The organism is Allopusillimonas ginsengisoli (assembly GCF_004153455.1).
Taxonomy (GTDB): Bacteria; Pseudomonadota; Gammaproteobacteria; order Burkholderiales; family Burkholderiaceae_B; genus Allopusillimonas; species Allopusillimonas ginsengisoli.
On sequence record NZ_SDQE01000008.1, the window covers coordinates 114,620 to 171,737 of the forward strand.

At 59.8% G+C, this 57,118-nt stretch carries 54 protein-coding genes, 1 tRNA gene and 1 pseudogene (2 of these 56 cut by a window edge); 21 read left to right on the top strand and 35 right to left on the bottom strand.

Annotated elements, in window-relative coordinates; all coding sequences use genetic code 11:
• Both serA and ERE07_RS14660 read right to left on the bottom strand, forming a co-directional pair.
• Nucleotides 1-519: the beginning of a phosphoglycerate dehydrogenase gene (serA, locus tag ERE07_RS14655; RefSeq protein ID WP_130009781.1), read on the bottom strand. It extends 684 nt beyond the left edge of the window; 519 of the gene's 1,203 nt are visible here — the first part of the coding sequence; the start codon lies at nt 517-519; its stop codon lies off the left edge, out of view.
• Between the two features lie 154 nt (nt 520-673).
• Entirely contained in the window at nt 674-1,486 is an 813-nt protein-coding gene (locus ERE07_RS14660; protein ID WP_245153730.1) for an AraC family transcriptional regulator, read from the bottom strand.
• Nucleotides 1,487-1,584: 98 nt separating this feature from the next.
• Between ERE07_RS14660 and ERE07_RS14665 the strand changes: the two genes are divergently transcribed.
• On the top strand, nt 1,585-2,772 hold the full coding sequence (locus tag ERE07_RS14665; protein WP_130009783.1) for an MFS transporter: 1,188 nt from the start codon (nt 1,585-1,587) through the stop codon (nt 2,770-2,772).
• Between the two features lie 63 nt (nt 2,773-2,835).
• On the top strand, nt 2,836-3,762 hold the full coding sequence (gene argC / locus ERE07_RS14670; RefSeq protein ID WP_130009784.1) for an N-acetyl-gamma-glutamyl-phosphate reductase: 927 nt from the start codon (nt 2,836-2,838) through the stop codon (nt 3,760-3,762).
• 72 nt (nt 3,763-3,834) lie between these two features.
• Here the strand turns inward: argC and ERE07_RS14675 are convergent, their stop codons facing one another.
• Nucleotides 3,835-4,251: a PaaI family thioesterase gene (locus ERE07_RS14675; protein ID WP_130009785.1), complete on the bottom strand. Its 417-nt coding sequence runs from the start codon at nt 4,249-4,251 to the stop codon at nt 3,835-3,837.
• 123 nt (nt 4,252-4,374) lie between these two features.
• Between ERE07_RS14675 and ERE07_RS14680 the strand changes: the two genes are divergently transcribed.
• The gene (locus ERE07_RS14680) at nt 4,375-4,902 is read left to right on the top strand and encodes a hypothetical protein (protein WP_130009786.1); all 528 of its coding nucleotides are present in this window, start codon (nt 4,375-4,377) and stop codon (nt 4,900-4,902) included.
• Here the strand turns inward: ERE07_RS14680 and ERE07_RS14685 are convergent.
• Nucleotides 4,894-5,691 (bottom strand): DODA-type extradiol aromatic ring-opening family dioxygenase, encoded by a 798-nt coding sequence (locus tag ERE07_RS14685; RefSeq protein ID WP_130009787.1) that lies wholly within the window; start codon nt 5,689-5,691, stop codon nt 4,894-4,896. The genes ERE07_RS14680 and ERE07_RS14685 overlap by 9 nt on opposite strands.
• 294 nt (nt 5,692-5,985) lie before the next feature.
• Between ERE07_RS14685 and ERE07_RS14690 the strand changes: the two genes are divergently transcribed.
• Nucleotides 5,986-6,207 carry a hypothetical protein gene (locus tag ERE07_RS14690; protein WP_130009788.1) on the top strand — a complete coding sequence of 74 codons (222 nt, stop codon included), beginning with the start codon at nt 5,986-5,988 and terminating at the stop codon, nt 6,205-6,207.
• A 283-nt stretch (nt 6,208-6,490) separates the two neighbouring features.
• Here ERE07_RS14690 and ERE07_RS21725 read toward each other — a convergent pair whose 3' ends face one another.
• The 11 genes from ERE07_RS21725 to ERE07_RS14745 form a co-directional block, all read right to left on the bottom strand.
• Nucleotides 6,491-6,640: a hypothetical protein gene (locus ERE07_RS21725; protein ID WP_167670913.1), complete on the bottom strand. Its 150-nt coding sequence runs from the start codon at nt 6,638-6,640 to the stop codon at nt 6,491-6,493.
• A 4-nt stretch (nt 6,641-6,644) separates the two neighbouring features.
• On the bottom strand, nt 6,645-7,700 hold the full coding sequence (locus ERE07_RS14700) for a PDDEXK nuclease domain-containing protein (RefSeq protein WP_130009790.1): 1,056 nt from the start codon (nt 7,698-7,700) through the stop codon (nt 6,645-6,647).
• A 211-nt stretch (nt 7,701-7,911) separates the two neighbouring features.
• The gene (gene ychF / locus ERE07_RS14705; RefSeq protein WP_130009791.1) at nt 7,912-9,003 is read right to left on the bottom strand and encodes a redox-regulated ATPase YchF; all 1,092 of its coding nucleotides are present in this window, start codon (nt 9,001-9,003) and stop codon (nt 7,912-7,914) included.
• A gap of 95 nt (nt 9,004-9,098) precedes the next feature.
• Nucleotides 9,099-9,992, bottom strand: coding sequence for a CPBP family glutamic-type intramembrane protease (locus tag ERE07_RS14710; protein ID WP_245153731.1), 894 nt, complete (start codon nt 9,990-9,992; stop codon nt 9,099-9,101).
• Complete coding sequence (pth, locus tag ERE07_RS14715) at nt 9,985-10,584, bottom strand: aminoacyl-tRNA hydrolase (RefSeq protein WP_130009792.1); 600 nt, start codon at nt 10,582-10,584, stop codon at nt 9,985-9,987. The genes ERE07_RS14710 and pth overlap by 8 nt, the downstream gene beginning before the upstream one ends.
• A 103-nt stretch (nt 10,585-10,687) precedes the next feature.
• Nucleotides 10,688-11,317, bottom strand: coding sequence for a 50S ribosomal protein L25/general stress protein Ctc (locus tag ERE07_RS14720; RefSeq protein WP_130009793.1), 630 nt, complete (start codon nt 11,315-11,317; stop codon nt 10,688-10,690).
• Between the two features lie 99 nt (nt 11,318-11,416).
• Complete coding sequence (locus tag ERE07_RS14725; RefSeq protein ID WP_167670915.1) at nt 11,417-12,367, bottom strand: ribose-phosphate pyrophosphokinase; 951 nt, start codon at nt 12,365-12,367, stop codon at nt 11,417-11,419.
• 107 nt (nt 12,368-12,474) lie between these two features.
• A tRNA-Gln gene (locus ERE07_RS14730) sits at nt 12,475-12,551 on the bottom strand.
• A 3-nt stretch (nt 12,552-12,554) separates the two neighbouring features.
• Nucleotides 12,555-13,478, bottom strand: coding sequence for a 4-(cytidine 5'-diphospho)-2-C-methyl-D-erythritol kinase (gene ispE, locus ERE07_RS14735; protein ID WP_130009794.1), 924 nt, complete (start codon nt 13,476-13,478; stop codon nt 12,555-12,557).
• A gap of 11 nt (nt 13,479-13,489) precedes the next feature.
• On the bottom strand, nt 13,490-14,095 hold the full coding sequence (locus tag ERE07_RS14740) for an outer membrane lipoprotein LolB (protein WP_130009795.1): 606 nt from the start codon (nt 14,093-14,095) through the stop codon (nt 13,490-13,492).
• Nucleotides 14,092-15,873 (bottom strand): tetratricopeptide repeat protein, encoded by a 1,782-nt coding sequence (locus ERE07_RS14745; RefSeq protein WP_130009796.1) that lies wholly within the window; start codon nt 15,871-15,873, stop codon nt 14,092-14,094. The genes ERE07_RS14740 and ERE07_RS14745 overlap by 4 nt, the downstream gene beginning before the upstream one ends.
• An 85-nt stretch (nt 15,874-15,958) precedes the next feature.
• Here ERE07_RS14745 and mutM point away from each other — a divergent pair, with 85 nt between their 5' ends.
• The 6 genes from mutM to fahA all read left to right on the top strand — a co-directional run bounded on the left by mutM (nt 15,959) and on the right by fahA (nt 22,613).
• Entirely contained in the window at nt 15,959-16,786 is an 828-nt protein-coding gene (gene mutM, locus ERE07_RS14750; protein ID WP_130009797.1) for a bifunctional DNA-formamidopyrimidine glycosylase/DNA-(apurinic or apyrimidinic site) lyase, read from the top strand.
• Nucleotides 16,787-17,061: 275 nt separating this feature from the next.
• A complete protein-coding gene (locus ERE07_RS14755) occupies nt 17,062-18,015 on the top strand; it encodes an MBL fold metallo-hydrolase (RefSeq protein WP_130009798.1) in 954 nt (317 codons plus the stop codon).
• Nucleotides 18,016-18,033: 18 nt separating this feature from the next.
• Nucleotides 18,034-19,707 (top strand): FAD-dependent oxidoreductase, encoded by a 1,674-nt coding sequence (locus ERE07_RS14760; protein WP_130009799.1) that lies wholly within the window; start codon nt 18,034-18,036, stop codon nt 19,705-19,707.
• A 2-nt stretch (nt 19,708-19,709) separates the two neighbouring features.
• Nucleotides 19,710-19,943, top strand: a complete 234-nt coding sequence (locus ERE07_RS14765; RefSeq protein WP_130009800.1) for a DUF2783 domain-containing protein — start codon at nt 19,710-19,712, stop codon at nt 19,941-19,943.
• Nucleotides 19,940-21,244, top strand: a complete 1,305-nt coding sequence (gene hmgA, locus ERE07_RS14770; RefSeq protein ID WP_130009801.1) for a homogentisate 1,2-dioxygenase — start codon at nt 19,940-19,942, stop codon at nt 21,242-21,244. Before ERE07_RS14765 ends, hmgA begins: the two co-directional genes overlap by 4 nt.
• A 49-nt stretch (nt 21,245-21,293) precedes the next feature.
• Complete coding sequence (gene fahA, locus ERE07_RS14775) at nt 21,294-22,613, top strand: fumarylacetoacetase (protein WP_130009802.1); 1,320 nt, start codon at nt 21,294-21,296, stop codon at nt 22,611-22,613.
• A gap of 162 nt (nt 22,614-22,775) precedes the next feature.
• Here fahA and ERE07_RS14780 read toward each other — a convergent pair whose 3' ends face one another.
• On the bottom strand, nt 22,776-24,188 hold the full coding sequence (locus ERE07_RS14780) for an FAD-binding oxidoreductase (RefSeq protein WP_130009803.1): 1,413 nt from the start codon (nt 24,186-24,188) through the stop codon (nt 22,776-22,778).
• Between the two features lie 213 nt (nt 24,189-24,401).
• On the opposite strand from ERE07_RS14780, the gene ERE07_RS14785 reads away from it, so the two are divergent.
• Nucleotides 24,402-25,790 carry a phosphomannomutase/phosphoglucomutase gene (locus ERE07_RS14785; protein WP_425330986.1) on the top strand — a complete coding sequence of 463 codons (1,389 nt, stop codon included), beginning with the start codon at nt 24,402-24,404 and terminating at the stop codon, nt 25,788-25,790.
• On the opposite strand, the gene ERE07_RS22265 is transcribed toward ERE07_RS14785, so the two are convergent.
• From ERE07_RS22265 to ERE07_RS14850, 14 genes and pseudogenes are all read right to left on the bottom strand, one after another.
• Nucleotides 25,773-26,888 carry a glycosyltransferase family 4 protein gene (locus tag ERE07_RS22265; protein ID WP_342366248.1) on the bottom strand — a complete coding sequence of 372 codons (1,116 nt, stop codon included), beginning with the start codon at nt 26,886-26,888 and terminating at the stop codon, nt 25,773-25,775. The genes ERE07_RS14785 and ERE07_RS22265 overlap by 18 nt on opposite strands.
• 333 nt (nt 26,889-27,221) lie before the next feature.
• Nucleotides 27,222-28,244 (bottom strand): annotated as a pseudogene (locus ERE07_RS22270) (glycosyltransferase); the annotation flags it as partial.
• Complete coding sequence (locus ERE07_RS14795; RefSeq protein ID WP_130009806.1) at nt 28,234-29,376, bottom strand: glycosyltransferase family 4 protein; 1,143 nt, start codon at nt 29,374-29,376, stop codon at nt 28,234-28,236. The gene ERE07_RS14795 and the pseudogene ERE07_RS22270, both read right to left, overlap by 11 nt.
• A 70-nt stretch (nt 29,377-29,446) precedes the next feature.
• Nucleotides 29,447-30,571: a glycosyltransferase family 4 protein gene (locus ERE07_RS14800; RefSeq protein ID WP_130009807.1), complete on the bottom strand. Its 1,125-nt coding sequence runs from the start codon at nt 30,569-30,571 to the stop codon at nt 29,447-29,449.
• Between the two features lie 21 nt (nt 30,572-30,592).
• Nucleotides 30,593-31,939, bottom strand: a complete 1,347-nt coding sequence (murJ, locus tag ERE07_RS14805; RefSeq protein WP_130009808.1) for a murein biosynthesis integral membrane protein MurJ — start codon at nt 31,937-31,939, stop codon at nt 30,593-30,595.
• Nucleotide 31,940: 1 nt separating this feature from the next.
• Nucleotides 31,941-32,966, bottom strand: coding sequence for an SDR family oxidoreductase (locus tag ERE07_RS14810; RefSeq protein WP_130009809.1), 1,026 nt, complete (start codon nt 32,964-32,966; stop codon nt 31,941-31,943).
• A gap of 58 nt (nt 32,967-33,024) precedes the next feature.
• Nucleotides 33,025-34,299 (bottom strand): Vi polysaccharide biosynthesis UDP-N-acetylglucosamine C-6 dehydrogenase TviB, encoded by a 1,275-nt coding sequence (gene tviB, locus ERE07_RS14815; RefSeq protein ID WP_130009810.1) that lies wholly within the window; start codon nt 34,297-34,299, stop codon nt 33,025-33,027.
• Between the two features lie 74 nt (nt 34,300-34,373).
• Nucleotides 34,374-35,453, bottom strand: a complete 1,080-nt coding sequence (locus ERE07_RS14820) for an MraY family glycosyltransferase (protein ID WP_130009847.1) — start codon at nt 35,451-35,453, stop codon at nt 34,374-34,376.
• Nucleotides 35,454-35,935: 482 nt separating this feature from the next.
• Nucleotides 35,936-36,628, bottom strand: coding sequence for a 2-polyprenyl-3-methyl-6-methoxy-1,4-benzoquinone monooxygenase (gene coq7 / locus ERE07_RS14825; RefSeq protein ID WP_130009811.1), 693 nt, complete (start codon nt 36,626-36,628; stop codon nt 35,936-35,938).
• A gap of 30 nt (nt 36,629-36,658) precedes the next feature.
• Complete coding sequence (locus tag ERE07_RS14830) at nt 36,659-37,300, bottom strand: hypothetical protein (protein WP_245153732.1); 642 nt, start codon at nt 37,298-37,300, stop codon at nt 36,659-36,661.
• Entirely contained in the window at nt 37,297-37,989 is a 693-nt protein-coding gene (locus ERE07_RS14835; protein ID WP_130009812.1) for an SCO family protein, read from the bottom strand. Before ERE07_RS14835 ends, ERE07_RS14830 begins: the two co-directional genes overlap by 4 nt.
• A 1-nt stretch (nt 37,990) precedes the next feature.
• Nucleotides 37,991-38,587 (bottom strand): c-type cytochrome, encoded by a 597-nt coding sequence (locus ERE07_RS14840; RefSeq protein ID WP_130009813.1) that lies wholly within the window; start codon nt 38,585-38,587, stop codon nt 37,991-37,993.
• 54 nt (nt 38,588-38,641) lie between these two features.
• Nucleotides 38,642-39,253, bottom strand: a complete 612-nt coding sequence (locus ERE07_RS14845; RefSeq protein ID WP_130009814.1) for a cbb3-type cytochrome c oxidase subunit II — start codon at nt 39,251-39,253, stop codon at nt 38,642-38,644.
• Nucleotides 39,254-39,255: 2 nt separating this feature from the next.
• Nucleotides 39,256-40,926, bottom strand: coding sequence for a cbb3-type cytochrome c oxidase subunit I (locus tag ERE07_RS14850; protein ID WP_130009815.1), 1,671 nt, complete (start codon nt 40,924-40,926; stop codon nt 39,256-39,258).
• 365 nt (nt 40,927-41,291) lie between these two features.
• Between ERE07_RS14850 and ERE07_RS14855 the strand changes: the two genes are divergently transcribed.
• On the top strand, nt 41,292-41,714 hold the full coding sequence (locus ERE07_RS14855) for an OsmC family protein (protein ID WP_130009816.1): 423 nt from the start codon (nt 41,292-41,294) through the stop codon (nt 41,712-41,714).
• 47 nt (nt 41,715-41,761) lie between these two features.
• Nucleotides 41,762-42,556 (top strand): thymidylate synthase, encoded by a 795-nt coding sequence (locus ERE07_RS14860; RefSeq protein ID WP_130009817.1) that lies wholly within the window; start codon nt 41,762-41,764, stop codon nt 42,554-42,556.
• A 76-nt stretch (nt 42,557-42,632) separates the two neighbouring features.
• On the opposite strand, the gene ERE07_RS14865 is transcribed toward ERE07_RS14860, so the two are convergent.
• From ERE07_RS14865 to hisN, 5 genes are all read right to left on the bottom strand, one after another.
• Complete coding sequence (locus tag ERE07_RS14865; RefSeq protein ID WP_130009818.1) at nt 42,633-44,087, bottom strand: M81 family metallopeptidase; 1,455 nt, start codon at nt 44,085-44,087, stop codon at nt 42,633-42,635.
• A 73-nt stretch (nt 44,088-44,160) separates the two neighbouring features.
• On the bottom strand, nt 44,161-45,345 hold the full coding sequence (locus tag ERE07_RS14870; protein ID WP_130009819.1) for an iron-containing alcohol dehydrogenase: 1,185 nt from the start codon (nt 45,343-45,345) through the stop codon (nt 44,161-44,163).
• Nucleotides 45,346-45,354: 9 nt separating this feature from the next.
• On the bottom strand, nt 45,355-46,743 hold the full coding sequence (locus ERE07_RS14875; protein ID WP_130009820.1) for an aldehyde dehydrogenase family protein: 1,389 nt from the start codon (nt 46,741-46,743) through the stop codon (nt 45,355-45,357).
• A gap of 28 nt (nt 46,744-46,771) precedes the next feature.
• A complete protein-coding gene (locus ERE07_RS14880; RefSeq protein ID WP_130009821.1) occupies nt 46,772-48,157 on the bottom strand; it encodes a glutamine synthetase family protein in 1,386 nt (461 codons plus the stop codon).
• A 35-nt stretch (nt 48,158-48,192) separates the two neighbouring features.
• Nucleotides 48,193-48,999 (bottom strand): histidinol-phosphatase, encoded by an 807-nt coding sequence (gene hisN / locus ERE07_RS14885; protein ID WP_130009822.1) that lies wholly within the window; start codon nt 48,997-48,999, stop codon nt 48,193-48,195.
• 234 nt (nt 49,000-49,233) lie between these two features.
• Between hisN and ERE07_RS14890 the strand changes: the two genes are divergently transcribed.
• From ERE07_RS14890 to ERE07_RS14925, 8 genes are all read left to right on the top strand, one after another.
• Nucleotides 49,234-50,244, top strand: a complete 1,011-nt coding sequence (locus tag ERE07_RS14890) for an ABC transporter substrate-binding protein (protein ID WP_130009823.1) — start codon at nt 49,234-49,236, stop codon at nt 50,242-50,244.
• 132 nt (nt 50,245-50,376) lie between these two features.
• A complete protein-coding gene (locus tag ERE07_RS14895; RefSeq protein ID WP_130009824.1) occupies nt 50,377-51,384 on the top strand; it encodes an ABC transporter ATP-binding protein in 1,008 nt (335 codons plus the stop codon).
• A complete protein-coding gene (locus tag ERE07_RS14900) occupies nt 51,381-53,045 on the top strand; it encodes an ABC transporter permease subunit (protein ID WP_130009825.1) in 1,665 nt (554 codons plus the stop codon). The genes ERE07_RS14895 and ERE07_RS14900 overlap by 4 nt, the downstream gene beginning before the upstream one ends.
• Nucleotides 53,046-53,810 carry a DeoR/GlpR family DNA-binding transcription regulator gene (locus ERE07_RS14905; RefSeq protein WP_130009826.1) on the top strand — a complete coding sequence of 255 codons (765 nt, stop codon included), beginning with the start codon at nt 53,046-53,048 and terminating at the stop codon, nt 53,808-53,810.
• A gap of 100 nt (nt 53,811-53,910) precedes the next feature.
• A complete protein-coding gene (locus tag ERE07_RS14910; protein ID WP_130009827.1) occupies nt 53,911-54,411 on the top strand; it encodes a dihydrofolate reductase in 501 nt (166 codons plus the stop codon).
• A 307-nt stretch (nt 54,412-54,718) separates the two neighbouring features.
• On the top strand, nt 54,719-55,390 hold the full coding sequence (locus ERE07_RS14915) for an RraA family protein (protein ID WP_130009828.1): 672 nt from the start codon (nt 54,719-54,721) through the stop codon (nt 55,388-55,390).
• A 49-nt stretch (nt 55,391-55,439) separates the two neighbouring features.
• Entirely contained in the window at nt 55,440-56,618 is a 1,179-nt protein-coding gene (locus ERE07_RS14920; protein WP_245153733.1) for an aminotransferase class I/II-fold pyridoxal phosphate-dependent enzyme, read from the top strand.
• Between the two features lie 26 nt (nt 56,619-56,644).
• On the top strand, nt 56,645-57,118 hold the 5' portion of the coding sequence (locus ERE07_RS14925) for an ABC transporter substrate-binding protein (protein ID WP_130009830.1). 357 nt of this gene lie beyond the right edge of the window; 474 of the gene's 831 nt are visible here — the first part of the coding sequence; the start codon lies at nt 56,645-56,647; the stop codon falls past the right edge of the window.

A 57,118-nucleotide genomic window follows, 5' to 3' on the forward strand; every position in this document is an offset into this window, starting at 1 on the left:
GACATCATGAAAGATGACGCGCATCCCTGCGGATTCGGCCAGCGTGCCGACCTGCGATCCGATATTGCCGTAGCCAATGATGCCCAGCGTCTTGCCGCGCGCCTCGAAGGCGCCGTCGGCCGTCTTGTCCCAAAAACCATGGTGTACCCGATCGTTTTTTTCGGGAATGCGTCGCAGCAACAGGATGGCTTCGCCCAACACCAGTTCAGCCACGGAACGTGTATTGGAAAATGGCGCATTGAATACAGGCACACCACGCAGCATGGCGGTGTCAAGATCAACCTGATTGGTGCCTATGCAAAAGCACCCAACCACCTGCAGGTCTTCTGCTTCGGCAAGTACTTCGGTGTCGAGCTGAGTACGAGACCGGATGCCCAAAACCTGCGCGCCGCGTACTGCGGCGCGTAATTCCTTGGGCGGCAGCGCCGATGCATGCGTGATGACATCATCAAAGCCGGCGGCTGAAAAAACTTCTTTGGCACTAGGGTGAATATTTTCGAAAAGGACGATGCGGGTCATTGAGTATCCAGCAAACAACGTGAAACATTAATTGTGGACTATTTTAGGACTAAATGCAGGCGAGGCCATTCCGGGTCTAGGGGAATACGGGATTCAAGCTATATGGATATAGGCCTGGGGATTAAGCGGACAAGAATCACTGCCGGCGCCCCGTTCAGCGCATTGATTGGCGCTGCTGCGCCATCGAAGCAAAATAACGCGCAGGCGGCTGGCCCAACGATTTCTTGAACATGGTGATAAAGGCGGTGACGGACTCGTAACCCAGCTCGCCGGACACCTGCTGCACGGACGCGCCCGCCGACAACTGCCGCAAGGCAATAATCAATTGCAATTGCTGCCGCCATCGCCCGAAACTAAGCCCTGTTTCCTTGAGCACCAATCTTGTCAGTGTGCGTTCACTCATGGCAAAACGGCGCCCCCATTGCGCCAGCGTACTGCGATCGGCAGGATTGTCTGCCAGCGCTTGGGCAATGGCCTTGATGCGAGGCTCATCCGAAATAGGCAAATGCAATTGCTCGACCGGCATCTGTACGAGTTCGTCGAGCAAGACACACGCCATGCGGCCAGTGGCGCTATTGCGCGCGTAGGCTTGAGGCTGATTGGCCAGATGCTGGATAAGTTCGCGCAACAATGGACTGATCACCAATGTGCAGCAATCTCGGGGCATCTTTGCAGCGCCGGGCTCGACGAATAAAAAGCAAAGCCTGGCGTTAGCCGTTGCACGATTGCTGTGCGGCATGCCACTGGGCACCCAGACGGCGCAATTGGGCGGCACCATCCACAGTGCATTGGGCACTTCACACACCACACCGCCCTTGAGCGCAAAGACCAACTGACCTTTACGGTGCTGGTGCACGGGCGCTTCGCTCTCGTTATCGGCGACGTCCAGCCGCAAGGCAACGGCAGGGCTGGTGGTGGCGTCGGGATCGAAATCGCAGAGAGACAGTTGCAGCGATTGGGTTTGCACGATTTGGCTGGAAATAGCGATAAATTGTCATTATATCTAAATTAATTTTCTCATCCTGCCCGTATTGTGTAGGCCTGACGCATTTTCCAGGTTTCTTGATGACGGCCCAACAGACGTATTACCGCGCCACCAGCCCGTTGCTGCTGATTGCCGGCATATTGCTTATTGCTTCCACCCTGCGCGCGCCGATTACCGGCGTTGCGCCCGTGCTGTCCATGATTCAGGACAGCTTCGGCCTAAGCACCGCACAGGCCGGACTGCTGACGACTTTGCCGCTACTGGCCTTTGCCGCTATTTCTCCTTTTTCTGCCCTGTTCGCGCGCAAATACGGACTGGAGCGCTCGCTGTTTTGCGCCCTGATCCTGATGGCCGGCGGTATCGCGCTGCGTTCAGCCGGCCCAGTCTGGTGTCTATACCTCGGTACCTGGATTATTGGTTCAGGCATCGCGGTCGGCAATGTCCTGCTCCCCAGCCTTTTGAAGCGGGATTTTCCGCAGCGCATCGCGGGGCTGACCGGCGCCTATGTGGTAACGATGGGCGTCGCTGCCGCGCTCGCTTCCGCCAGCGCGGTTCCGTTGGCAGGCATACCCGGCGCGGGCTGGCCCGTTGCCCTGGGCGCCATGATGCTTCTGCCCCTGGCAGCCCTGTTATGCTGGATTCCGCAGCGCTCACGCCATACGCCTCCCGCCTCGACCACCAGCACGCCACCCCGCGGAGGGCGCATCTGGCACGCGTCGCTCGCTTGGCAGGTCACACTCTACATGGGCCTGAACTCCTTTCTCTATTACGTTCTGGCAGGCTGGCTGCCTGCCATACTTGCTGACGCCGGTTTTTCTCCGAGCGAAGCCGGCTCCCTGCATGGCTTCATGCAACTGGCATCAGCCATCCCCGGGCTGGCGCTGGCCTCTCTCGTGAGCCGCATGCAAGACCAGAAAGCCATTGCCCTCTGGAGCTCACTGTTAACCGCCACAGGCTTGCTGGGGCTGCTCATGTATCCGGCGGGGGCTGTCATCTGGGTGCTTTGCTTTGGCGCCGGCACCGGCGCAGGTGTGACGCTGAGCCTGATCTTCATGAGCCTTCGCGTCTCCAGCGCTTCACAGGCAGCAGCACTGTCTGGCATGGCGCAATGCGTGGGCTATACCCTGGCCGCTTGCGGCCCGCCCTTGATCGGCATGCTGCATGATCGAACAGGAGGTTGGATGCTACCTCTTGCGGGCTGCGTCCTGCTGTCGCTGGTGATGACATTGTTCGGATTGCTGGCGGGGCGCGCGCGAACGATACAATAGGGAGCAACGCTCAGGCGACCGCTCCATGTTGGAAACAGGCCTGGGCGCAAGGGAGCCCCTCTCATGAGCATCAAAGTCTTCATCGATGGCGCCGCTGGCACAACCGGCCTGCAAATACGCGAACGCCTGGCGCACGCACCGCGCTTCGAGGTCGTGCAACTGCGCGATGAAGACCGAAAATCTCCGCCCGCCAGGGCGCAAGCCATGAACACCTCCGATTTCACCATCCTGTGTTTGCCAGACGACGCCGCGCGCGAAGCCGTTAGCCTCGCCGACGAACACGTACGCATCATTGATGCCAGCTCGGCGCATCGCACCTCGCCAGGCTGGGTCTATGGCCTGCCCGAACTCAGCGCGCAGCAAGAGGAGGACATCCGGCAGGCCAGGCGCGTGTCCAATCCTGGCTGCTATCCCACGGGCGCCATTCTGCTTTTGCGTCCACTGGTCGACGCAGGGCTGTTGCCCTCTAGCCACCAGGCCAGCGTGTTTGCGGTGTCGGGCTATTCCGGCGCAGGCGCCGGCATGATACGCGAGTACGAAGGCGCACATGCCGCAGGCGAGGATATCGCGCCGCTACGCGGCTATGCGCTCAGCCTCAAGCACAAGCATCAGCCCGAAATGCGCGACTACGCCGGGCTGACTTGCACACCGCATTTCATGCCAGTACTGGGCGACTATGCCCAGGGCATTCTGCTGTACATTCCGCTGCATGCCAGCATGCTGTCTGACAACGCCGGCGCGAAAGACCTGCATGCAGCGCTGGCGCAGCATTACGCAAACAGCGAGTATGTATCTGTACAACCGCCGTTCGAATCGGGCACCACCGCCTATCTGCGGCCGGACAGCCTGAACGGCACCAACAAGGTAAACCTGTATGTGCTCGCCGACGCAGACGGTTCGCGCTTTACCTTGGCGGCCGTTTACGACAACCTTGGCAAAGGCGCCTCGGGCGCAGCGCTGCAGAATCTCATGATCATGGCAGGTGCTTAGATGACATGGCAGCGGGCCCATGGCCTGCTGCCATGCCTGCCGCATACGTACGCCAAGCCCCGAACCGTTGCGTCAGGCGCGAACATTGACGATGGTTGCCTGCATCAGGGCGACCACTTTATACGAGGTTCCGGTAAAAGCCTGAACCTCGCCCGCGCAGACCGTCAGCAACTTGCCCGAACTCTGCACCTTGCCCACAGCCAGGAAACGTTCACCAATCGCAGGCCGAACAAAATTGATCTTGAATTCGGCCGTCACCACTTCGCACTCAGCAGGCGCCTTGGTCAAGGCGGCATACCCACAGGCACTGTCAACCACGCTCGTAATGGCGCCCGCATGAACATAGCCGTGCTGCTGAGACAGTTTTTTTGAGAACGGCAAGGCAATGTGCACCTCACCCTCCTGGGCCAACACAAGTTGTGCGCCAAGTGTTTCCATCAGTCCCTGCGCGTTAAAGCTGGATGCGATTCTTTCTTGAATAGTGTTCATGCGTGCTTGAGCCTTTCCACTCGTTGCTGCACGCCTGCCAGGTAAACATGCCCGGCTGCAAGGCGGCAGGCAGGGTAAAGTAGAGGTTGTACTACAAAATCAAACTTACGGTAGCGCCCAAGCATGAAAATCATCAACGTCTCACTGCCCGCCAAAATCTATCGCTACTCAACCCGCCAACATCTGGAGCGAAGCCTGAATCTGGGAGAGTTCCGGCTCTGCCCAGCCAGTAACTATACGGTGCAGGACGGTGGATCAATACCAGGCACAGGCACGCCTCGAAGCTATCTGCTTGTGTGCTTTTCGGACTACTTCAGCGACGCGTTGTTTGACGAGTTCCAGGATGCTGACGCCTGTCTGGCGATCACCAATGTTCATTCGTTCAGCGAGCGTATTCACGCCGCCGTCGAGGCAGCGCTGCCGGATTGGCACGGCATTGAGGCCCGCGTCAGTTACGGAAAGCATAATCAGCTCGGGCCCGTGTTTTCCAAGCCCCTCACGTTCCAGCACCAACGGGAGTTCCGCTTTGTCTGGCAACCCGGCAAGCCGGTGGGCCAGATCGCGCCGGTTAAGGTAACACTAGGCAGCATTGCCGATATCGCAGAGATCATTGATCGGCCCAACGACCAATCCAGCGCACCGCTAGCTTGAGTGCGCCCACATGTAGGATTCCATCGATAGCACCCCATAGGTAACGCTATCGTCCAATACCTGCAGGGTGTCGGCATCATCGCGCGCCCCCATGGCGACAAACAGCGGCAGAAAATGGTCCGGTGTCGGGTGAGCCCGCTCGGCACTCGGCGCGTGGGTACGATACGCAAGCAAATCCTCCACAAGGTTGCCCGCGACACGTGCGCGTATCCACTCGGCAAACTCGCGCACATACGGCTCAGCCCCATCAGCCTGCTGGCGGAACTCACGCAGATTATGCGTCATGCTTCCTGATGCAAGAATCAGCACGCCTTGATCCCTGAGCGGCGACAATGCCTTACCCAGCGCCACCCCTTCAGCGGGGGTCAACGTCGCGGGCATCGATACCTGGAATACCGGGATATCAGCCTCGGGAAACAGGTGATACAACGGCACCCAGGCGCCGTGATCCAGCCCCCGATGCGCATCCTGCTCAACCGGAAAACCTGCCTGCGCCAGCCGTCGCGCTGCGTCCTGCGCCATCGATGGCTGCCCTTTTGCCGGGTACTGCAGGCGATACAAGCTGGCGGGAAAGCCGCTGAAATCGTGAATGGTCTCGGGGTGCTGGCTGGTCGTGACCTTGACGCCGCCAGGCGTAAACCAGTGCGCCGAGACCACGAGGACGGTTTTCACGTTGGCCAGGGATCGTCCCACCTTGCCAAGTTGCGCGCCAAGGGTGCCAGGTTCGAGGGCAAACATGGGCGCACCATGCGAAACAAACAGGACGGGCGCTTTTGGGGCAGTAAGCATGGGATTTACCTGGGATAAGGATGAAGATAGAGACACCAGCCGTGGTGCACACGCGCTGGGACGCACATGTTCTACCTTATTAGTATTTGGCAAATAGATAAACTACTGCGCACGAGACACATTGTCCCAAATAGAGAGGCTATCGACGGCTTGTCGTTAGCCAGCCAGTACCGCCCTGCGCTCCGCCCTTTTTGCGGCGTTCGATGCTACACTTTGGCCGTCCTGTACGGACGACGACGCGGGCTTTGTTCGTGCCGCCCGCGGCTTTCACATAAAAAAGATCGGGGGCCCTCCATGCACTACGTCATTCAACTTCTCGCTGCCATACTTATCGGCACGGCGATCGGCGCCGTTCTCGGCCCACGCACCAAATCCCTTTTCATCGGCTCCCTGGCCGGGATCGCCCTGGGTGTCGTCACCCTTGTGACCGCATCATGGATACCCCTGGCAGTGGGCGCGGCCATCTTCCTGGCCGCACAAGGCATGCAGCGCGACCCGATCGCAAACCGGGGTTAAGGTTAGCCCGCGGCACATCAGGCGTGCCGACCGCGCTTTTTTGCAGCGTGCGTGGCTGCCTGGAAGCCATCCTACAACTCCGCCGCGCACCGAAGCCTGCCCGGAGCCGACTGCACAACCGGCATCGCTTGAAACTGCCCTGGTACACACCGCCAACATCCGCAAGATGCTGAACGCCCCGACGAACGCTGGAGAAATTGCAGCACAGCCGCAGCCTCCAGCTTCTGCAAGGCAGCGCTGATATGAGTAGGCGAGTAACCCCGCGCGGCCAAATTGGCACGCATCAGATCGACTGCGACGGCGCGATTGTTCTCGCGCCTGCTCCAGTTGCCAGGTGTTCGTAGACCAGGCCACCATCGGCCAGTGAGGTGGTGAGCAGACGCGCTACGCTGTTCTGGCTATTGCGCTCGGAGCACGGCATGGGTTGGGTCATCGGATCACTTCTCCGCGCCATCATCCATAGAGCTGCCCAGCTCCCGCTCTATCTGCTCAATGCTGGGCAAGCTGGTCTGCAATTCGGCGGGCAGAGACTCGACCAGTTGATACTCGGCGACACCCAGCGGTTGGGTGTTGTTGCGCAGTGCGTATTCAGCTACGACCTTGTTCTTGCCTTTGCACAGCAGCAGACCTATGGTCGGACCGTCGTCTGGGTGCTTCACTTGTGTGTCCACCGCCGTCAGGTAGAAACCCAACTGCCCCAGGTGCTCGGGCTTGAACTTGCCGCCCTTCAACTCGATCACCACGTAGCAGCGCAGTTTGAGGTGGTAGAACAGCAGATCGATGAAAAACTCGTCACCCCCTACGTTCAGCAAAACCTGGCGGCCCACGAAGGCGAAGCCCGCGCCCAGCTCCAGCAAGAACTCGGTGACGTGCCTGACCAGCGCACCCTCAATCTCCCGTTCCTGCGCCTCATCGGTCAGGCCAAGGAAGTCGAAACGGTACGGATCTTTGATAGACTCGCGTGCCAGGTCGGATTGCGGCGCAGGCAGTGTAGCTGGGAAGTTGGTGACCGCTTGGCCACTGCGCTCCAATAGCCGTGACTCGATCTGCATCACCAGCACGTTGCGCGACCAGTTGTGTTGGATGGCTTTGGCAACGTACCACTTGCGGGTTTCGGGGTCGGGCAGTTTGTCCAATAGCGCCAGATGATGGTACCAGGGCAATTGTGCAAGCACCTCTTGCACAAACGATTCGTCCGGCCAGGTTTCGGCAAACGCCCGCATGTACTTGAGGTTGCGCGGCGAAAAGCCTTTTATGTCCGGAAAGGCAGTCCGTAAGTCATGCGCCAGCCGATCGATCACCTTGGCGCCCCAACCCTGCTCGGCCTGCCGTGCCAGAATGTCACGACCGATGTGCCAGTACAGGCCCACCAACTCCCGATTGACCGCCAGCGCCGCACGCTGCTGCGCGGTGTCAATACGCCTCTTCAGGTCGGCCAGCCAATCAGCGTAGCCTTGTGGGGCTGGAATTAATGAGGTCGGCGTGTCGGTCATGGCAATATCGCTCCATTGGGCACAAAACCTTTTTCTCGCATCCAGCCAAGCGCCTTCAGCCAGCGATCTTCAAGTATCCGCTGTTTGGCTTCGTGCCAGTTGTGCAGCACCTCGTGCACGATCATTTCATCGGAAACGGGTCAACCCGCCCACCAAGCGCTACTGAACGCCACCGAGATCCAGCAAAAATCGTCAGACGTTGATCACACGTTTAAACGTTGAACAAAAAGTTCAGCACATCCCCATCCTTGACGACGTACTCCTTGCCTTCGGCGCGCATTTTGCCGGATTCCTTCGCACCCTGCTCGCCCTTGCAGGCAATGAAATCGTCGTACGCAATGGTTTGCGCACGGATAAAGCCGCGCTCGAAATCGGTGTGGATCACGCCAGCGGCTTTGGGCGCGGTATCGCCAATGCGAATTGTCCAGGCACGCACTTCTTTGACGCCCGCGGTGAAATAGGTGTGCAGGCCCAACAAGCCATAGGCGGCCCGGATGACGCGGTTCAGGCCAGGCTCGTCCATGCCCATGTCTTCCAGAAAGACTGACTTGTCTTCGTCGTCGAGCTCGGCGATTTCGGCCTCGACAGCGGCGCATACCGCGACCACAGGCGCATGCTCGGCCTCGGCATAGTTGCGCACCGCATCCAGATGGGGATTGTTCTCAAAGCCGTCTTCGCGCACATTCGCCACATACATGCAGCGCTTTGCGGTAATGAAGCAGAACTGCTTGATCAGCGCGAGGTCGTCTTCGTCTAGGTCGAGCGACCGTACGGGACGAGCTTCGTTCAGCACAGGGATGATTTTCTCAAGAATGGAAACCAGCTTGATGCCTTCCTTGTCGCCTGCGCGTGCCGTTTTCTGGTTGCGCTGCAGGGCTTTTTCCGCGGTGGCCAGATCAGCCAGGGCCAGTTCGGTGTTGATGACCTCGATGTCTGAGACGGGATCTACCTTGCCAGCAACGTGCACCACGTTTTCGTCTTCGAAACAGCGGACAACGTGCACAATGGCATCGGTTTCACGGATATTGGCCAGAAATTGATTGCCCAGGCCTTCGCCTTTGGATGCGCCCGCCACCAGGCCGGCGATATCCACGAACTCCACGACTGCGGGCAGGATGCGCTCGGGCTTAACGATACCCGCCAGCGCGCCCAGCCGCGCGTCTGGTACTTCGACCACGCCCACATTGGGCTCTATGGTGCAAAAGGGGTAGTTCTCGGCGGCGATGCCGGCCTTGGTCAACGCATTAAAAAGGGTGGATTTCCCGACGTTGGGCAAGCCAACGATGCCACATTGCAAAGCCATGAGTGTCCTGAAAAATAAAGAGTATTCGAAAAGAAGCTATTGTAGTGCGTGGGGGCGGGCCGCGCAGAGCCACGCCTTGCCGAAGGTGTGCAAGCTCAGGTCACCATCTCCGGCATGTACCGGATAATGATCCATACCACCAGCAGCGGCCCGCCATTGAAAATGCAGTGCAACAGCATGGAAGCGCCGATGCCTCTGCGTATGCGCACCCAGCCAAGTACCAGGCCTGTTGCAAACTGCGGCGCCACCAGTATGGGCAGCACCCACCAGGGCGTCTGGTGAAGCTTGAAGTTATACAGATGCACAGCGGCAAATAGCAGCGAGGCCAGATAGAACAGGGCGGGAAAGCAGCGACGGTAAAAGACGCGATAGCGCCAGGGCCAGCACCGTGTCGCCCAGGCTGGCGCGCGTGGTGACAGATACGGCCACCAGCACAGCAGGATCACGCCCGCCAGCATCAGCAACGCAGGCCACTTGGGGCCGGTCAGCATAATGGCGATCGACACCGGCACCAGCCACCACGCCACGCCGGGCCGTCTGAGCCCGTATCGAAACACGAGTTCTTCCACGACGGGTGCCCACAGCAGTGCCTGCAACCAGGGCACATTGTTCAAATCAAGGCGATGCGTTGCACCGCCGGCGCCGGCGGCAACCACGGCCAGCGGGCCCCAGATCACGAGATTGAAGAACCAGAGCCAGGCAGCCCACTGCAGCAATCGCCAGAGTGATAGCGGCGGAAACCAGTCTGCCCACCAGCCGCTGCCATGACGGGGCCCATAAAGCCTGGGCCCAAATCGGGGATGTCGCAGAAAACGAAAAAAATCGCCGAGCTCGTCACGAAAACGCAGCCCCCCCGCCGTTTTGCCCGTACGTCTGGGCGGCGGGGAGCCCGCTCCGCCGCCCCGGCTAGCCATGGCAGACGCTGCCCCAGCGGCAGACGTGTCCGCCGCCGCCGTTGACGATGTCGTGGATGGCGGAAGGTCAGCCACGGTTGGCCTCGTGCAATTGATTCGTGGCCTGGGCGAACTCGCCACGCAACAGCGCGGGCAGGATGGCACGGCAGCGATCAATGACGGCTTCAATGCCCTCTTGTTCATCGCGGCGCGGACGCTCCAGCACAAACCCCACAACCTGCTGATTCAATCCCAGGGTACGGGGGTGCCCGATGCCGATACGCAAGCGCCAGAAATCCGGACTGGAAAATGCAGAAGTAATGTCACGCAATCCATTATGGCCGGCATGCCCTCCACCCCGCTTCAACTTGACCGCGCCGGGCAGCAGGTCAAGCTCATCATGCAGCACCAGCACCTGCTCGGGCGCCAGCTTGTAGTAACGCATCAAAGCGCCTGCCGCGAGGCCGGAGCGGTTCATGAAGGTTGTTGGCTTGGCGATGATGACGGCTTCTCCCTCGAAGCGCGCTTTGGCGACCCATGCCGAAAACGCCTTTTCCAGCGAAAAGTTTGCATGCAGGTCATCAGCCAGATGATCGGCCAGCCAGAAACCGGCATTGTGCCGGGTGGTTTCGTATTCGGGGCCGGGGTTGCCCAGGCCAATGATGAGACGTATGGGTTGCGAAGTCATAGCCGGAGTCTACACAAGAAAAAACCCCTGCGGGCCACCAGGCCAGTCAGGGGTTTGCCGGACGAACACGGCGCTGCGAGGCGCCGCGTTGCGCAGGCACAGATTACTCTGCGGGGTCGGCTGCAGGTGCGTCGCCGTTTTCCTCTGCGGCACCGTCGGTGGCAGCACCGCCACGAACAGGCAGCGCCGCAGCGAGAACCAGGTTTTCTTCCGCACCGTGGACGGTGTGAGTAACCCCTTCAGGCAAGGTGATGTCGGACAGGAAGATGTTGCCGCCGCCGACCATGTTACCCAGATCCACCTGGATGAACTGAGGCAGCTTGGAAGGCAGGCAGGTGACTTCCAGCTCTGTGACCACCTGGCTGATCAGTTGGCCATCCAGCTTGACGGCCGGAGAGTTTTCGCCGTTGATGAAGTGCAGGGGCACCTTGGTGGTGATGTTCTGCTTGGCATCGACACGCTGAAAATCGACGTGCAGCACCAGTTGCTTGTACGGGTGCCATTGCACGGCGCGCAGCAGAACCTGCTGGCCTTTGCCGTCCAGTTGCATGTCGAGAATGGAAGCGTGGAATTCTTCTTTGCGCAGGGCGTGGAAGATTTCGTTGTGGTCGAGCTCGATGCTCAGGGGCTCGGCGGTGCCGCCATAAACGATGGCGGGAACGCGGCCAGCGTGGCGCAGGCGGCGGCTCGCACTCGTACCCTTGACGCTACGCGCTGTGGCTTTAAATTGCATGGAAAACTCCAGATGCTAAGGCATATGCCTTGTTAAAAAAACGTGATCCTGGAATCACGTACGACTTGCCATCCGCCGCGACCAGCGTATGGCAAAGTTTTAATCGACGAACAGGGAACTGACCGATTCGGCGTTGGAAATTCTGAGCATGGTTTCACCCAGCAGCGAAGCGCAGGACAGTTGGCGGATTTTGCTGCATTCGCGCGCCGCATCGGACAACGGAATGGTGTCGGTAACGACAAGCTCATCCAGCTCGGATTCGATAATGCGCTGCACTGCGCCGCCCGAAAGAACAGGATGCGTGCAATACGCATAAACCGATACGGCGCCACGTTCCTTCAGGGCCTGCGCCGCCTTGCACAATGTGCCGGCTGTATCGACCATGTCGTCCATGATGATACAGGTGCGGCCCTCGATCTCGCCGATGATGTTCATGACTTCGGACACATTGGCGCGCGGGCGCCGCTTGTCGATAATCGCCAGGTCGACCTCGAGCTGCTTGGCCAGCGCCCGGGCGCGCACCACGCCGCCGATGTCGGGCGAGACCACCACCAGGTTCTGGTGGTTGCGGCGCCAGATGTCGCCGAGCAAAATGGGGCCGGCATAAACGTTATCGACCGGAATATCGAAAAAACCCTGGATCTGATCGGCGTGCAGGTCCATGGTCATGACGCGGTCCACACCCACGACCTGCAGCATGTTGGCCACGACCTTGGCCGAAATGGACACGCGGGCCGAACGCGGCCGGCGATCTTGGCGGGCATAGCCAAAATACGGGATGGCCGCCGTGATGCGACCCGCAGAGGCACGACGCAAGGCATCGACCATGACCATGATTTCCATCAGATTGTCATTGGTCGGCGCGCACGTGGGCTGCAGCACGAAGACATCCTTGCCACGGACATTTTCGTTGATCTCGACCATGACCTCGCCGTCTGAGAACCGTCCTACTGTCATTTTCCCGAGCGACATATCGAGGTGATTGGCTACGTCGACAGCCAAACGGGTGTTAGCTGTGCCGGTGAAAATCATGAATCGGTCGTTTGCCATGGCGAAGGGTATTTTGCGTGGCGTCAAACGACAAAGCTGTTGACCAGCACCATGGGGGGCCGACTCAACAGCTTCGCGTTAACAACAAGCCTTACGGCCTGAAAATTTGGCTGGGGAAGAAGGATTCGAACCTTCGCATGCTGGAATCAAAATCCAGTGCCTTAACCAGCTTGGCGATTCCCCAAAATTAGTTTCGTGTCCAGTATCGCAGCGGATGATCCAATAAACCGGGACAGGCCCATGCATTCTGGAAAACCGTTGCACTATTGTGCACATGTTTTATTTTACCGAGAATCCTTTGCCCGAACATGTTTGCCTGAGACTGCGTTACAAATTCCACAAACAGACATGCGCCGGATCCACTCATTCGTGCACTGACACCTTCTTGTTCCAGCCATTTTGCAGCGGCTGCAACCTTGGGGTACTGCGCATAAACGACTGGCTCAAGATCATTACGACCAAAAAACCCGCCACCTTGAAAACCATTTTCCGGCGCGTTTGTTTTTTGCCACTCGGTAAAGACCGTTATTTTGACGCAGTCAGAATTCCTTGTCAAATCGGGTGACGAAAAAATACCGGGCGTCGCCACGCTCTGCGGCGGCTGCACCACAACATAGGCGCGATCGGGTAAATCGAGCGGCTGAAACACCTCGCCTATCCCGCTGGCAAACGCAGGACGGCCATAAATAAAGACAGGGACGTCTGCGCCAAGCGTCAGGGCAAGCGCCATCAGCGCCTTGCGGTCCAGCCCGGTTCCCCATAAACGATTGAGCGCGATCAGTGTCGTGGCTGCATCGCTCGACCCGCCGCCCAAGCCGCCGCCAGATGGAATCTGCTTGGTATAGCGTATCTGGGCGCCCTGGCGTATGCCGGTCGCCTTCTGCAGGGCACGGGCGGCCCGAATGACCAGATCATCGTCGGCGGCCAGGCCAGGCAGGGTGCTGCCCTCGCGTTCGATCACCCCATCGGGCCGCGCATCGAAGCTGAGTGTGTCGTACAGCCCGACAAAGCGAAATGCGGTTTCGAGCAGATGGTAGCCATCAGCGCGGCGCCCCGTGACATGCAGAAAGAGATTGATTTTTGCGGGCGCCGGCACGTCATACAAAGCCATGACGCACCCGTTCAGCCGTCAATGACCAGGCGCGCGCTGATGCTGCGGCTGCTGTCGTCGCGATTCAATTGCACCAGGCCTGGCCCCTGGTCGTTGTAGCGCGACAAACGCACTCGCCAGCCGTCCTGGGTGAAGCCGGTAATCTGCCCCTGGCTGTTTTTTTCGAGATTGGACACCTGGCCGCCCTGCCCGGTGCGACCACGCAGCCAATCTCGCAGGCCGGAAACCGGCAGCGGGCTGCCCAGCGCCATTTCGACAAGGCCGTCTGCATCAGCGGCCTGCTCCGTGCTGCCATCGCTGCGCGTGACCACCGCCCTGGCGGGCGTGACATCGATCCGGGCCAGCGTGCTGCCCACGGGATTAGCCAGATCCAGCCGCAACCGCTTGCCCGAATCCAGCCAGGCGAAACCACCTTGCACGGCGTCGCGCTGGCCATTGGCATAACCAACATTGAGCGCAAAACGACCGGTGCGCTCGAAGGGCGCAGCCACAAGTGCCGGATCGCCCATGCCTTCGGTGCGGCTTATTTTTTGCGGTGTGGCACATCCTGCCAGCAATAGCGCGACCAGCGCTGCGCCTGTGGCCGACCGCCACACAATGGACAAACCTGACTTCATTTGAGGCTCACTCCCAGTCGTTTCAGCGTCTTGACCAGCGTTTCGTTGTCAGGCTCCTGCTCATGCCCCTGGCGCCAGACGTCGACAGCCTCGTCGCGGCGATCCGTTACCCACAGCACCTCGCCCAGATGCGCGGCCACGTCGGCCGACGGCATCTGCTTGTAAGAGCGCTCCAGATACTCGATGGCAGCCTCTAAATCGCCGGTGCGATACAAATACCAACCGACGCTATCCAGGATGTAAGGGTTGTCGGGGTCGAGATCCAGCGCACGCTCGAGCAGGTCCTGCGCCTCGTCGAGATTGCGGTTCTGGTCGGCGTAGGTGTAGCCCAGCGAGTTATAGGCATTGGCGTTATCGGGATCCAGCTCAATGACGCGTTTCATGAGCTTTTCGAATTCGTCCATCCTGCCCTGCCGTTCGTACAGCATGGCCAGGTCGTACTTGATTTCGGTGGTGTCGGGGATGTCTTTGTCGGCCTGCAGCAGAATTTCTACCGCCCTGTCGGTGCGCCCTGCCTCGCGGTAAATGGAAGCGAGCGTGAGCGCCAGCACAGAGCGCTGGTGATCGTCCGAAGGACGCAATGTGTCTATCGTGGCCTGGGCTCGGCCCAGGTCGCCCAGCCTGGCCTGCAATACCGCCTTGTGCACCTGCGCCTGGAACTGCAAGGACGGATCATCGATCTTGTCCAGTTGCGCGATGGCGTCATGCGGCTTGTTCTGCTTTTCTGCGATCTGCACCAGCAACAACCTGGCATCGGACGAATCCGCCACCGCGCTGGTGGCATCATCGCGCAGCGATTGCCTGCGTTGCGTCTGCACAGAAATATATTCTTCGAGCAGCGCTTTGGCCTGATCGTAGCGCTGGGCCCGTATATTGACCTCGGCCTCGGTATAGAGCAGGTCGAAATCCTCGGGCGCGTTGTTGCGCATCTGCCCCACCAAGGCCAGCGCCCCATCGAAGTCGTTGCGTTCGACCAGGCGATTGACCAGTACCAGCGGCAGCTTGCGTGCTTCGGGGTGCTGCTGCAGATACTCGCGCGCGCCATCAATGGCCCGGTCGGGATCAACCTTCATGCCGTATTCGAGCACCCGCAGGGCAGCGGGCTCCATATCGGGGGCGAGCGCCAGCGCCTTGTCGGCCTCTTCCAAAGCGCGATAAGGGTCCGAAGCGGCCCAGGCGGCATCGGCCAGTGCCAGATGCGATACAGGCAAGGACAGCACCGAAGGATGCAGGGCTTTTTCGAGTACCTCGAGCGCGAGCTCCTTGTCAGGCATCTTGCCAACGATGGCAGAAGCCTGGGCAATAGCCTGCTCCTTATCTTCCGCTTTGTCGATGCGCTCCCAGAGCGCGCCCGCCAGCCCTGTGGTTTCGCCGCTGGATGCCGCCAGTGCCAGTGAAGACGCGACGGCTTCGGGATCCTTGGGCGACAGCAACGCCCACTCGCGGGCGGCCCGCAGTGCCCGCGCCATGTTGCGATCAGCCATGGAAAACTGGAATGCGCGCTTGGCCAGCCGCGGATCGGAAGTTTCGGTGGCAAGCTGCAGCAATGTTTGCCCAGCCATGTCATAGTAGCCACGCGTAGCGCCGATCTCGGCCGACAGTACCCGAAAGAGGATATCCGACGTAAGCGTGACGGCCGGCAATTCGCCGGCGCGCAAGCGGATGAGTTCTGTCTGCTCTACCTGCTTACCTTCTTCGGTCGCGGAATGCGCGAGGGCCGGCCAGCCGGAAAACATGGACACGCATAACGCAAACAGCAAGGGGGATGAACATTTCATGCAGGTGAACCGTTGTCGCTGCGCCTGCCAGAGGCGTCAGGTGGCAAAATTACTAAGTCGGATTTAATGATCTTATCACCCCCTTATGCCTGAACTGCCAGAAGTCGAAACCACACGTCGCGGATTAGCGACGATTATGCCCGGCCACGCCCTCCAGTGTTTCGTGGTGCACGAACCCCGGCTGCGCTGGCCGGTGCCTGCCGATCTTCCCCAGAAAATCAACGGCCAGACCGTGCTCGCCTGCGAGCGCCGGGGCAAATATCTGCTCATCCGTTACGCCCACGGCACGCAAATCGTTCATTTAGGGATGTCAGGCTCTTTGCGCAGCGTGCCCTTGCACGCCCCGCTCCTCAAGCATGACCACGCGGAATGGATTTTTGACCACGCCTGTTTCCGCCTGCACGACCCGCGCCGCTTCGGCGCCATCCTGTGGCACGACGCAGCCGATGGCCCCATAGAAAGCCATTTGCTGCTCGCCAGGCTGGGCATAGAGCCCTTCGACCCCGGCTTTACGCCGCAATACCTGCATGCACGCCTGCGTGGCAAGAGCCAGCCGATCAAGCAGGCGCTGCTGGCCGGTGACATTGTCGTGGGCGCGGGCAATATTTACGCGTCTGAAGCGCTTTTTCGCGCCCGTATCAACCCCAAGACCGCTGCCGGGAGATTATCCCTGGCCCGATGCGCCGCCCTGGTGACCGCGGTACAGCAAACACTGGCCCAGGCGCTGGAATCGGGCGGCAGCACCCTGCGCGACTATGTCGATGCAACCGGGCAGCCAGGCGCCTATTTTACGCTGCACGCCGCGGTATACGAGAAACAGGGCAAACCTTGCCCCGTGTGTGCCGCCCCGATACGCCGCATCGTGCAGGGGCAGCGGGCGACTTACTACTGCCCGCAGTGCCAGAAGCGCTGACCGGGGCGCTTTCCACCCGGATTCCTTGATGCACCGCCTGTACCGATGTGCAAGACCCCAGGCACTGACGTGCGATTCGCCCCCCGGCTTTTCATGCCAATGATTTGTTATTAACGAATCCGTTGCACATAAGCGAATATTCTACTATGATTTGAAGCATCGAACGTCCTGCCTACGCGTCGGCGCGTACCTGGGGCCACCCAGCGCCGCTTCGCTATGCGCTCGAACCCGCACGGCCACACTCGCCCCACTGTATCCAACGGAGACACCACACCATGAGCAAACAATTTGCGTCACATGCAGACCTCGAAGACAAAGTCGTTTCCTTCGACAAACTATCGGACAACGCCTATGCCTATACAGCCGAAGGCGATCCGAACACCGGTATCATCATCGGCGACGATGCAGTCATGGTCATTGATACGCAGGCCACGCCAGTCATGGCACAGGATGTGATCCGGCGCGTCAAGGAAGTCACGGACAAACCCATCAAATACATCCTGCTGTCTCACTATCACGCTGTACGCGTGCTGGGAGCATCGGCCTATAACGCTCAAGAAATCATCGCCAGCCGCGACACCTGGGATCTGATCGTCGAGCGCGGTGAACAGGACAAGGCCAGCGAAATTGGCCGTTTCCCCCGGCTGTTTCGCAATGTCGAGTCCGTGCCGCCCGGCCTGACGTGGCCCACCATCACATTCGAGGGTCGGATGACGGTCAATCTCGGCAACCTCGAGGTCCAGATCATGCAGATCGGCCGCGGCCACACCAAGGGCGACACCATCGCCTGGCTGCCCGAGCAGCGCGTGCTCTTTGCCGGTGATCTGGTCGAGTACCAGTCCACGCCCTATGCCGGCGATTGCTACTTTCGCGAATGGCCCCAGACGCTCGATCGCCTGGCCGGCTTCGGCGCCGAGAAAATGGTGCCGGGACGCGGCCCCGCACTGCAATCGGCGGAAAAAGTCCGCAAGGGCCTGGCAGGCACGCGCGCGTTCCTGACCGATCTTTATGCCTGCGTGAACAGTGGCGTTGCCGAAGGCAAGGACCTCAAGACCATTTACCGCGAAACCTACGACTTCATGAAACCACGCTATGCGGACTGGGTCATCTTTGACCACTGCATGCCCTTCGATGTCTCGCGTGCCTACGACGAGGCCACCGGCTACGACGATCCACGCATCTGGACGGCCGAGCGCGATATAGAAATGTGGAAACAGCTCGAAGGCTGACGGCTGGAGGAACAGGCGGTGGGAGACATTGATTATCAAGGCCTGGAGTTCGAATATAGACCGCAAGCCATACACGGCAGCGAACACCAGGCCATTACGATTGTAGGCGCCGGGCCAGTTGGACTGACCACGGCCCTGGACCTGGCCCAGCGCGGCATGAAGGTAGTGCTTATCGATGACGACTACCGCCTGTCCACGGGTTCACGCGCCATTTGCTTTGCCAAGCGCACCCTGGACATCTGGGACAGGCTGGGCGTAGGCGAGCGCATGGTGAGCAAGGGCGTGTCGTGGAATGTGGGGCGTGTATTCTTCAGAGACGACGAAGTCTGGCGCTTTGATCTGCTGCCCGAGCAAGGGCATCGACGCCCGGCCTTCATCAACTTGCAGCAGTACTACTGCGAAGGCTTTCTTCACGAAGCAGCTGCGGCGCATCCCAATATCGAGTTACGCTGGAAGAACAAGGCAATTGGGATTGAACAGCAAGGCAGCCAGGTGAGGCTCACCGTCGACACCCCCGACGGGCCTTATACCCTGACGACAGACTGGCTGATTGCCTGCGATGGCGCGCGGTCGCCTTTGCGCAAACTGCTGGGCCAGGAAAGCCATGGCCGCATCTTCAAGGACCGCTTCCTGATCGCCGACGTTCGCATGCAAGCGGATTTTCCGACCGAACGATGGTTCTGGTTCGACCCACCCTTCCATCCCGGCCAGTCCGTGCTGCTGCACAGCCAGCCAGACAACGTCTGGCGCATCGACTTCCAGCTGGGCTGGGATGCCGATCCCACGGAAGAGACCAAGCCTGAGCATGTCATACCCCGCATCCAGGCGCTTCTGGGCGCAGATACGAAGTTCGAGCTGGAATGGGTAAGCATCTATACCTTTGCTTGCGAACGCATGGACAAATTCCGCCACGGGAGGGTGATCTTTGCCGGTGATTCCGCTCATCGTGTCTCGCCCTTCGGGGCGCGCGGCGCGAACAGTGGCGTACAGGATGCCGACAATCTCGCCTGGAAGCTGGCGCTGGTCTGCCAGGGCCAAGCACCCGAAGCGCTGATTGACACCTATGCCGCCGAGCGGGAGCAGGCCGCCCAAGAGAACATTACACACTCCTCGCGCTCAACCGATTTCATCACGCCCAAAAGCGAGATCAGCCTGTTGTTCCGCAACACCGTGCTCAAGTTATCCAAACAGCACGAATTTGCGCGCAAGCTGGTCAATAGCGGGCGTCTGTCGACGCCGACCGCCTATCGGCACTCCAGCCTGAACACACCCGATACCGACGACTTCTCGCAAGCGCCCGCGCTGGGCGATGTCGCGCCAGACGGTCCCGTCACGGTTGATGACGAATTCAGATGGTGGCTGGGCGAACTCGACGGACATTTCGTGATTGCGCTGTTTTGCAACACGCGCATCCCGTCAGCGTCTGCCCTGGAGCAGCTCAAGGCCAGAGCGCAGGGCCCGCTGGGCGTCAAAATCATACTGGCCCTTTCTCCTGCCCTGGCCCCCAGGGCGCCGGCCGGCGTGCACTGCGTGATCGATCACCAGATGACACTGGCGCGCCGCTACGACGCGCGCGATGGCGCCTGTTACCTGATCCGGCCAGACCACCATATTGCCGCCCGCTGGCGCCAACTGGACATGGCCAGCATAGACAGCGCGCTGCAACGCGCCATCGGCAGAGAGGAGGACTAGCCATGCAGCGATTGAACACCCAACCCGCCTTCGATGCGCCCGATGATGTCTATGAACGGCTTATTGATGCGCACCGCGATCTCAGCACCGAACAAAGCCATGCCATGAATGTGGCACTTGTCCTGCTGCTGGCCAACCACATTGGGGACATCGACGTGATCTCCCAGGCATTGAACTACGCACGCGCCACTGTTGACACAACAGACACCGCTACTTCACAGGAAAATCTGTCATGACGACCGTACTCGAATATCAAACAGGTTTTGGCAACCAGTGCTCAACCGAGGCCTTGCCCGGTGCGCTGCCCATTGGCCGCAATTCGCCGCAAGTCTGCCCTTATGGCTTGTATGCGGAACAGCTGTCGGGCACGGCCTTTACCATGGTACGCGCGGAAAACCGCCGCTCCTGGCTGTACCGTATCCGCCCCTCGGCGCTCCAGGATGCGTTCAAGCCTTATGGGGGCGCCACGCAATGGAGCGGCGATTTCGGCAAGGCACCGGTCACGCCCAACCGCCTGCGCTGGAATGCACTGGAGATTCCGGCCGAGCCCACGGACTTCATCGACGGCGTGCATACCTGGGCAGGCAACGGCCACGCCGACGACCAGGTGGGCATCGCCATCAATCTGTACGCCATCAACCTGTCCATGACACGCCGTGTGTTTTACAACGCCGATGCAGAAATGCTTTTTGTGCCGGAACAGGGGCGGTTGCGCCTGGCCACGGAGTTGGGCCGAATGGACATCGAGCCCTGCGAAATCGCAGTCATCCCCCGTGGCGTACGCTTTCGCGTAGAACTGCTGGATCAGACCGCGCGCGGCTACCTGCTCGAGAACTACGGCTCGCCGCTGAGACCGCCCGAGCTCGGTCCGATCGGCTCCAACGGCCTGGCCAATGTTCGCGATTTCCAGATTCCCGTTGCCTGGTACGAAGAGGTGGACGAAGACGTCGACATGGTGGCCAAGTTTACGGGTGGCTTCTGGCACACCACCTTGAATCATTCTCCGCTGGATGTCGTGGCCTGGCACGGCAACAACGCGCCGTACAAGTACGATTTGCGCCGATTCAACGTGATCGGGTCGATCAGCTACGATCACCCCGATCCCTGCCTGTTCACTGTGCTGACTTCGCCCTCCGACACACCCGGCGCCGCCAACGTGGACTTTGCGATTTTCCCGCCACGCATCCTGGCCATGGAAGACACCTTTCGGCCGCCGTGGTTCCACCGGAACTTTGCCAGCGAATTCATGGGGCTTATTCAGGGCGTATACGATGCCAAGGCCGAAGGTTTCGTGCCCGGCGGCGCCAGCCTGCACAACTGCATGAGCCCGCACGGCCCGGATGCCGAAACCTTCGAAAAGGCCACGGCGGCCGACACCGGGCAAGCCCATTACATTCGCGATACCATGGCTTTTATGTTCGAAACGCGCAGAGTCATCCGACCCACACAGACGGCCATGGAGGCCCCCACACTGCAGCAGGGCTATGACCAGGTCTGGGCAGGGATACGCAAGCATTTCAACCCCGAAAAACGCTGAGCGTCCAACCAGGCCGACACGCATTCTGGCTTCACCATAGGAATCTTACATGTCTTATCTGAACGAAACCCACGACCCGGCGCTACAGAGCTGGGTTGCTTCCGCCAATGTGGCAGACAACGGCTTTCCCATCCAGAACCTGCCATTCGGCGTGTTCCGCCGCACAGGTGGCGATGAAGCCTTCCGTCCAGGCGTTGCCATCGGCGACCAGATTCTTGATCTCGCCGCCCTCGCCGCGCTGCAACCCTGGACGGATGCTGCGGGCGAAGCGTTGCAGGCCTGCGCCTCGGAGAAACTCAATGGCCTGATGGCACTGGGCCAGACGCACTGGTCCGCCTTGCGGCTGGCCCTGTCACGCGCCCTGCGCACAGGCTCGACCATGCAATCGGCGCTTGAGCCGCTGCTTACCCCCATGTCGCAGGCACAGATGAGCGTGCCTGCGCACATCGGCGACTACACCGATTTTTATATCTCCCTGAACCATGCCACGGCCGTGGGCAAGCAGTTCCGTCCCGATAACCCCCTGCTGCCCAACTACAAATGGGTGCCCATTGGCTACCATGGCCGTGCCTCCAGCATTGGCGTATCGGGCCAGCAGTTCCGGCGCCCGGTCGGCCAGACGCGCCCCCCCGAAGACGGTGCGCAGCCTGGTTTTGGCCCGTGTCAGCGTCTGGACTATGAATTCGAGCTGGGCATATTTGTTGGCAAAGGCAATCAACAGGGCGACCGCATCCCGGTGGACGAGAGCGAATCCCACGTGTTCGGTCTGTGCATTCTGAACGACTGGTCCGCGCGCGATCTTCAGGCGTGGGAATACCAGCCACTGGGGCCCTTTCTGGCCAAGAACTTCGCCAGCACCATCTCGCCCTGGATCGTCACGCTCGACGCCTTGGCGCCCTTCCGCGCAGCCTTTGAACGCGCGGCAACAGATCCCCAGCCCCTGCCCTATCTGCAAGCCAAAAACGCGGATTCCGCCGCCTTTGATATTGACCTGGAAACATTGCTGGCCACCGAGCGCTCCCGCGCCCAGGGAGTAGAACCCGCCGTGATCGCGCGCAGCAACTTCAAGGATGCCGCCTTCTGGAACGTAGGCCAGCTGATCGCCCACCACACGGTCAATGGCTGCAATCTGGCGGCCGGCGATTTGATGGGCACGGGTACGCTGTCTGGCCGCGAAGCGGGGCAGGAAGGCTCGCTACTGGAAGCATGCCAGGGCGGCAAAAAACCGGTGGCACTGCCCTGGGGTGAAGAACGGACCTTTCTGGAGGATAACGACGAGGTCATCCTGCGCGCTCGCTGCAGCAAGCCAGGGTACCCCACGATCAGCCTGGGAGAATGCCGCGGCATGGTATTGCCCGCCAAGGGCTAGCCTGACGCTCTACCGATTCGGGGCGAGGTCCAGCCCCGAATCGGTATCCCAGACAACTGGCATGCCTCGCGGCATAACCGATTCGGCTTGCCACAACGCATGGCAGCGCAGGACCTGGAGGCCGTCATGCGCAGGCAACGGGCCCGACAGAATAAAGATCGGTCAGGCCAGCACTTTGCCCGGATTCATCAGCCCGTGAGGATCCAGCGCATCCTTGATGCGACGCATGAGCGCCATCTCGACCGGGTCCTTGTACCGGGGCAGAACATCACGCTTGAGCTGGCCCACGCCATGCTCTGCGCTGATCGAACCGCCAAACCGATGCACGCTTTCGTGCACCAGCTCGTATACCTCATACTGCTTGTCGAGTAAGGACGCCTCGGTGAATGCCGTGCCCTTGGCCACGTTGTAGTGCAGATTGCCATCGCCCAAGTGGCCGAAAATAACGTGCTCTATGCCCGGAAAGCTTTTTTGCAGGGCTGCATTGGTGGTCAATACAAACTCTGCCATGCGCGACACCGGAATCGAAACATCGTGCTTGATGCTCTTGCCGAATTCCTTCTCGGCCAGGGGAATGCTTTCACGCAGATGCCAGAGCGCCTTGCTTTGGGTAATGTTCTCCGCCACCACTGCATCCAGCACCAGGCCGTCTTCGATGACTTCGCCCAGCACCGTTTCGAAACGTTCGCGCGCATGCTCGGCGCTTTCGCTGTCTGACAGCTCCAGCAAGGCATACCACGGCATATTGGCGGATTCGCCTTCGAACGGCAGGCGCTGCTGCGGATAGCAGCGCACCACGCCTTGCAGGCAATTGCCGGCGATCAGCTCAAAACCGGTCAGCGCCGGACCAAACCCCTTGCGCGCCCGCGACAGCACAGACACGGCTGATTCAACCGAGTCAAGCGCCAGCAAGGCCGTACACTGGGCCACGGGCTGAGGATAAAGCTTGACCGTGGCTGCCGTGATGATACCCAGCGTGCCTTCGCTGCCTATATACAAATCACGCAAATCGTAACCTGTGTTGTCTTTACGCAGCCCGCGCAAACCGTGCCAGATGTCTCCATCCGGGGTGACAACCTCAAGCCCCAGCACCAGTTCGCGCGTATTGCCGTAGCGCAGCACCTGCGTGCCCCCTGCGTTGGTGGCCAGGTTTCCGCCGATCGTACAACTGCCTTCGGCTGCAAGGCTCAGCGGAAAGAGACGATCCACGTCGCGCGCGGCCTGCTGCACCGACTGCAGGATGCAGCCGGCCTCGACCACCATGGTGTCGTTATCCGTATCGATGCCACGTACTTTGTCTAGGCGCGTAAGCGAGATGACAACCGCCTTGCCGCTGTCATCTGGCGTAGCGGCGCCGCACAGCCCTGTGTTGCCCCCCTGGGGCACCATGGGCACCTTATGGGCTGCGCACCAGCGCACGACTTCGGCAACCTCTTGTGTGGAGCCGGGTCTGAGCACGGCCAGGGCTTCGCCTTGATAGCGTCCACGCCAGTCATTAACATAGGACTGTGCATCCGCGCCCGTCAGCACGTAAGGCTGCCCCAACATCTGTACCAATTCGTCAATCCGGCTCATTGTCCGCCTTTACTGAAAAGAATCGCCGCGCACATCGCGACAGTGCCTGCCCATCATTTTAAGGCAGGCCACCCTTTCGTGCCGTGAACAGTCCCGTATGCCATGGCTCGCCCGACCAGATTCGCAGGCACGTTTCTTGCGTTTACGGGATAATCTGTCCACAGGCCGCTACTTTGCGCAGCACGCCCGGCCAGCATTCACCGAGGATACATTGTGACCAACACCGCATTGCCATCTGCCGTATTCAAAGCCTACGACATCAGGGGCATTGTTCCCGAACAGCTTAATCCCGACTTTGCCCGCAGGCTCGGCCTGGCGCTCGCTGAGCAGGCACGCAGCCTGCACCTGTCCGGACTGGTTGTGGGTTACGATGGCCGCCTCAGCAGCCCCGAACTGTCCGCGGCCCTTCAGGACGGTATCCTGGCCGGCGGGATAGACACCATAGACCTGGGCATGGTCCACACGCCGCTTGTCTACTTTGCAGCCTACCGCAGGCATACCGGCTCGGGCGTGGCGATTACAGGCAGCCACAACCCGCCAGACTACAACGGTTTCAAAATCATGATGGACGGCAAAGCCCTGTATGGCGACGGCATACAGGCGCTGGCAGGCATCATGGCCGCACCCGAACCCATCGAAGGCATCAAGCCCGGCACCCGCCAGGAAATAGACCTTGTCGACGATTACGTGCAATTCATCGTCGAAACCGTCAAGCTGTCCCGCCCCATGAAAATTGCCATAGACTGCGGCAATGGCGTCGGCGGCAAGATTGCCCCCAAGCTGTACGAGGCATTGGGGTGCACTGTAGACCAGTTGTACTGTGATGTCGACGGCACCTTCCCCAACCATCATCCCGACCCCGCTGATCCGCATAATCTGGTGGCGCTGATCAAGCATGTACAGGAAACCGACTGCGAGCTCGGGCTTGCCTTTGACGGCGATGCCGACCGCATCGGCGTGGTCACCAAATCGGGCCAGATCATCTGGCCCGACCGCCAGTTGATCCTGTTTGCCCAGGATGTGCTGCGGCGCGAACCCGGCTCCACCATTATTTTCGACGTCAAATGCAGCCGCCACGTGGCGCGTGAAATCAAACACGCTGGCGGCAAGCCTCTCATGTGGCAAACCGGCCATTCCTTGATCAAGGCCAAGCTGGCTGAAACCGGTGCGCCGCTGGCCGGCGAGATGAGCGGCCATATCTTCTTCAAGGAACGCTGGTTCGGTTTTGACGATGGACTCTACGCGGGCGCCCGGCTGCTCGAAATTCTGTCCGGCCACGAGAACCCATCGGAAGTGCTCGAGGCGCTGCCCCAGGATATCTCCACCCCCGAAATCAAGATGGAGATGAAAGAAGGCGAGTCTCACGCTTTGGTGGCGCGCCTGCAGGCCGAGGGGCAGTTCCCCACGGCGACCAGCCTGAGCACCATAGACGGCGTGCGGGCGGAATACAAGCACGGCTTCGGGCTGGCGCGTGCGTCCAATACCACCCCGGTTATTGTGCTGCGCTTCGAAGGCGACAGCCAGGAAGACCTGGACCGTATCAGGGATGAATTCCGCAATGCCATCCAGACACTGGCGCCAGGGCTAACGCCGAGCTTCTAGCAGGGTTTCGTAGATGTCCAGATGATGGTCAACGATTCTGCGCACATCGAACTCGCGCTCGGCCAGGCGGCGCCCCGCCGCCCCCATGCTTCGCCGCAAATCTGCTTCCTGCGCAAGCCTGAGCACGGCATCGGCCAGCGCCACGGCATCGCGGGGGGGCACCAGCAGGCCTGAAACGTCTGGCTCTATGGCATCCCGGCAGCCGGGCACATCGGTTGTGACCACGGCGCGCCCCGCCGCTGCCGCCTCGACCAGCGACTTCGGTAAACCTTCGCGGTAGGAAGGCAGAACCACGATGTGCGCGTCGGCGTAAAGCTGTTCCACATCACTCCGCTCGCCCATGCACTGGACTACGCCTTCCTTGCGCCAATGATCGTACTGGGCCTGCGTGATGCTGGCTGGATTGCCAGGGTCGGGCGACCCAACCAGCAGCCAGCGCAGGCCGCTGTCATCGCCCGCCGCCAGCTGTGCGGCCTCGACATATTCGCGCACCCCTTTGTCCTCCAGCAGTCGCGCCGCCATGATGGCCACCGGCGCGCCATCCGGTTCGGGTACGTAGCGAAACTTGTCCAGATCCACCCCGGACCCTCGCACCATCACGACCTGCTCAGGCCGCACAACGCCCAGCTTGCGCAATACATCGCGATCGTTGGTATTCTGGAAAATCACCCGGCTGTTGCGATGGCCCAGCGCCAGGCGATACAGCACGGCGGCAGCGGTACGCAAGACGTCCACTCCTTTTCTGGGCCGCGTGAATATGAAGCCAAGCCCTGAAATCGCGGCGACATAACCCGGCACGCCGGCCAGTCTCGCGGCGATGCCGCCATAAAGCACCGGCTTGATCGTCACGCCATGCACCACATCAGGCCGCAGACGCCGAAACAACTGCCACAGCGCGTGAATACTGCGGCACTCCTGCACCGGGTTTTTGCCGCTGCGCGACATGGGGATCACATGGTGCGCCAGGCCATGGCGCAAGATATCGGCCACGGCAGGGCCGTTCATCGTGGCGATATGAACGTCGTAGCCAGCGGCCTTGGCGCCCAATGCCACAGGCAAGCGATGCGACAGGAAAAAGGCCGGGTTGTTCACCACCATCAACAGGCGCTTGCCCGCCACGCCGTCCGCACCGGAGGCAGCCCAGCCGCCTTGCGCGCCGCGCTCCTGCCCTGTTTCCGTCCCCTCCTGCCCACCCGCGCCATCCCGCCCGGCACGGCGCAACGCAGTCGCGCTGTCGGCCAGCGACCACGCGGCGTACGTCTGCTCCGGCGTGTGCGGCCTGCGCACCGGAAAATCCTGGGCCAGGCGACGCCACACCACATGGTAGTTATCCACCATCGCCTGCAGACTGTACAAATCCTCGACCCTGCGCCGGCCACGCTCGCTGCGTTCAAGCCGCTGCGGTGTATTCAGCACCCCCACGGCGGCGTCGATCGCACCCGCCAGCGCGGCGGCGTTGCGCGACGGCACGATCCAGCCTGTGTCGTCTACCATTGCGGCCGCATCGCCGACATCCGTGGCGACGCACAGTACGCCCGTCGCCATGGCTTCAGCCACCACATTGGGAAAGCCCTCGGCCCGGCTGGACAGCACATGTACATCCAGGCCATTCATCAACGCTGGCACATCATCGCGCCGCCCAAGCAGAATGACGCTGTCCTGAACATTGTGGTGCGCGAGCATATCCATCAACACCGCATTGCGCGTATCCAGCCCTTCGCCGATCAGGACACACCGCATATCCGGGCGGGCACGCAAGCTTGCCGCAAAGGCGCGAATCAGATTCTCGTGATCCTTGAGCGGATTCCAGCGCGCCACGCTACCGATCACGGGCGATCCATCACGGACCCCCCAGGCCTCGCGCGAGGCTTGGCGTGCGTTCGCATCAGGTTGCCAGCGTGACAGATCATAGCCATTGGGAATCACCAGCATGCGATCATCGCGATACCCCGCGCGCCGGTGGCCTCTGCGCGCCTGCTCGGCGCAGGCAACGATGACGCCCGGCACCAGACCCGACAATGGCGCGGACACCGCCTGACAGACGGAAGCCGAGCGACTGCTCTTGCCAAGGTCGGTGCCGGAATTGCGTATGCCCCAGGACACCGCCTTGATGCCTGCCGCACGGGCCACGACCCCTCCGATGAGGTCGGCATGATACATCCAGGTTTGCACCACGTCCGGGTTCAGTTCGCGCAATAGGCGGCGCATGCGCGGCAAGCCGCGCAATGTTCCGGCAGCGCCTTGCATGTCGAGCGTGTGAACGGTGATGCCCGCCTCGCGCAGGCGCGGGCCGAACACGCCCTCCCCGCTCATGGAAATCACGCAATGCCAGTCTGCCTGGCCCGGCGCGGTAAGCAGGCGGTGCAGCACCGTTTCCGCGCCGCCCAGGTAAAGGCCCGAAATAATATGCACAACCCGCAAGGGTGTGTCTGCCGTGTCAGTTCTATTGATCATTCATACTCTCCCGATGGGAGCGGCCGATGCTTTCGAATAGCGCATCCCAGCGCGCAAGAATTTGGGCAATGCCATAATGCTGGCGCACCGAGCCCGCAGCGCGTCGCCCCATCGCATCGCGCAACACCGGATCGCACATCAGGCGGGCCATCGCATCCTGCAAGGCCTGCTGATCGCCCAATGGTACAAGCTCCGCAAACTGTCCGTGCTGAGTGATTTCACGCGGGCCGCTGGGGCAGTCTACCGTGACGCAGGCGCACCCGAGCGCCATGGCCTCAAGCAGCACATTGGGAAAACCCTCCACCGCCGACACCAAGGCAAACACGTCCGCTTGTCGCAATGCGTCCCAGGGCTGTTCGGTACGGCCGGGCAACTGCACACGTTCATCCAGGCCCAAGGCTGTGACCTGTGCCTCAAGTTGCGCGCGCAATGGCCCCTCGCCCCAGATCACCAGATCCCAGTCCGGAAAAGTCTTTGCCAGGCTCGCAAAAGCCTGGATCAAGGTATCGAAGCGCTTGGACGCGACCAGCCGTCCCATGGCCATGAGACGAGGGCGTTCCGCGGCGGGCACGCGCGGCCCGGTGCGGGCTTCAGGCATGTCTGCCGGCATGGGATTGGGCATGACGGCGAGTTTTTCCTGCTGGATATGCGGCGCCATTGTTCGAAAGGACGCCACGCTGTCGCGCGACTGCAGTACCACCTTGGACGCCCAGGGATAGGTCCAGTTGCGCAGCCGACGCAGCACCGCGCCGGCACTGGTACTGAAGGCCGGATTGGTGCGCTCGCTCACAATCACTGGAACGCCAAGCTTATGTGTGGCAAGCAACACCATCACGTTGACGTTGGTCAGAAAAGAAACGATGACATCGGGCCTGAAATCGCGCACCAGCCTGCGCATCGCCAGCCACTTGGCCAAGGGCGGACAAAACTTCCTGCCCAAGGAGCCCATTTGATCTGCCAGCCATTGCAGCCTGACATCGCCATGCAGAGGATAAAAGCAATCGCCGCGGCCTGTGTACGTCGGCACCAGCGCAACGGTATCCCCGCGCGCGGCCCAGGCACTGGCCAGCGTGGCAGCCACCCGCTCGGCGCCGCCCGCATGCATGGAACTTACGAAAAACAGGATTCTCATACTGTTCCGCCCCCAATCTTCGCGATTCCACACATCGTCTGTTTGCTCCTGCGGTTGTCTGGGACACGGCTCAGCGGCCGACGAACAGCTGCTCCCACAATGCCATGACACGCGCCATGGAAAACCGATCCCGCACATCGACCGCGCGCCGCGCATAGCCCTCGCGGCGCTCTGGATGCGCCATCATATCGGACAAATGCGCGGCCAGCGCTTCGTGGTCCTGGACCGGACGCACCAGCACCCCATCTATGCCGTTGCGTATGATCTCGCGCGGGCCCGTATCGCAATCGAAAGCAACGGGCGCCAGCCCGCTCGCCATGGCTTCAATCAAGGTATTGGACAGCCCTTCGAATTGCGAGCTCAGCACATATAGATCCGACTGCATGTACCAGTCGCTCACGTTGCCGATCCGCCCGACCAGCGTGATGCGCTCAGACAGCTCGGCGTCGTCGATCTGCGCCTGCAACGCGTCACGCAACGGCCCTTCGCCCAGAATCACAAGATCCCAGTTGGGAAAGTAAGGCGCAATCATCTCGAATGCCCGTATCAATACGCCAAACCCCTTGTGCGGATGCAAACGCCCCACCGCCAGCAAACGAAAGCGTCCACGGCGCGGCGGCGGTTCCACAACCGGTTCAGCCCGCTGCAATGGCCAGCGTACAGCGTTTGGAATCACGGCAAGCCTGGATCCGGGTACATTGTCTTCCAGCCATTTGGCGGTGCCCGACGTGAGCGCGACCACTGTTGCGGCCTGCGGATAGGCCCAGCGGCGCAAGCGCTGCCAGATATCCGGCAGACTCTGGGAGGGCGGATGCGTATGCTCGGTCGCGATGACTTTACAGGGCTGGCCACGCGCCGCGATGATCGCCAGTATTGATGATGTCGTCATCATGCCCAGCACAATGCTGGGCCGTTCGCGGCGTATCAGCTTGCGCAGGCGCCAAACCCGGCGCAGATTGGCCAGCGCGCCACCAACACGGCTGGCACTGGCGCCCGCCGTACCCAGCACATGGCGCGTGACGCTTTCATGCAGTGGATACGCGTCTGTGTCGGCCCCCTCTTGGGTTACCACAGTCACCCGGTAGCCACGCACCACCCAGAAAGCGCCAAGATCCGCCGCTACCCGCTCGGCCCCGCCTCCCGCAAGAGAGTGGATAACGATCATCAGATGAGGTTGAAAAGCAGAATGGCTCAATACAATACCTGTAATGAAATACTAGGAAGCTGCTGGCGTGTCTACGGGTCGCCGGGCCACCAGGGCATAGCAAAGGAAAGACGAGACGTACATCAGACTGGTCGCCAGCATAATGCCCTCGGGCCCCATGACAGGTGCCAGCAGAAAATTCATGACAGCCTTGACTGCAAAATTGCAGACAGCTATGAATGCCATGATACGGTAACGATTCTGGCTGGCCAGCAACTGCACAAGCACCAGCACCCCAAAATAAAAAGGCAGTTGCAACAGCCCCCAGCGAAGCACCTGGGCGACAACCACGGTGTTTTCGGCGGTGAACGCGCCGCGCTCGAACAAAAAGGCGACGCCCCACGGCGCGAGCACCCAGCCTATCAATGTGACGCCGCCGCCCGCCAGCAACATCAGCATGGACCATTTCAGCGCTGTGGTGCGCGCGCGCTCGGCATCGCCGCGACTCTGAATATCCGCCAGCACCGGCAAGGCGGCACGCCCCACCGAGGCCGCGCCCACGCCCAGCAGCAGCGATAGCAGCCGGCTCGCGTAGCCCAGCGTGGCGTTGGCGTTGGCGCCAAGATTCGCCGCCGTATATTGGTCGATCGGGCCTACAAAACTCATGGCTATCTGGCCCAGCAACATGACGCCGGACGCCTTGACCAGATCGGGCCAGTGCTGCGAGCTCAGGGTCAGGCGAGGCCGGCCCCACATGCCATCGGCCCGCGCCGCCAACTTGAGCAACCAGATGGATTGAATCAGATAGCCGACCAGCGTGCCCCACAATAGCGGGCCGATGTCGTTGACCGTCGCGGCCAGCAAGACCCACACCAGAATGACCACGGCTGGCACGCTGTCGAGCAGTGTATTGATATGGCGTTCGTGCGCCCGCAGCCGAGCGGCGCTGATGCCAGTCAGCAAAGTGAGCACCGCCGCCGGCGAAAAGGCCAGCATGAGCTGGCTACTCATGCGCTGCGCCTCGGCAGGCAGCCCCTGCCCCGCCATCTGCAGCACCCAAGGCCAGGCCACATACAGCCCCACCGCCAGCACCACACCTATGCCTATCACCCACCCCTGCAGTTCACCCAGGAAGCGCGCCCTGTCCTGGCGCTTATCCTGTCGCATGCGAACGAGGACGGGGATGAGCACGACAGACAGCGCGCCCACAATCGTAGTGGGGATCCAGTTCGCCATGACCATGGTGAACTGGTAGGCATCCACCGCATCGCTGACGCCGTAGCGATAAGCGACGGCCATTTCCTTGAACGCGCCCGCCGCCTTGCCCAGAAGCAGGAAAAAGGCAACACGCAGTGCCCCCTGTGCAATGCGCCTGTGGTCAGAATGCAGGCTGGCCAGCCGTTGCTTCAGGGACTTCAAATCAACGCAGAAATTGCGTGTACCAGGGCATGGAAACCTCCAGGCCCTGCACGATATTGTGCATAGGCTCGTAGCCCAGGAGATCACGGGCCTTGCTGATATCGGCCTGTGAGTGACGCACATCGCCCGCACGGAAATCCGCGTGCACGGGCGGCTTGTCGTAGACGATACCATTGTTGCCCAGCGCCTTGGCCAGGTACTCAAAGAGTTCGTTCAGACTGGTACGGGCGTTGTAGGCCACGTTATAGACCTGATTCACGCCATCGGGTTGAGCCAGCGCGGCCAGGATGTTGGCCTGGACAACGTTATCGATAAAGCAGAAGTCGCGGCTGGTTTCACCATCGCCATTGACGACGACATCTTCGCCCTTGATCATGGCGGCGATCCATTTCGGAATCACGGCCGCATACGCGCCGTTCGGATCCTGCCGCTTGCCGAACACATTGAAATAGCGCAGGCCAATGCTGCCAAAGCCGTAAGCACGCGCAAAGACGTCCGCATAGAGCTCATTGACGTACTTGGTGACGGCATAGGGGGACAGGGGTTTGCCGATGCGGTCTTCGACCTTGGGCAGGGCCTCGAGATCACCGTAGGTTGAGCTGGAAGCCGCATACACGAACGATTTCACCTGTTCATCGCGCGCCGCCACCAGCATGTTCAGAAAGCCATCGACATTGACGCTGTTGCTGGTAATCGGGTCGTTCAGCGAACGGGGCACCGAGCCCAGCGCAGCCTGGTGCAGGACATAATCCACGCCGGCCAGCGCCTTGCGACATGTATCCAGATCGCGGATATCGCCTTCGTGAAAAGTAAAATTGGCCCAGGCCTTGGGATCGACATTTTTCTCGACCTCGTCCAGGTTGTACTGGTAGCCAGTGGCAAAATTGTCCAGACCCACCACGGTCTGGCCCAGCTGCAGCAAAGACTCCAACAGGTTAGACCCGATAAAGCCTGCGCAGCCAGTAACGAGCCAGACCTTCGGAGAGGTCTGCAGATTGGTGGTGATTTCTTCGTAGCGCGTACTCATAGTTGACCTTTGACAGAAGTGAACCGGCATCATGCCGCCATAGTATCGAGCAGCCTGCTTACAGGCGCAGGTCGGATTCCTCGGCCGTCAACGCATACTTCAAGTCGTACAGCACGTGCTCGGGCTTACCCAGCGCGCGAATCGCCGCCGCGCCCATCTGCACGAACTGGTGATGCGAGACCGCCAGGATGATGGCGTCGTAGGCGCCATCGGCCGGCTTGTCGATGGGCGTGATGCCGTATTCGTTCTGAGCTTCCTGGGCCTCGACCCACGGATCGTACACATCGACCTCGATGTTGTATTCGCCCAGTTCCTTGACAATGTCCACCACCCGCGTGTTGCGCAGGTCCGGGCAGTTCTCCTTGAAGGTCAGCCCCATGACCAGCACCCGCGAGCCCTGCACCTGGATGCAGCGCATCGTCATGGCCTTGACCAGTTGCGAGACCACGTATCCGCCCATCGAGTCATTGAGCCGGCGACCGGCCAGGATGATCTCCGGGTGGTAGCCGATGGACTGCGCCTTGTGCGTCAGGTAGTACGGATCCACGCCTATGCAGTGCCCGCCCACCAACCCCGGGCGAAACGGCAGAAAGTTCCACTTGGTGCCGGCCGCTTCAAGCACGGCCTGCGTATCGATGCCCATCTTGTTGAAGATCAGCGCCAGTTCATTGATCAGCGCTATGTTCACATCGCGCTGGGTGTTCTCGATGACCTTGGCCGCCTCGGCCACGCGGATGGACGGCGCCTTGTGGGTGCCTGCCACGATGATTTCACTGTACAGCGCATTGACCAGGTCGGCCACCTCGGGCGTGGAGCCGGAGGTGACTTTCTTGATGGTGGACACCCGATGCTCTTTATCGCCCGGATTGATGCGCTCGGGGCTATAGCCGGCAAAGAAGTCTTCGTTAAAGCGCAGGCCCGAGATGCGCTCGAGCACCGGCACGCAGTCTTCTTCGGTCGCACCCGGATAGACCGTGGATTCGTAGATGACGATGTCGCCGCGCTTGAGGATCTTGCCGATGGTTTCGCTGGCGCGGATCAAAGGGGTCAGGTCGGGCTGCTTGTATTCGTCGATCGGCGTGGGAACGGTCACGATGAAGACATTGGCCTGGGCCAGATGCTCGGCTTCGTGACTGAATGACAGCCCCTGCGACTGCGCCAGCTCTGCCTCGCTGACTTCCAGCGTGTGGTCGGTGCCCTGCCTGAGCTCGGCGATACGGCGCGCATTGATGTCAAAGCCCAGCACGGAACGCTTCTTGCCAAACTCCACCGCCAGCGGCAGGCCGACATAACCCAATCCTACTACCGCGAGTTTCACATCTTCAATCTGCAACTTGATTCTCCCACGCTGTACGCTAAAAAATAAATTTTAAAGGCTGATATAGATTGCCGCGGCGAACTATCCGATTATTTTGGAGGCTTGTCGCGCCCAAGCGAAGGCAGCAGCAGCCAGGATGGCCGCCTCCAGGACACCAGCCGCGAATAAAGCCATAGATACACCGCCGTGAACATGAGTATGCTCCCGCACAGTATCCAGGCGCTATCCCACCAAATGGTGGCAGGCACCAGGCCAATCAAAGCCAGCACCCATAGATACGGCGAAGTCATGGCATTGCACAAGGCGGGGACCGCGTGGCGCCGGTCGCGGCTGAAGGTAACGCGCACCAGCCTGCGAAACACCAATTGGTGCAGGTGCAAGGCATCGGGCTGGTCAACCGGCGTGCCACGCTTGAATCGGCGGCGCCAAATCGAGAAAATGGTTTCAAACACGGGGTAGAACAGCACTGCCAGCGCGTAGAAAGGCGACACGCTTGGGTTGCGCACCACCAACTGCACAGCCAGCTCGGCCAGCATGAATCCCAGAAAATACGCCCCGCCATCGCCCAGAAACACCCGGCCAAAGGGAAAATTCCAGACCAGAAACCCCAGTGTGGCCGACGCGAGCGCCGTCGAAATCAGAAAAATGGGAATATCCTGAACCTGCAAGGCAACCAATGCCAGCGAAATGGCCATCAGCGTGGCGATCATTCCCGCAAGGCCGTTCATGCCATCGACAATATTCAGGGCATGCGTACAGCCGCCCACCGCAATCATTGTAAAAAGCAGGGACACGGGCCAGTACGCCAGGATCATGTCCGCCCAGGGCAGGCCAACCCGAGAAACGCCGCCCAACAGCCACCAGGCAATGGCGGCAGACAAAAAAGCCGCCAGCAGGCGCTTGCCCGCACCGATGTCCTTGGTCAGGTCTTCGAGCAGGCCAGCGACGAACACCGGCATGACGGCAATGAACAACACCGGCCAAAGCCAGGTAAGTGTCATGTTGCTGGGGCCAAGGACCAACAGGCCCGCCAGACTGCCCGCGACGACCGCCAGCCCGCCTACACGGGGCGTGGACCGCGAATGGCTGGCCTGGGGCTTGTTCAGGTCTGTATCACCGGTTAGCTTGCCGTGCCAGCGTTCGGACACGACAATCAGGCCGCCCACCATGAACGCGACAATACAGATATAGAACCAGGTGAAGGATTCCCAAAGCTGAGGCGACAACACAAAGATCCTATGAGATAGAGAGCGCTGCCGATATTATCGGCCGCATTGACAGCAATCTAGGCACTTGAGAAAAAATAAACGTAACAATACCTAAAAAAGAAAAAAAAAGCCCGAGATCGTGAGATCTCGGGCTAAATCCACCAAAGGAGGAGGGTGGAGGAGACAACCGTGGCATGTCGCCGCTACGAAAGCCTCGCGCATTGCGCTTTAGCTTGAGACCAGTGACTGAGGGTTTACCCGCTGCAATCACGTTGCGACATCCAATAACTGAATTGTATAGCCTTAGTTTGTGCGTTGCAAGATATAAAACCAAAAAAACTGTAACAGTGTTGTGATGTTGCGTTTTTCATACTATGCCATAGGGCGGATGGGCAAGGCGTAAGTAAGTGTTATTACGGATTGCCAGGCGTAGCCGAGGTTTCTCAGATTCGGTACGCGGTCGTTGTCATGACGCGGGACATCGCCCGCATGGCCAACCTGATGGGCCCCGGCAGCTTGTGCGCCCCGTTTGATTCCGCGGTATTTCGGTGCTGAATTTCGTCGTCCCGCATCTGGGTCACGATGCGTCGCGAACGTTCGTCGCCACGCGGAAGCTCGCTTAAATGCTTGTCCAAGTGCTGTTCAACCTGCTTTTCGGTTTCGGCCATGAACCCCAGATTTCGACTGACGCCTGCCCTGCTGGCCAATACGCCGAGCGAGAACGATCCGGCATACCAGAGCGGATTGAGCAAACTCGGGCGGCTTTGCAGTTCGTTGATGCGGTCGCGGCACCACACAAGGTGATCGACCTCTTCGGCTGCCGCCTTGTAGAGCACCTTCTGAATTGCTGCATCGCGGCAAAAAAGCGCCTGGCCACGGTACAAAGCCTGGGCGCAAATCTCGCCCACATGGTTAACCCGCATAAGACCCGCCGCATGTTTCTGCTCTTCGGGTGTCAGGGCTTGCGGGTCCTCGTGAGCGACCAGGACTTCAGGTTTGCCCGCGGGGTTGGGCCGGCTGGCCTGGGCAGACCCGCCCAGCACCTGCGCCGCGCGACCCGCCTCTGCCAGCACGCGATCCAGAACACTCATATGGCGCGTGAAGGCTTGCTTTCCGGAATCGATCGCATTTTGCATGACATGTGTCCTTGAACCAATACATCTTCATTATCGCAAAAAGTCCCAGATCCGACGACGCCAGACCCAGAACCAGATGGCCGGAAGCAAAATAGACAAGGCCACGAGCCCATTGCCGGCGATTTCCTGATCATCCAGCAAATAGAAATTGCACAGCCTGACGGGATTATCGCGATACAGCAGCCCGACAATCGCCGTCATCCAGCAGAAATTACCGATAAAGAAAACCTGAATGACGATATTTGCACGCCGCAGGGAATGATAAAGCACCCATCCGGCGATCAACACGCTGACGTACTTGGACAGCGCTGCCGGCCAGGATAATAAAACCTCGTCCAGCGCCTTGGGGATCATCCAGTATGCACCCACCAGATTGAAAAACAACAACCCGGCCAGCCCGTGCCCATTGAATCCGGACAGCCAGGCCCATGCATCGCGGTCGCGCAGAACCCACGCACGGGCAAAGCACAGCCCCGAAAAAAGAATCAAAGGGATATGGACCAGCATATGCAAGGACATCGTCCGCGTGAGCGGCCGGTCCAGAACCACCGCCAGCAGCAGCAATAGCCAGCCGGCATACAACCAGGGTCTGGCACCCCACGCCCCCGGCCGGAACAGACTGCCCCAGCGACCGATTCGGCCCTGCATGTCTACACGGCGATCTGTCGTCATGGCAGCATCTCCTGCACCGCCTCATCACGCAATGCAGCCTCAACGCGCGCCTGGACTGGCGATGCCGCCTCTTTGGGAGGGGCCGCGCGCCGCGACACATAGCCCAGCACGGCGTCCCGGTTGCCGATATCGAGGATGCGCTCCAGACGCCCCCCCGGGGTCACAACATGGTAGGCGGCATTGTGTTCGAACTGCCCGTAAGGCGCGGGTATGACAATAATGCCAAATGCGTCGAGCAGCGCCTTTCGCTGCGTGGCATCAGTAAGGGTCGCAAACTGCCACAGATCCGTGTCTGCCCGCATGCCAGCTGCGTACCGCGTCAGGTACGCCTGGGTATCGGCGGGATCGAAACTAAGGCTGAGTATGCGCACCTGCCCGCCCAGCCCTTGCGCTTTCAGTTGCGCCTGCAATTGCTGCAGCTCGGACCCCATCGCCAGGCAGATCGAGATGCAGCGTGTGTACATAAAGTTGATGACGGTCAGGCGCCCATCGTCACGCAAGAGCCTGGATAAGGTCGTGGCCTCGCCGGACGCAGTACCCAATGCCGCATCGGGCAGCTGCCGTGGTGAACGGGCGATGTCGGCCCGGCGGGCCGACTCCGTAGTCACCACCGTAAAACGGTCGGTCTGGGCATACAGCACAGCCATGCCGCCAACGCATACCAGCAGCAGCGCCAGCAGTGTCTTCATGCTATTTCATCGCCTGGAGCTCTGCATCTCCATTCCAGGGTGCTTCATGCGAGGCGGTCGCCTCCCGTTCCGTCTTGGCCATGGCTTGATCCACCTCGCCACTGTCGTTGCCGAAACTTGTGCGCAGGTGGCTGGCAAGCGCCGCGATCTCCGCGTCGTCGAGCTTGTCTTTGAAGGCCGGCATCATGCCGTTGTATTTGTTGCCGTTGACGGTCAATTCTCCAGTAATGCCATGCAGAATAATCTGCACCAGCGTTTCAGGCTTGCCAATCACCCACTCGGAATCCGCCAGCGGCGGGAAGACCCCAGGCAAGCCGGCCCCGGTCGCCTGGTGACAGGCAACACAATGCGCGGTGTAGAGCTGCCCGCCATCGACCTTGCCGCCTGCGGCAGCGGCCGCCACCTTGAAATCCGCCGCCGTGCGGCGGTCGCCATAAGAGGGCGGGTTCGGTTCATAGGCAAGATAAAGATAGCCAATCGACCAGATGAATAGCCCCGCGACAATGGCAACGACCAGCCAGGGCACGGGCCGGTTGCCCTCATAAGGTTCAGGCATCTCCCGTTGCTGGGCCTGCGTTTTTTTGGATTGTTCCGACATTCTGTTCTCCGACGACAGTTCCATGGCAGGCCGGCCTGCGGCCGGCGCCAGAGATTATTCGCTTTGCGCGGCCTCAGCTTCCTGCCCGGGCGGCGGCGGGACTGGATACGTGCGGTCGAGCGAAATCAGGTATTCGACAAGGTCCAGGGCCTCGGGCTTGGCGACCACCACCTTGCCTGGCGGCTCATAGCCTGGCGGCAGATGAACCACTTTGTCGCCCTCCTCGGCCTTGTCCTTGACTTCGAAGAGATAGGGATAAGACGGCATGATGCTGCCCGGCGCATAGGCGCGCGGCTGGTACAGGTGGCCCAGTTGCCAGTCCACGCTGGGCTGGCGCGCGCCAATATTGAGCAGATCGGGGCCCGTGCGCATGGTGCCAAGCAAATGCGGGTGGTCGTAGTAGTAGTCCTCCGCCACCGGCGCCCTGCCCCAGCCGCGGCTGAAGTCCGGCGCCTGCTGCTGGGCCCGCGGCTGCTGGGTGTGACAGTAAACACAGCCGTTGTCGATGTACTGCTGGCGCCCGCGCAGTTGCTGCGAGCTGTAAGGCTTCAGATCCGCCGGCGGCTCCAGGTCCGACAGCTGCATATAAGGCAGAACAACCAGTGTGGCAGTCGCCAGGGCGAGCGTCACCATGGCGCCGCCCAAAAGTTTGTATTCGCTTTCCATGATCAGGCTTCCTGGGCAACAACGCTGTCCAGCGACGGAGTGCGTTTGTGAAACAAGGCCGGGCCGACGCGCTTGCGGCCATAGCGCAAGGCCATCGTGACAAAGTGAAAGGCAAATACAATGTGGCCGAGGGTCATGATGGCGCCACCCACGGTGCGCGACTCAAGATAGGGAATGGTGAGACGCACCGAATCCATGAAAGGACGCGTGGCATCGAGCATGGCAATCCCCTGCAGCCAGCCGCCTATAGTCAGGCCAATAAAATACACACTGAAGCCGACGACAACCAGCCAGAAATGCAGGGCGATCAGCCTGGGGTAAGGCCATTCCCATGACATGACGCGCGGCATCACAAAATAAATCGCGCCAAACATGACCAATGAGAAGAACCCATACAGGCCAAGATGCGCATGCGCTACCGTGAAATGCGTGAAGTGCGTCACGGTATTGATGCTGCGCAGCGCTTCGAACGAACCCTGAACCGAACTCAAGGTATACATCATGCCCCCGAGCACAATGAATCGCAGTGTGGGCGAGTAGATCAAGGTCTTGAAGTGATGGCGCATCGTCAGGTGCTGGTTCACCGAGAACGCCAGCACCGGTACGATCATCATCATGCTCTGCACGATAGACAGTGTGACCAGCCAGCTGGGTACCGGCCCGCCCACCAGGTGGTGCCCGCCCACCTGCCCATAGAAGAAGGCCAGCGCCCAGAAACCGATCAGGGACAAGTTGTAGGACTGGATCGGGCGCCCGATGATCTTGGGCAGGAAGTAGTACACCGAGGCCAGCGCCACTGGGGTGTAGAACAGACCCAGCACGTTATGGCCGAACCACCAGTTCATCGTGGCCTGCTGCACGCCAAAATGCACGCTGGGCAGGTTGCCGACCAGAAACAGAATGGGAAACCAGAACAGCGCTGCGCCCATGTACCAGATCGACACATACAAGTGCTTGACCTTGCGGTTCTGCAGGGTGAACACCAGCGGCAATCCGATCAATGCACCGCCGACCACGAACAGAATGTCGACCTGCCAGGGGATCTCAAGCCACTCCAGCCCATCGCTGAAGCCCGCGGCAATGCTGCCCAGTCCCGCGATCAGCGCCGCGTTCCACAGCATGCAGCCCAGCAATGCAAAACGTCCGCCCATCAGCTCGCTCTTGAGCAGGCGCGGCAGCGTCCACATGGCAACGCCGAACGCCGCCATGGGGGCCCAGCCATAGGCCACCGCATTCAGATGCAAGGTACGCATCCGGCCAAAGGTCAGCCAGGCGTACTGGGTCAGAAAATCGGGCTCGTGCAGCTTGTAGGAGCTGATCAGGCCAGCCACCGAGGCAAAGACCAGCCAGACAATTGCACAGGACAGAAACACGAAAACGACCCAGGCGGACGAACGGTCGGCCTGTATCCGATCGGCCAGCTCCTGACGCGCGAGCGCCTCATCGGCGGGCGCAAGCGAGGTATGGGTGGCGTCGACAGCCTGTTGCAAGGCCTTCTGCTGCGCCGCCGTGGCGGAAGGTTCTTCCACCTTGCCGATCTCTCCTTCGGAGAAAATGACGTTGGCGGCCGCTGGATTATCATCAAAAAGATGATGCCGTAGTGACCAAATGAAGACAAACAGGCCGGTCACCGACAAGACAAATGTCAGCAACAGTATGACGGTAGTGTTCATGTGTGTTCCAAGGCAAAGAATCTGAAACGCCTCTCTTCGCCCCCTGCTTGCTCGCTGGCGGGCTAAACGTTTCAGGTGAAAACAATTGCTATGCTACGTATTCTTTCTTTAAGATTAAGCAATTACCTTGATCCACATACGGTAATCTGACACCGCGCTGAGCGCTTTGCAGGCGCCGTAATCATGATGGCATCAGCCTTTCGCCGAAAAAGTGGGACATATTGTCCCAGTGGTCCAAAAGCAACAGAATTCACGGCATCGTGACGCTTTCAGGCGTCATTTCCCCGTTTCGTGCACGAGGTCCCGCGAGGGCAGCCGCGTGAAGCCGGTATCATTACACTTTACCCTGCAGCAGGAAGACGACTATGGAATGCACAATAGACTGGCATGGCCCCGACGGCATGCTGTTCGTGGCCCGCACCGGCACCGGCCATGTCACCGCCATGGATGGCGCGCCCGACGGCGGCGGCAACAATCTGGCGCCGCGCCCCATGGAAATGCTGCTCACCGGCGCGGGCGGCTGCGCCGCGTACGACGTCGTCCTGATTCTCAAGCGCGGACGCCACGCTGTCAGCCACTGCCAGGCCAAGCTCGAGGCGGAGCGCGCCACCACCGACCCCAAGGTCTTTACCAAGATACATTTTGCGTTTACCGTCACGGGGAAGAACCTGCCCCAGGCGGCGGTCGAACGCGCTGTGCAGCTATCGCACGAAAAATACTGCTCAGCCTCGGCCATGCTGGCCAAGACGGCAGAAATCACCCATTCCGTTACGATCCAGGAAGGATAGCGCGCTGCGCGCCCCCCTCCCACCCGCCAATTCAATACGATTTCATCATGCATCAGTACGAAGACTTCATGCGCCATGTCTACGAACACGGCACATTCAAATCCGATCGCACCGGCACGGGCACCCGCTCGGTCTTTGGCTACCAGATGCGATTCAACCTGAGCCAGGGCTTCCCCCTGATCACCACCAAAAAACTGCACACCAAGAGCATCTTCATTGAACTGCTGTGGTTTCTTCGCGGCGACTCGAATGTGCGCTGGCTGCAGGAACAAGGCGTGACGATATGGGATGAATGGGCAGGCCCCGATGGCGACCTCGGGCCAGTCTACGGGGTGCAGTGGCGATCCTGGCCCGCGCCCAATGGCGGCCATATCGACCAGATTTCGCAGTTGATGGCGCAAATCCGCGAAAACCCGGATTCGCGGCGGCATATCGTGTCCGCCTGGAACGTCGCCGACATCCCCAACATGGCCTTGCCGCCCTGCCATGCGTTCATGCAGTTTTATGTTGCCGATGGCAAGCTCTCATGCCAGCTTTATCAGCGCAGCGCGGACATTTTCCTGGGGGTTCCGTTCAATATCGCCAGCTATGCGCTGCTCACCCATCTGGTGGCGCAGCAATGCGACCTTGAGCCCGGCGATTTCATCTGGACCGGCGGCGATTGCCATCTGTACAGCAATCACATGGAGCAGGTCGAGCTGCAGCTCTCGCGCGAGCCACGGCCCTACCCCACACTCAACATCAAGCGCAAGCCGGCGTCGATTTTCGACTACCGCTACGAAGATTTCGACGTCGTGGGTTACGAACCTCATGCGCATATCAAGGCGCCCGTCGCCGTTTGAGATCAGCCCTATCCCGCGGGGCGACAGCAACATCCGCCGTTGCGCCCGCTGCAGCCTCGTCACGCCGATCCTTCGATTACAGTATTTCCATCTCCGATCGCAGATGCCGGTAGTCAAGCGCATGCAAATCAGCGGTATTCACGCCCGGCGCGGCCACCACCAGGATCTCGTCCGCCAGTCCGGCAAAGTCGGCGCGAAAATGCACCGAACTCTTTAAAACCAGTACCTGATAGTCGGCGGGCTCGGCACCCACATGGCGCAACATGGCCTGATCGGCCGCCTGCTGCTTGCGCGTCGACACCACGATATCCAGCTCGCCCACCCGCACCCGCGCCATGGGGCCCAGATCCATCCGGCAGCCCCGATAAAATGGACCTGTGCCGATAAAGCGACCATTGCCCAGGCCCATCACGCGAAACGTGGCCTGTAGCGGCGGGCCGCCGACACCGCTGCGCCCGCCCAGGGGCTGGGTCAATGTATGGTCGACACCTGTGGCATGCGCCATGGCGGCAAACTCGGGGTCGCATACGATGCCTGCACAGGCAGCCCGCACCCCGCCTAGCAGCAACGCCCTGAGCAAATCCGTGGTGTCGCCGGACCCGCCCCCGCCTGGATTGTCCTGGGTATCGGCGAGAATGATGTTGCGCTGCCCGGCGAGCGCATGCCGAACGGCATCCTCCACGCTGAGCAGCCTGCCCGCGAACCCGGTTTTGGCCAGCACAGCCGCTTCATACAGGGCATCGGCGGCATGCGCCGCCGATGCCGCAGTATTGGCATAGACGAGCACCGAGGGGCCGCAATCCTGGATATCGGCCAGCGGAAAGCCTGGAATGAATTGCGCCAGGCGCACGGAGTCGTTCTGCAGCGACAGCGCCACATCCAGCAGATGCGCGCCCGGATGGGCGAGCGTGCTCTGCCAGGGCATGGGGATGACAAACGGCAAGCGGCGCCATGCGCAGTGCAGAGTCTCCCCCGCCAGGATGCGCGCCAATAGAGCCGCCGCGCGGCGGCCAGTGTCCGCCATATCGACATGCGGATAGCTGCGATACGCAACCAGGGCATGGGTGTTTTCTATCATGGCGCGGCTGACATTAGCATGGAAGTCGAGCGCCACCACTATGGGCAGCCCAGGCCTGAGCCACCGCATGCGCGCCAACAGTTCGCCTTCCGCATCGTCCAGTTGCTCGGTCACCATCGCGCCGTGCAGATCAAGAAAGAGTGCATCAAGCTGAGGGTGCGCTGCCAGCCTTTGCTCAAGGCTGTCCAGCACCGCATCATAGGCAGCCTGCGCCACCGGCCCCGAGGGATTGGCCGAACACCACAGCAAGGGCGCCAGCGTATGCCCGGCCTGCTCGGCCGCTTCCACAAAGCCACTGATGGCCAGATTCATGTGCCGGGTTTCGTCAACCACCGCCTGGCCTTCCAGCATGCCAGGCCAGGCGTCGGCCTCGACAAAGCGCGCCAGTGGCGTGGCTCTTTCCTCAAAGGTATTGGTTTCGTGCAGGAATCCTGCAACGCCTATGACTGCCATTCTCCCCTCCGTGATGCCACGCGGCAACCGCCATCACCGCGCTGCGCAAGCAGGGTGACGAGGGCTAAGCCGCTTATGCAAACGCCAGACCCCGCGCCAGCTTCCCGGCATGCGCCTGTGTGAAGATGCGGGTATAGTCCTGCGCGGTATAGGCAATGGGGTTGGTCTGCGCCGAACCGTCGGCCACAGCCATCCTGCCGATCTCCTCGGCGCGGTCGGCGGGTATGCCGATTTCCGCCAGCGTGTGCGGTATGCCTATGGACGCCCGCAAGCGCAGCAGCCATTGCATGAAGCCGTCAAAATCAGGCGGAACAAGGCCCATATACCTGGCCAGCCCCGCAATCGGTTCGAGAATGGCCTCGCGATTGGACGCCAGCACATAAGGCATGAGAATGGCATTCAGCGTGCCGTGATGGGCGTCGTATAGCGCGCCCAGCGGATGGGCCAGCGCGTGCATCGCCCCCAATCCTTTCTGAAAGGCCGTGGCGCCCATACACGACGCAACCAGCATGTAGTGACGTGCGGTGATATTGCTGCCATCTTCCACCGCTGACGGCAGATAGCGTTGTATCAGGCGAATACCCTCCAGCGCGATGCCATGCGCCATAGGATGATGCAAGGGTGAGCACAACGCCTCCAGGTTATGCGACAGCGCATCCATGCCCGTAGCTGCCGTCAAGCCTGCAGGCAGCCCCACACAGAGCTCGGCATCGAGCACCACAACAGCCGGCAGCATACGCGCATGAAAAATAATACGCTTGATGTGCGCCTCCTCGTCCGTGATCACGGACGCGCGGCCAACCTCAGATCCCGTTCCCGCCGTGGTGGGCACGGCAACCACCGGCGCCATCCCTGCCACATTCACACGCAAATAGTTATCGCCGACGTCTTCGAAATCCCACAATGGCCTGCTCTGCCCCACCATGAGCGCGATCGCCTTGCCTGCATCCAGCGCCGACCCCCCGCCAAATGCAACGACGCCGTCGTGCCCACCGCAATGATAAGCATGGGCCCCCTGCTCGACGTTGCTGCCAGTAGGATTGCTCTTGATGCCGGAGAACACGCCGCAGGACAAGCCCCCCTCCTCGCACTGTTCCACGACGGCGCGGAACACGGGCAAGTCGGCCAGCCCTGGATCGGTCACGAAAAGCGGACGTGACATGTTGAGCGCGCGGCAATGGCCGGCCAGTTCGCCGATGCGGCCCGGGCCCGCCTTGATCGCGGTCGGATAATTCCAGTTGACGTTGAGCTTGTTCATGATCTGAACCTAGGAGGTGCGCAGGTGAAAAGACTTGGTTTGCGTCAAGGCGTGATACCCCAGCGCCGACAACGATACGCCATGCCCGGTATTCTTGACGCCAGACCACGCCAGCGCCGGATCCAGATAATCACAGCGATTCATGAAAAACGTACCCACTTCCAGCTCGCGCCCGATACGCATCGCCGCATCGGCATCCGCGGTGAAGACCGCCCCCGTCAGCCCGTAGGCACTGTCGTTCATCAGGGTGATCGCCTGGGCATCGCCGCGAACCGGCATAATGCCGGCCACCGGCCCGAAACATTCATCGTTCATGACGGCCATGTCGTGATTGACGTCGACCAGCAAAGCGGGCGCCACGTAAGCAGTGCCTTCCTGGGCAGCCGCAAAGCGCCTGCCATCGATCAGGTTGGATGCTCCCTGGCGCAGCGCGGCATCAATGACCCCGCGAATCTCCTGTGCCGCGCTGTTGCGCACGACCGGGCCCAGCGTGGTGTCCGGGTCCATCGGATCGCCCAGCACGTATTCATGCGTCAGCGCCGCCGCGGCATCAACGAAATCGTCATATATTGCGTGATCCACATAAACACGCTGTATGCCGCAGCACGATTGTCCCGCATTGAAAAAGGCCCCATCGACAATGGTTTCGACTGCCTGCGTCAGATCGGCATCAGCCCGTACATAAGCGGCATCGTTGCCGCCCAGCTCAAGGCCCCGGCCAATAAACCGGCCGACAGCCGCCGCCTCGATGGCTTCGCCACCCGGCACCGAGCCCGTAAATGATACATAATCAATTTCAGGCGCCTGCACCAGCCTGGCCACCGTTCCATGGTTGGCATGCACAAACTGGAACACGCCTTCGGGCAGCCCTGCTTCATGGAAGGCCCGGTACATCTGCTCTGCGCACAGCGGCGTTTGATCCGAATGCTTCAGAATGACTGCATTCCCTGCCGCCAATGCCGGCACGATGCTATTGACTGCGGTCAGCAAAGGGTAATTCCATGGCGCAACGGTAAGCACCACGCCCACCGGCTCCCGCGCAATAAAACGCGTCAACCCTTGCCGGACGGGCAGCTTGAGCGGCGACAGCGCTTGCGCCGCCGCATCCAGCATGTACATGGCCCGCTCTTCAAATCCGCGCACTTCACCCGGTGTATAGCGCAAAGGGCGCCCCATTTGCCGTGTAATCGCTTCGGCGATCTCCGGACCATGCGCCACAAAATCCCGCACGGCTTTGCGCAACAATGCGCAGCGCGTATCCAGCGACTCGTATTTCCAGGCACGCTGCGCTTTGCGCGCGCGCGTGAGCGTGGCCATGATTTGCGCGTCGGAAGCATAGCTGCGGTGCAGCAGCGCAGTGCCGTCTATGGGACTGATGACCGTCAATTCGGATGGCATGAAGAATCCTGTTTAAGCGCGCCGCCGTTCAGATGATTTCAAAGTAACGCGCCAGCTCCCAGTCTGTGACGTGGTGGCGGAACTGACGCTCTTCCCATTCTCGCGTACTTGCAAAATGCTCGACAAAAGCATCCCCAAAATAAGCGCGTGCCATCTCGGAAGCGCGCAGGTGCTGTGCTGCCTCCCACAGCGTGCCCGGCAGTTTCTGATGTGCAGGAAAGTCCTGCGCATAGGCATTGCCGCTCACCATGGTATCTGGCGACAGTTCCTGTTCGATGCCGGCCAATCCAGAGGCCAGCGCCGCCGCCAATGCCAGATACGGATTGGCATCGGCCGACCCTATCCGCACCTCGACCCGCTGCGACTTGCTCGAACCGGGAATGACGCGCAAGGCCGTCGTGCGATTCTCGACGCCCCACGTGGCGTCCAGCGGCGCCCAATAGCCAGGCACCAGTCGTGTATAGCTGTTGATGGTCTGGGCATACATTGCCATGACGTCCGGCATATAGCGCTGCAACCCGGCCACGAACTGCGCCTGCCTGGCGCTCATTGCATAAGGTTGAGACGGATCATGAAAGACACTGCCTCCCGTGCTGCTATCCATGAGCGAAATATGGATATGGCCACTCTGGCCCGAATACTCGGCCGCCCATTTGGCCATGAAGGTCGCCATCAATCCGTGCTGCTCCGCCAGCGCCTTGCTGAACGTCTTGAACAGAAACCCCTTGTCGGCGGCATTGGCAAGGGTATCAACGGCGATCGCGGCCTCGAGTACGCCCGGGCCGGTCTCCGTGTGCAGGCTTTCGATCGGCATGTCCATGGCTTCGGACAGTGCAAGCAGGCTGGTGTAGAAATCGCCATTGACGGTACTGCGCAGCACTGAATAGCCGAAGTTTCCCGGTGTCCAGGTTTCCAGATTGCGATAGCCTTTGGCGCGCACGGACTTGGGCGTCTCATTGAACATAAAGAATTCATACTCCAGCGCCGCCAGGGCATCGAATCCCATTTCTTCCGCCTTGGCCAGCACCCGATGCAATACCCGACGCGGACAGATCTCGGCGGCCTTGCCATCCAGCTCAGCGATAAAAAACAGCATGTCCTCGCCGTTGATGCCTTTTTCCAGCGGCAGGCGACGACAGCTCGTCGGATCAATGCGCACCTGGGCGTCGGGGTAAGCCGTGTGCCAACCGGTGAACTGCACGTTGTCATACATGGCGTCGTTGGAATCCCAACCCATCACCACATCGCAGAACGCAAAGCCCGATTTCAGCGCCGATATGAACTTGTCCTTGCGCATGTATTTGCCGCGCATCACACCATCAATATCGGACAGGCCGATCTTGAAATGCGTCAGACCGCTGGACTCGACCAGGCGTATCGCCTCGCTGGCATCCTTGACTCTGCGTTCCTGCATGTGTCGTCTCCGTTCTTGTTCTGAAGATCAAGTATTTATGTGCCGACCGCCGCATGAATACACGCCAGCGCCTGCTGATGCAAGCCGGCATTGGCCGCCGCCAGCACGCGACCGCAGGAATGCATGGTCAAGGGCTTGCCTTCCCAGTCTGTAATGATGCCGCCTGCCGCCTTGATGATAGGCGCGACAGCCAGATAATCGTACGGCTGCAGCCCCGCCTCCATCACCAGATCGATGCACCCCGAGGCCAGCAAACCATAGCTATAGCAGTCTCCGCCATAGCGGCGAAGATACACCGCTCGGCTCAGCGTGTTGAATAGGGGAGCCTCATGGGCATCGAAAATATCGGGGTCTGTTGCATACAGGATGGCGTTCGCCAGCGTAGCCGTGTCGCGTGTATGGCAGGGTACGCCGTCCAGCGTTGCCGGCTGATTGGCCATGCCCACCCACCGCTCAGACGTCACAGGGATATCGATCAGGCCAAAAACAGGGTGGCCGCGATGCAGCAAGCCCAGCAGCGTGCCCCATAGCGGATGACCGGATACAAAACTGCGCGTGCCGTCGATAGGGTCTATGGACCAGACGAATTCAGCGTCGGCGTGTTCCGTGCCGTACTCTTCGCCCAGAATGCCATGTGTGGGATAACGCTGCCCGATGGCTTGGCGCAAAGCCTGCTCGACCTCGCGATCGGCAATCGTAACGGGACTTTCATCCGCCTTGGTGGTAATTGCCAATGGATGGCGAAAATTGCGCAAGGCGATGGCCCGGGACCGGGTGGCGATGTCTTCTGCAAAAAGCGCTATCTCGACTAAAAACGCGGGCTTTTGATGTATATCGTTCATGGCGGGCTTCTCGAGTACTGACCAGTAAAAGCGCTGTGCTGCCTGATTTACTTCGCCTCGGCCGGTGGGTTGCCTGAAAATAATTCTATACACGCTTGCATAAATAAGCAAATTTCCACAAAATAACAACCACGGCGAAATCAAGCCATTTAGCCTGAAAAGAAATACGAAGCAGCACTCCCTCTGTTGTTCAAGCAAAATCCAAAACGCTTAAAAAAAGAGTCAGGAGACACCATGAAAGCTTCACACACGTTCGTACTGGCACTGGCTGTCCTGGGCACACTGGGCCTCAGGACAGCACAGGCCGGCTCCATCACCGTCTATACCGCGCTCGAAAACGACGAAATCTCCGAATACATGGATCTGGCCAAAAAGGCATTGCCGGACATCACCGTGCATGTGCTGCGCCTGTCTACCGGCGATCTCGCCGCACGGCTATTGGCAGAATCCAAGAACCCTCGCAACGATGTCATCTGGGGCTTTGCCGTCACCAACATGCTGGACCCGCGCATTCAGGCGCTGCTTCAACCCTATATGCCTGAAGCCGCCTCCAAACTGCCTGACATCTATCGCGACAAAAACAATAAATGGTTCGCGGCCACAGGCTACATGGCAGCCTTCTGTGTCAACACCAAGCGTCTTGAAAGCAAGAAACTGCCCATGCCTGCCTCATGGCAAGACCTGACCAACCCCGTTTACAAAGGCGAGATCGTCATGCCCAATCCCGCCGCCTCCGGGACCGGCTATCTGCAGATCGCCGCCCTCCTCCAGGGCATGGGCGACGATAAAGGCTGGCAATTGATTGCCGACCTGGACAAGAACATGGCCCAATACACGGACTCGGGTTCGCGGCCGTGCAAAATGGCCCGCACCGGCGAATACACCATAGGCGCCTCCTTCGCCTTCCCGGCCATGCAGTCCATCGAAGAAGGATTCCCGATCAAGATGGTGATCCCCAGCGATTACGACGGCTACGAGCTGGAGGCTTCCGGCCTGATGGCGACCACCAAGAATGCCGAAGATGCCAAACGTTTTCTGGACTGGACGCTGTCACCGGAAGTGGCCAGCCTGTACAAAAAATACAAGGAAATCGTCACCATCCCCGGCATTACGCCGTCGGACGCCTCGCTCAAGGCTGGTCTGCCGGAAGATGTATCCACCGTTCTGTACCCGATCGATTTTGAAAAGTCGGCGCATGATCGCGCAGACATCATCAAGAAGTGGCAGCAAACCACTCAAAAGTAGACATCATTATGTGCGGGGAGACGAGCGCAGCCGCGTGCTCAATATAAAAGGAGAGCACGCGGCAGGCTTGGCACAAGACAAGCAGTGAGAGGTACGCCATCAAGCATGCTGGCGCCGGAAACCGGGGACAACATGACCTTAGAGATTAGCAACGTATGCAAGGACTTCGACTCGTTTGTCGCGCTGAAAGACATCAACCTCACTGTAGGCGAGCATGAGTTTGTTTGCCTGCTCGGCCCCAGTGGCTGCGGCAAGACCACATTGCTGCGCATCATCGCTGGCCTGCTTCCGCTTTCCAGCGGCAGCCTGAGCTTCGCGGGAAAAGACCTGAGCCATGTGCCTGCGCGCGAGCGCGGCTTCGGCATCGTGTTTCAGTCGTACTCGCTGTTCCCTAACATGACAGCGGCGCAGAACATCGGCTATGGCCTGCGTATTCGCCGGGAATCCGCAGCCCGGATCGAGACGCGAACACAGGAACTGCTCAATCTGATCCAGCTTTCGCATCTGGCGCAACGCTATCCCTGGCAACTGTCGGGCGGCCAACAACAGCGTGTGGCATTGGCGCGCGCGCTGGCAGTCGATCCCAAGCTCATCTTGCTTGATGAACCCTTGTCGGCACTGGATGCCCGCGTGCGCAACGAAATGCGGGTGGAGATTCGGGAAGTGCAGCGTCGGCTCAAGATTCCGACCATCATGGTGACCCATGACCAGGAAGAAGCCTTGATGCTGGCCGACCGCATTGTCTGCATGAACAACGGCGGCATCGAGCAGGTGGGATCGCCGCAAGCACTTTACCTGCATCCGCAAACCCGCTTTGTGGCGGACTTTGTGGGCATCAGCAACCTGTTGTCCACAGCATGGGTGCGCGCACATCTGCCCCACCTGCTGGAAAGCAGGCCTGCCGGCGACGATGACGCATTGGAGGTATGCGTACGACCGGAGAACATTCTGGTGTTGCCGGAAGTTGACGGCGATGCCGTCATTACGGCCATCACCTTTCTGGGCAATCTCAGCCGCCTGCGCGTCGATTGGCATGACCGCATGTTTATCGTCGAAGCGCCCCGCGCAACGGCATTGCAGACCGGTTCGCGCGTGCGCCTGCAGCTTGACGCCCAGTTCTGCAGCTGGGTCAGACGATGACGCCCGCCAGCCTCATGCCGCGCAACGCCGAGCAGTGGCTGGTCACGGCCTGCGTCGTATTTCCGACGCTGGGCCTCATCATCTTCGTGGCCTATCCACTGACCACTATTTTCTGGCAGAGCTTCACGCTGATCGACGGCAGCATGGGGCTGGACAACTATGTGGCCATTACCTCGACGCCGGGCCTGCTCAGGGCCGGCTGGAACAGCCTGGTCGTCAGCGTCAGCACCACCCTCTTTTGCGTTGTCGCAGGCTTTGCAATCGCCTACTCGCTGGAACGCACCTGCATGCCCGGCAAGCGCGCCCTGCGCATCGTGTTGCTGCTGCCCCTTCTGGCGCCATCGCTGGTACAGGGACTGGGCTTGCTGTTCATCCTAGGGCGCAACGGGTTGGTGCATCAATGGACTGGCTGGGACATCAACGTATATGGCTATTCAGGCCTGCTGATGTCGGACATCTTCTATGCGTTGCCGCAAGCCGTGATGATTATTCAGGCCGCGCTGCGCAACTCCGACGCACGCTACTACGACGCCGCCTCGGTGATGGGCGCCACCGGATGGCGCAAGTTCTTCGACATCACGCTGCCCAATGCCAAGTTCGGCCTGCTCAGCGCGGGTTTTGTTGTCTTTACCATCACCATTACGGACTTTGGCAACGCCGCCGTTATCGCAGGCGACTACCGCGTGCTGGCCACCGAAATTTTCAGCCAGGTCTCGGGTCAGCAGAATTTCGGCATGGGCTCTGTTGTCGGCATCATTCTGCTGCTGCCCTCGCTGGTATCGGTCTATATAGAGCGTGTGTCATCCCAGAAACAGTTCGGCACCGCGTCGGAAGGTCAGATTCCCGTGCGGCCCGCGCCGGTATTCAAACGCGACGCGATCTTCGCCGCCATCAGCTATTTTTTCATGTTCTGCATCGTCGCCATCATCGCCGTGGTGATCTTCGCCAGCTTTGTCAAACTATGGCCCTACAACATGAGTTTCACATTGAAGAACTTCGACGTGCAGGTCAGTGGCGGCTATCAGCCCATCTGGACTACGCTGTACGTGTCCTTTATTGCCGCCATCATTGGTGTCGTGCTGCTGTTCAGCCTGGCATATGGCGCCAAGCATGTGTCGGGCAGCATCTCCAAGGCCATTTATCTGATCGCCGTGCTGCCCGTTGGCGTACCCGGCCTCGTGCTGGGCCTGTCGTATATTTTTGCCTTCAACAACCCAAGCACGCCGCTCTATCTACTGTACGGCACTGCCATTCTCATCGCATTGTGTAATTTCTATCACTATCATACCCAGGGATTTTTAACGATGATGACCGGCATGCGGGCTGTACCCCAGGCCCTCGAAGAAGTCATCAACTGCCTGGGCGGCAGCGTACGCCGCGTGCTCACCGACGCGGTGCTGCCCTTTATTGCACCCACAGTACTATCAGTGTTTTTCTTTTTGTTCATGCGTTCCATGGTTACCCTGTCCGCTGTCATTTTCCTGGTCACACCACAGCTCGACCTGGCCTCTGTTTCTGTCATGCACTTGAATGAAGCAGGTTTCGTCTCCCAGGCTGCGGCGTTCTCAACCATCATCATCGCCGTCGTCGTCACGGCCATGCTGCTCATGCACCTGTTTCTCGCCCGCATCACACCCAAAACCGGCATGAAGGAGAGCTAAATGTGGCTGGAAGCAAGACATCAGCGCATCCAGTCCCTACTCGAGAGACTGAACCGCGTGACGACGGATCAGGTGGTTGTCGAGCTGGGCGTTTCGCGCGAAACCGTCAGGCGGGACTTTCTGGACCTCGAAGCCCAGGGCGTGCTGCGCCGCGTGCACGGCGGCGCCGTGCGCATCCAGCCCGAACCTCCCATCGGCAAACGTATCGCCACGCGCGTGAAGTACAAGCAGAGCATCGCGCATGCCGTGGCCCAGCGCCTGGATCGCGCCCTGACACTGTTCCTGGACGCTGGCAGCACCACCACCCTGCTGGCACGCGAGCTCGCCCGCCTGTCGGATCTCACCATCATCACGAATTCCCTGGACGCTGCCTATAAGTTCCGCGAAGAGGCCGAGGAAAGCAACAGCCGCATCATTGTGCTGGGCGGCGAGCTCAGCCCACGGCTGCCCGCCACATCGGGCTCCGTGACGGTAGCGGAGATATCCCGCTACAGCGTCGACTACGCACTGCTCTCGCCTGTTGCCATCGACGCCGCGCGCGGCGCGACCAGTTTCGAGCACGACGAAGCCGCCATTGCCCAGGCCATGGTACGCAACGCCAGGCAAACTTTCATCCTTGCCGACTACAGCAAGATCGGACAGCGAAGCCGCATTACCTATTGCGCGGCCAACAAAGTAGACATGCTGTTCACCAATACACGCGCTGCCGAGCAGGAGGGCTACGGTGAACTCAAGGCCAAGGTTGGCGAAGTCGTGCTGGCATGAGGCGCTGTGTGCATGGCACACCACAACATCGTCGCCGGCATACGCAAAGGTTCTGGTATAAAGAGGGCGCCTGTCATCAACACACCCCTTATCCGCCAACATGTCTTCACCGCTTATCCAGCTCGTCGTCGCCTATTCCGAGAACCGCGTCATTGGGCGCGACAACACGCTGCCCTGGCGTCTGCCCGCCGACCTGGCACACTTCAAGCGAACAACGCTGGGCAATCCCATTGTCATGGGCCGCAACACCTGGGAATCGCTGGGCCGGCCATTGCCTGGCCGGCTGAACGTCGTCATCAGCCGCAACCCGTCGTACGATGCGCCAGGCGCCACCGTATGCACATCACTTGATGCCGCATTGGCGGCCTGCGCCGCCACTGCTGCCGAAAAAATCAGTATCATCGGCGGCGAACAGATTTTCCGCCATGCACTGGATTTGGCGGATCGCGTCATCGCCACCGAGGTCCATGCCCACATTGATGGCGACACATGGTTTGCGCCGCTGGATCCCAACATGTGGACGGAAGTGGAACGTCTGCCTCAGCCCGAGGAAAATGGCCTGACATTCGATTTTGTCGAGTACGCACGCAAGCGCGGGTGATCACGCGCTACCCAGCGAAGCGCCCTACTCAACGCATCGGCGAGGCACTGCAACGCGCAGCCTAGTACTTTCCCGTAGATTGACATCGCCACGCACCAAAACAGGGCGCGAGAGCCTCGGGCGGCAACAAAACACGCAAACTTCAAATCCGCCCCCAACCTATTGATATGTATCATTTTTATCCGCGACAAAATCACGCACGGCCTCCGTGTATTGGTATGATTCCTTAAAGGAATAAGTAAACCTGAGTTTTATTCCCTTTTTCGAAAGGACCCTTGTATGCATCATGCACTCAAGGAGTACAAACATGACTCAACAAACTCATTCTGTTGGCATTCATACGGTCCCACATGTGTTGGATGAACACACGATAGCGTCCTTACAGCGCATCGTGACTCCACACCTCAGTGACAACCTTCAACGCCAAGTCGGTGTAGTGGGATTAAAGCGATACAACAAAACAGGAAAATTGGTGGGCACCGCGCTGACGGTAAAAACTCGGCCAGGTGACAACCTGTTCATTTACAAGGCCATGACGTTGCTGAAGAAAGGCCACGTGTTGGTCGTGGATGCAGGCGGTGAGCTATCCAATGCCTGCGTCGGCGAGATCATGAAGAAGTATCTGCAGCAGCAAGGATGTGCAGGCTTAATCGTGGATGGCGCCATACGCGATGTCGCCGCGTTCGAACAGGACAGCTTCCCGTGCTATGCCAGGGGCAACGTGCACCGCGGTCCTTATAAGGATGGTCCTGGCGCAATCAATGTCCCAGTGAGTATTGGCGGCCAAGTGATTAACCCAGGCGATGTCATCGTGGCCGATGAAGACGGCATTGTGGCCTTTGCTCCTGATTTGACTGAGGCGCTGATCAAAGCAGGCAACGCACATGCAGAAAAGGAAGCACGAATCATGGATGAGATATCCAGCGGCAGCGTAGAACAGAGCTGGCTGCAATCCGTTTTGAAAGCGAAAGGTCTTTAAGCAAATGCGTACCACTGAATTAAATGCATCAGCATATCTAGCCAAGAGAATGCAGCTCATCAAGCCTTCGGCCAGCATGATGGCGAAAAAAAAGGTGGATACATTGCGCGTCGAAGGCAAACAGGTCATCGATTTCACGATAGGCGAACCTGACCGGAGCACACCCGCTCATATTGCACAGGCGGGGATCAACGCAATCCAGAATGGGCACACAAAATACACCGCGACCTCAGGTATCAAGAAGCTTTTACTAGCCATTCAAAACAAATACCGGATTGAAAACCAACTGGATTTCAATCTGGATCAACTGGTAGTAGGCACCGGCGCAAAGCAGCTGATTTTCTCTGCGCTGTCTGTCACATTGGACGAAGATGACGAGGTCATTATCCCAGCTCCCTATTGGGTTTCTTATCCCGACATGGTGTTGCTGAACAATGGCACACCTGTGATTCTCCAGACAACTGACAGCAACGGGTTCAAGATCACGGCTGAATCGCTTGAAGCCGCGATCACTGACAAAACAAAATGGCTGCTTCTGAACAGCCCCAACAACCCGTGCGGCGCGCTGTACACAGAGAGTGAACTCGGACAACTTCTGCATGTGCTGGAACGTCATCCGCAGGTATTGTTGATGATGGACGAAATCTATGAAAATTTCAGCTACGAGCAGCATTATGTCTCGCCGCTGGCGGTTGGCAGAGCCATGCGCGACAGGACACTGCTAGTCAATGGGGTTTCCAAAGCTTATGCCATGACCGGCTGGCGCATTGGGTATGCCGCTGGGCCTTCATTTCTAATCAAGGCAATTACCACGCTCATTTCGCAAACGACATCTTGTGCCAGCGAGATCAGTCAGGAAGCCGCGGCCGCAGCCTTATCCGGCGACCAATCTTGCGTGAGGGAAACCACCACGCTCTATCAGGCAAGACGCGATGTAATGGTAGAGCTTCTCAATAAGATCCCGGGCGTCGCATGCGCCACGCCTGGAGGCGCATTTTATGTTTTCCCAAATATTCAAGGCTTGCTCGGCACTATCACTCCACAAGGCAAAACCTTGAGCAGCGACCTTGATGTTGTGCATTACTTTCTGGACACTGCTGGTGTCGCCGTGTTGGACGGCACTGCCTATGGCGTGCCTGGGCATATTCGCCTGAGCTTCGCAACCGATCTGGACACAATCAAGTACGGCTGCGGGCAACTGTCGAAAGCCTGCAGTCAACTTACGTAACGCCCCTACTTAACGGAGACAAAACTATGAAAACGAAAATATTCACCAAAGCATTGCCTCTCATCCTGTCCTTGGGCATCGTTGGCATCGCCAATGCAGACGTCCTGGAAAACATCAAGGATCGCGGCACAATCGTATGCGGTACATTGGGCACCTCAGAACCGTTCAGCTTCCAAGACCCCGCCACACGTCAGGTGGTTGGTTATGAAGTTGATCTCTGCAAAAAAATCGCTGAACACCTCGACGTGAAGCTTGAAGTAAAGATGATTTCGGTGGCGGCGCGAATTCCCGAGCTCGTCGCTGGCCGCGTTGACGTCGTCGCCGCCAATCTGGGTTGGTCGCCTGATCGCGCTCAGCAGATCGACTATAGCTACGCCGATTATGTGAGTCCACAAAAAATACTGATACGCAGGAGCGATGCCGACAAATTCAAGACGCCTGCCGATTTTGCCGGACAAAGAGTGAGTGCGGTCAACGGTTCATCTTCTGAAGCTGGTGCA

What these genes read in the sequence shown, in the direction of transcription:
- hisN (WP_130009822.1), bottom strand. Translation starts at nt 48,999, where the DNA reads ATGAACGATATACATCAAAAGCCCGCGTTTTTAGTCGAGATAGCGCTT.
- ERE07_RS14845 (WP_130009814.1), bottom strand. Translation starts at nt 39,253, where the DNA reads ATGGAAAGCGAATACAAACTTTTGGGCGGCGCCATGGTGACGCTCGCC.
- ERE07_RS14865 (WP_130009818.1), bottom strand. Translation starts at nt 44,087, where the DNA reads ATGGCAGTCATAGGCGTTGCAGGATTCCTGCACGAAACCAATACCTTT.
- coq7 (WP_130009811.1), bottom strand. Translation starts at nt 36,628, where the DNA reads ATGCAAAATGCGATCGATTCCGGAAAGCAAGCCTTCACGCGCCATATG.
- fahA (WP_130009802.1), top strand. Translation starts at nt 21,294, where the DNA reads ATGTCTTATCTGAACGAAACCCACGACCCGGCGCTACAGAGCTGGGTT.
- ERE07_RS14840 (WP_130009813.1), bottom strand. Translation starts at nt 38,587, where the DNA reads ATGTCGGAACAATCCAAAAAAACGCAGGCCCAGCAACGGGAGATGCCT.
- ERE07_RS14900 (WP_130009825.1), top strand. Translation starts at nt 51,381, where the DNA reads ATGACGCCCGCCAGCCTCATGCCGCGCAACGCCGAGCAGTGGCTGGTC.
- ERE07_RS14830 (WP_245153732.1), bottom strand. Translation starts at nt 37,300, where the DNA reads ATGACGACAGATCGCCGTGTAGACATGCAGGGCCGAATCGGTCGCTGG.
- ERE07_RS14875 (WP_130009820.1), bottom strand. Translation starts at nt 46,743, where the DNA reads ATGCCATCCGAATTGACGGTCATCAGTCCCATAGACGGCACTGCGCTG.
- ERE07_RS14755 (WP_130009798.1), top strand. Translation starts at nt 17,062, where the DNA reads ATGAGCAAACAATTTGCGTCACATGCAGACCTCGAAGACAAAGTCGTT.
- ERE07_RS14780 (WP_130009803.1), bottom strand. Translation starts at nt 24,188, where the DNA reads ATGAGCCGGATTGACGAATTGGTACAGATGTTGGGGCAGCCTTACGTG.
- ERE07_RS14835 (WP_130009812.1), bottom strand. Translation starts at nt 37,989, where the DNA reads ATGAAGACACTGCTGGCGCTGCTGCTGGTATGCGTTGGCGGCATGGCT.
- ERE07_RS14725 (WP_167670915.1), bottom strand. Translation starts at nt 12,367, where the DNA reads ATGGCAAACGACCGATTCATGATTTTCACCGGCACAGCTAACACCCGT.
- ERE07_RS14675 (WP_130009785.1), bottom strand. Translation starts at nt 4,251, where the DNA reads ATGAACACTATTCAAGAAAGAATCGCATCCAGCTTTAACGCGCAGGGA.
- ERE07_RS14665 (WP_130009783.1), top strand. Translation starts at nt 1,585, where the DNA reads ATGACGGCCCAACAGACGTATTACCGCGCCACCAGCCCGTTGCTGCTG.
- ERE07_RS14685 (WP_130009787.1), bottom strand. Translation starts at nt 5,691, where the DNA reads ATGCTTACTGCCCCAAAAGCGCCCGTCCTGTTTGTTTCGCATGGTGCG.
- ERE07_RS14905 (WP_130009826.1), top strand. Translation starts at nt 53,046, where the DNA reads ATGTGGCTGGAAGCAAGACATCAGCGCATCCAGTCCCTACTCGAGAGA.
- ERE07_RS14745 (WP_130009796.1), bottom strand. Translation starts at nt 15,873, where the DNA reads ATGAAATGTTCATCCCCCTTGCTGTTTGCGTTATGCGTGTCCATGTTT.
- ERE07_RS14850 (WP_130009815.1), bottom strand. Translation starts at nt 40,926, where the DNA reads ATGAACACTACCGTCATACTGTTGCTGACATTTGTCTTGTCGGTGACC.
- ERE07_RS14870 (WP_130009819.1), bottom strand. Translation starts at nt 45,345, where the DNA reads ATGAACAAGCTCAACGTCAACTGGAATTATCCGACCGCGATCAAGGCG.
- ERE07_RS14890 (WP_130009823.1), top strand. Translation starts at nt 49,234, where the DNA reads ATGAAAGCTTCACACACGTTCGTACTGGCACTGGCTGTCCTGGGCACA.
- ispE (WP_130009794.1), bottom strand. Translation starts at nt 13,478, where the DNA reads ATGGCTTTGTATGACGTGCCGGCGCCCGCAAAAATCAATCTCTTTCTG.
- hmgA (WP_130009801.1), top strand. Translation starts at nt 19,940, where the DNA reads ATGACGACCGTACTCGAATATCAAACAGGTTTTGGCAACCAGTGCTCA.
- pth (WP_130009792.1), bottom strand. Translation starts at nt 10,584, where the DNA reads ATGACTTCGCAACCCATACGTCTCATCATTGGCCTGGGCAACCCCGGC.
- ERE07_RS14895 (WP_130009824.1), top strand. Translation starts at nt 50,377, where the DNA reads ATGACCTTAGAGATTAGCAACGTATGCAAGGACTTCGACTCGTTTGTC.
- ERE07_RS14810 (WP_130009809.1), bottom strand. Translation starts at nt 32,966, where the DNA reads ATGAGTACGCGCTACGAAGAAATCACCACCAATCTGCAGACCTCTCCG.
- ERE07_RS14720 (WP_130009793.1), bottom strand. Translation starts at nt 11,317, where the DNA reads ATGCAATTTAAAGCCACAGCGCGTAGCGTCAAGGGTACGAGTGCGAGC.
- ERE07_RS14915 (WP_130009828.1), top strand. Translation starts at nt 54,719, where the DNA reads ATGACTCAACAAACTCATTCTGTTGGCATTCATACGGTCCCACATGTG.
- mutM (WP_130009797.1), top strand. Translation starts at nt 15,959, where the DNA reads ATGCCTGAACTGCCAGAAGTCGAAACCACACGTCGCGGATTAGCGACG.
- ERE07_RS14700 (WP_130009790.1), bottom strand. Translation starts at nt 7,700, where the DNA reads ATGACCGACACGCCGACCTCATTAATTCCAGCCCCACAAGGCTACGCT.
- ERE07_RS14855 (WP_130009816.1), top strand. Translation starts at nt 41,292, where the DNA reads ATGGAATGCACAATAGACTGGCATGGCCCCGACGGCATGCTGTTCGTG.
- argC (WP_130009784.1), top strand. Translation starts at nt 2,836, where the DNA reads ATGAGCATCAAAGTCTTCATCGATGGCGCCGCTGGCACAACCGGCCTG.
- ERE07_RS14860 (WP_130009817.1), top strand. Translation starts at nt 41,762, where the DNA reads ATGCATCAGTACGAAGACTTCATGCGCCATGTCTACGAACACGGCACA.
- ychF (WP_130009791.1), bottom strand. Translation starts at nt 9,003, where the DNA reads ATGGCTTTGCAATGTGGCATCGTTGGCTTGCCCAACGTCGGGAAATCC.
- ERE07_RS14880 (WP_130009821.1), bottom strand. Translation starts at nt 48,157, where the DNA reads ATGCAGGAACGCAGAGTCAAGGATGCCAGCGAGGCGATACGCCTGGTC.
- ERE07_RS14795 (WP_130009806.1), bottom strand. Translation starts at nt 29,376, where the DNA reads ATGAGAATCCTGTTTTTCGTAAGTTCCATGCATGCGGGCGGCGCCGAG.
- ERE07_RS22265 (WP_342366248.1), bottom strand. Translation starts at nt 26,888, where the DNA reads ATGGTGGTGAACAACCCGGCCTTTTTCCTGTCGCATCGCTTGCCTGTG.
- ERE07_RS14765 (WP_130009800.1), top strand. Translation starts at nt 19,710, where the DNA reads ATGCAGCGATTGAACACCCAACCCGCCTTCGATGCGCCCGATGATGTC.
- ERE07_RS14910 (WP_130009827.1), top strand. Translation starts at nt 53,911, where the DNA reads ATGTCTTCACCGCTTATCCAGCTCGTCGTCGCCTATTCCGAGAACCGC.
- ERE07_RS14690 (WP_130009788.1), top strand. Translation starts at nt 5,986, where the DNA reads ATGCACTACGTCATTCAACTTCTCGCTGCCATACTTATCGGCACGGCG.
- ERE07_RS14680 (WP_130009786.1), top strand. Translation starts at nt 4,375, where the DNA reads ATGAAAATCATCAACGTCTCACTGCCCGCCAAAATCTATCGCTACTCA.
- ERE07_RS14820 (WP_130009847.1), bottom strand. Translation starts at nt 35,453, where the DNA reads ATGGTGGGCGGCCTGATTGTCGTGTCCGAACGCTGGCACGGCAAGCTA.
- ERE07_RS14740 (WP_130009795.1), bottom strand. Translation starts at nt 14,095, where the DNA reads ATGAAGTCAGGTTTGTCCATTGTGTGGCGGTCGGCCACAGGCGCAGCG.
- ERE07_RS21725 (WP_167670913.1), bottom strand. Translation starts at nt 6,640, where the DNA reads ATGACCCAACCCATGCCGTGCTCCGAGCGCAATAGCCAGAACAGCGTA.
- ERE07_RS14920 (WP_245153733.1), top strand. Translation starts at nt 55,440, where the DNA reads ATGCAGCTCATCAAGCCTTCGGCCAGCATGATGGCGAAAAAAAAGGTG.